Source organism: Achromobacter sp. SD115 (assembly GCF_017355315.1).
GTDB classification, from domain to species: Bacteria; Pseudomonadota; Gammaproteobacteria; order Burkholderiales; family Burkholderiaceae_B; genus Achromobacter; species Achromobacter xylosoxidans_B.
The window spans coordinates 222,209-279,201 of the sequence record NZ_JADIJM010000006.1 but is presented as its reverse complement, the minus strand read 5'-3'; the positions used below and the strand labels follow the sequence as shown (position 1 = coordinate 279,201).

The 56,993-nt window shown below is 66.4% G+C and carries 51 protein-coding genes (1 of these 51 cut by a window edge); 18 read left to right on the top strand and 33 right to left on the bottom strand.

Going from position 1 to position 56,993, the window contains the following annotated elements:
* On the bottom strand, window positions 1–118 hold the 5' portion of the coding sequence (locus IPU70_RS11545) for an MFS transporter (protein ID WP_013396948.1). The gene continues 1,079 nt to the left of window position 1, outside the view; only the first 118 of its 1,197 coding nucleotides appear in the window; its start codon is at window positions 116–118; the stop codon falls past the left edge of the window.
* 186 nt (window positions 119–304) lie between these two features.
* On the opposite strand from IPU70_RS11545, the gene uvrA reads away from it, so the two are divergent.
* Window positions 305–3,160, top strand: a complete 2,856-nt coding sequence (uvrA, locus tag IPU70_RS11540) for an excinuclease ABC subunit UvrA (protein WP_371818911.1) — start codon at window positions 305–307, stop codon at window positions 3,158–3,160.
* Between the two features lie 33 nt (window positions 3,161–3,193).
* Complete coding sequence (locus IPU70_RS11535) at window positions 3,194–3,856, top strand: glutathione S-transferase family protein (protein WP_207467383.1); 663 nt, start codon at window positions 3,194–3,196, stop codon at window positions 3,854–3,856.
* Between the two features lie 7 nt (window positions 3,857–3,863).
* On the opposite strand, the gene IPU70_RS11530 is transcribed toward IPU70_RS11535, so the two are convergent.
* The gene (locus IPU70_RS11530) at window positions 3,864–4,766 is read right to left on the bottom strand and encodes a LysR family transcriptional regulator (RefSeq protein WP_207467382.1); all 903 of its coding nucleotides are present in this window, start codon (window positions 4,764–4,766) and stop codon (window positions 3,864–3,866) included.
* 123 nt (window positions 4,767–4,889) lie between these two features.
* Here IPU70_RS11530 and IPU70_RS11525 point away from each other — a divergent pair, with 123 nt between their 5' ends.
* Window positions 4,890–5,897 (top strand): tripartite tricarboxylate transporter substrate binding protein, encoded by a 1,008-nt coding sequence (locus IPU70_RS11525; RefSeq protein WP_207467380.1) that lies wholly within the window; start codon window positions 4,890–4,892, stop codon window positions 5,895–5,897.
* Between the two features lie 23 nt (window positions 5,898–5,920).
* Window positions 5,921–7,114 (top strand): M20 aminoacylase family protein, encoded by a 1,194-nt coding sequence (locus tag IPU70_RS11520; protein ID WP_207467378.1) that lies wholly within the window; start codon window positions 5,921–5,923, stop codon window positions 7,112–7,114.
* Window positions 7,115–7,164: 50 nt separating this feature from the next.
* On the opposite strand, the gene IPU70_RS11515 is transcribed toward IPU70_RS11520, so the two are convergent.
* From IPU70_RS11515 to IPU70_RS11505, 3 genes are read right to left on the bottom strand one after another with little or no spacing between them, the layout of a single operon-like run.
* Window positions 7,165–8,292, bottom strand: a complete 1,128-nt coding sequence (locus IPU70_RS11515) for a deoxyguanosinetriphosphate triphosphohydrolase (protein WP_242702440.1) — start codon at window positions 8,290–8,292, stop codon at window positions 7,165–7,167.
* A 23-nt stretch (window positions 8,293–8,315) separates the two neighbouring features.
* Window positions 8,316–9,392, bottom strand: coding sequence for a 3-dehydroquinate synthase (gene aroB, locus IPU70_RS11510; RefSeq protein WP_207467376.1), 1,077 nt, complete (start codon window positions 9,390–9,392; stop codon window positions 8,316–8,318).
* On the bottom strand, window positions 9,389–10,030 hold the full coding sequence (locus IPU70_RS11505) for a shikimate kinase (RefSeq protein ID WP_207467374.1): 642 nt from the start codon (window positions 10,028–10,030) through the stop codon (window positions 9,389–9,391). Before IPU70_RS11505 ends, aroB begins: the two co-directional genes overlap by 4 nt.
* 114 nt (window positions 10,031–10,144) lie before the next feature.
* Between IPU70_RS11505 and IPU70_RS11500 the strand changes: the two genes are divergently transcribed.
* Window positions 10,145–12,592 (top strand): penicillin-binding protein 1A, encoded by a 2,448-nt coding sequence (locus tag IPU70_RS11500; protein WP_207467372.1) that lies wholly within the window; start codon window positions 10,145–10,147, stop codon window positions 12,590–12,592.
* Window positions 12,593–12,653: 61 nt separating this feature from the next.
* Here the strand turns inward: IPU70_RS11500 and cyaY are convergent, their stop codons facing one another.
* A complete protein-coding gene (gene cyaY / locus IPU70_RS11495; RefSeq protein ID WP_013396958.1) occupies window positions 12,654–12,983 on the bottom strand; it encodes an iron donor protein CyaY in 330 nt (109 codons plus the stop codon).
* Window positions 12,984–13,037: 54 nt separating this feature from the next.
* On the opposite strand from cyaY, the gene IPU70_RS11490 reads away from it, so the two are divergent.
* Entirely contained in the window at window positions 13,038–13,199 is a 162-nt protein-coding gene (locus IPU70_RS11490; protein WP_256439232.1) for a lipoprotein, read from the top strand.
* The gene (lysA, locus tag IPU70_RS11485; protein WP_207467369.1) at window positions 13,196–14,488 is read left to right on the top strand and encodes a diaminopimelate decarboxylase; all 1,293 of its coding nucleotides are present in this window, start codon (window positions 13,196–13,198) and stop codon (window positions 14,486–14,488) included. The genes IPU70_RS11490 and lysA overlap by 4 nt, the downstream gene beginning before the upstream one ends.
* Before the next feature lie 60 nt (window positions 14,489–14,548).
* Here the strand turns inward: lysA and IPU70_RS11480 are convergent, their stop codons facing one another.
* From IPU70_RS11480 to tssJ, 6 genes are read right to left on the bottom strand one after another with little or no spacing between them, the layout of a single operon-like run.
* A complete protein-coding gene (locus IPU70_RS11480) occupies window positions 14,549–15,805 on the bottom strand; it encodes a hypothetical protein (RefSeq protein ID WP_207467367.1) in 1,257 nt (418 codons plus the stop codon).
* 19 nt (window positions 15,806–15,824) lie between these two features.
* Window positions 15,825–16,541, bottom strand: coding sequence for a type VI secretion system-associated protein TagF (gene tagF / locus IPU70_RS11475; protein WP_207467365.1), 717 nt, complete (start codon window positions 16,539–16,541; stop codon window positions 15,825–15,827).
* Window positions 16,542–16,554: 13 nt separating this feature from the next.
* Window positions 16,555–20,184 (bottom strand): type VI secretion system membrane subunit TssM, encoded by a 3,630-nt coding sequence (gene tssM, locus IPU70_RS11470; RefSeq protein WP_207467363.1) that lies wholly within the window; start codon window positions 20,182–20,184, stop codon window positions 16,555–16,557.
* Window positions 20,181–21,455, bottom strand: a complete 1,275-nt coding sequence (locus IPU70_RS11465; protein WP_207467361.1) for a DotU family type VI secretion system protein — start codon at window positions 21,453–21,455, stop codon at window positions 20,181–20,183. The genes tssM and IPU70_RS11465 overlap by 4 nt, the downstream gene beginning before the upstream one ends.
* Window positions 21,456–21,482: 27 nt before the next feature.
* Complete coding sequence (tssK, locus tag IPU70_RS11460) at window positions 21,483–22,817, bottom strand: type VI secretion system baseplate subunit TssK (protein WP_207467359.1); 1,335 nt, start codon at window positions 22,815–22,817, stop codon at window positions 21,483–21,485.
* An 18-nt stretch (window positions 22,818–22,835) separates the two neighbouring features.
* Complete coding sequence (tssJ, locus tag IPU70_RS11455) at window positions 22,836–23,375, bottom strand: type VI secretion system lipoprotein TssJ (protein ID WP_207467357.1); 540 nt, start codon at window positions 23,373–23,375, stop codon at window positions 22,836–22,838.
* 139 nt (window positions 23,376–23,514) lie between these two features.
* Here tssJ and IPU70_RS11450 point away from each other — a divergent pair, with 139 nt between their 5' ends.
* Together IPU70_RS11450 and IPU70_RS11445 are read left to right on the top strand one after the other, a co-directional pair.
* Window positions 23,515–23,886 (top strand): TssQ family T6SS-associated lipoprotein, encoded by a 372-nt coding sequence (locus IPU70_RS11450; protein WP_207467355.1) that lies wholly within the window; start codon window positions 23,515–23,517, stop codon window positions 23,884–23,886.
* 27 nt (window positions 23,887–23,913) lie between these two features.
* Entirely contained in the window at window positions 23,914–24,675 is a 762-nt protein-coding gene (locus IPU70_RS11445) for an FHA domain-containing protein (RefSeq protein ID WP_207467353.1), read from the top strand.
* A gap of 4 nt (window positions 24,676–24,679) precedes the next feature.
* On the opposite strand, the gene tssH is transcribed toward IPU70_RS11445, so the two are convergent.
* The 10 genes from tssH to tssA all read right to left on the bottom strand — a co-directional run bounded on the left by tssH (window position 24,680) and on the right by tssA (window position 36,073).
* Window positions 24,680–27,292 carry a type VI secretion system ATPase TssH gene (gene tssH, locus IPU70_RS11440; RefSeq protein WP_207467351.1) on the bottom strand — a complete coding sequence of 871 codons (2,613 nt, stop codon included), beginning with the start codon at window positions 27,290–27,292 and terminating at the stop codon, window positions 24,680–24,682.
* 14 nt (window positions 27,293–27,306) lie between these two features.
* A complete protein-coding gene (gene tssG / locus IPU70_RS11435; RefSeq protein WP_371818913.1) occupies window positions 27,307–28,404 on the bottom strand; it encodes a type VI secretion system baseplate subunit TssG in 1,098 nt (365 codons plus the stop codon).
* A 10-nt stretch (window positions 28,405–28,414) separates the two neighbouring features.
* Window positions 28,415–29,047, bottom strand: coding sequence for a DUF3540 domain-containing protein (locus IPU70_RS11430; protein ID WP_207467347.1), 633 nt, complete (start codon window positions 29,045–29,047; stop codon window positions 28,415–28,417).
* Window positions 29,048–29,075: 28 nt separating this feature from the next.
* On the bottom strand, window positions 29,076–30,980 hold the full coding sequence (gene tssF / locus IPU70_RS11425; protein WP_207467345.1) for a type VI secretion system baseplate subunit TssF: 1,905 nt from the start codon (window positions 30,978–30,980) through the stop codon (window positions 29,076–29,078).
* Window positions 30,980–31,531 (bottom strand): type VI secretion system baseplate subunit TssE, encoded by a 552-nt coding sequence (tssE, locus tag IPU70_RS11420; RefSeq protein ID WP_013396973.1) that lies wholly within the window; start codon window positions 31,529–31,531, stop codon window positions 30,980–30,982. Before tssE ends, tssF begins: the two co-directional genes overlap by 1 nt.
* Entirely contained in the window at window positions 31,531–32,346 is an 816-nt protein-coding gene (locus IPU70_RS11415; protein WP_207467343.1) for a type VI secretion system accessory protein TagJ, read from the bottom strand. The genes tssE and IPU70_RS11415 overlap by 1 nt, the downstream gene beginning before the upstream one ends.
* A gap of 13 nt (window positions 32,347–32,359) precedes the next feature.
* The gene (locus IPU70_RS11410) at window positions 32,360–32,827 is read right to left on the bottom strand and encodes a type VI secretion system tube protein Hcp (RefSeq protein WP_085947903.1); all 468 of its coding nucleotides are present in this window, start codon (window positions 32,825–32,827) and stop codon (window positions 32,360–32,362) included.
* Window positions 32,828–32,898: 71 nt separating this feature from the next.
* The gene (gene tssC / locus IPU70_RS11405) at window positions 32,899–34,401 is read right to left on the bottom strand and encodes a type VI secretion system contractile sheath large subunit (protein ID WP_013396976.1); all 1,503 of its coding nucleotides are present in this window, start codon (window positions 34,399–34,401) and stop codon (window positions 32,899–32,901) included.
* A 31-nt stretch (window positions 34,402–34,432) separates the two neighbouring features.
* A complete protein-coding gene (gene tssB / locus IPU70_RS11400; protein WP_207467341.1) occupies window positions 34,433–34,984 on the bottom strand; it encodes a type VI secretion system contractile sheath small subunit in 552 nt (183 codons plus the stop codon).
* A 39-nt stretch (window positions 34,985–35,023) separates the two neighbouring features.
* Entirely contained in the window at window positions 35,024–36,073 is a 1,050-nt protein-coding gene (gene tssA, locus IPU70_RS11395) for a type VI secretion system protein TssA (RefSeq protein ID WP_242702422.1), read from the bottom strand.
* Window positions 36,074–36,587: 514 nt separating this feature from the next.
* On the opposite strand from tssA, the gene IPU70_RS11390 reads away from it, so the two are divergent.
* From IPU70_RS11390 to IPU70_RS11370, 5 genes are read left to right on the top strand one after another with little or no spacing between them, the layout of a single operon-like run.
* The gene (locus IPU70_RS11390; protein WP_207467339.1) at window positions 36,588–38,975 is read left to right on the top strand and encodes a type VI secretion system Vgr family protein; all 2,388 of its coding nucleotides are present in this window, start codon (window positions 36,588–36,590) and stop codon (window positions 38,973–38,975) included.
* A gap of 7 nt (window positions 38,976–38,982) precedes the next feature.
* Complete coding sequence (locus IPU70_RS11385; protein ID WP_207467337.1) at window positions 38,983–39,381, top strand: hypothetical protein; 399 nt, start codon at window positions 38,983–38,985, stop codon at window positions 39,379–39,381.
* 4 nt (window positions 39,382–39,385) lie between these two features.
* Window positions 39,386–42,016: a DUF2169 domain-containing protein gene (locus IPU70_RS11380; RefSeq protein ID WP_207467336.1), complete on the top strand. Its 2,631-nt coding sequence runs from the start codon at window positions 39,386–39,388 to the stop codon at window positions 42,014–42,016.
* The gene (locus IPU70_RS11375; RefSeq protein ID WP_207467333.1) at window positions 42,013–43,071 is read left to right on the top strand and encodes a pentapeptide repeat-containing protein; all 1,059 of its coding nucleotides are present in this window, start codon (window positions 42,013–42,015) and stop codon (window positions 43,069–43,071) included. Before IPU70_RS11380 ends, IPU70_RS11375 begins: the two co-directional genes overlap by 4 nt.
* A 43-nt stretch (window positions 43,072–43,114) precedes the next feature.
* On the top strand, window positions 43,115–43,498 hold the full coding sequence (locus IPU70_RS11370; protein WP_207467331.1) for a DUF4150 domain-containing protein: 384 nt from the start codon (window positions 43,115–43,117) through the stop codon (window positions 43,496–43,498).
* A 15-nt stretch (window positions 43,499–43,513) separates the two neighbouring features.
* Here IPU70_RS11370 and ccsB read toward each other — a convergent pair whose 3' ends face one another.
* From ccsB to IPU70_RS11355, 3 genes are all read right to left on the bottom strand, one after another.
* Window positions 43,514–44,881, bottom strand: a complete 1,368-nt coding sequence (ccsB, locus tag IPU70_RS11365; RefSeq protein ID WP_013396984.1) for a c-type cytochrome biogenesis protein CcsB — start codon at window positions 44,879–44,881, stop codon at window positions 43,514–43,516.
* Between the two features lie 8 nt (window positions 44,882–44,889).
* Entirely contained in the window at window positions 44,890–46,971 is a 2,082-nt protein-coding gene (locus IPU70_RS11360) for a cytochrome c biogenesis protein ResB (RefSeq protein ID WP_207467329.1), read from the bottom strand.
* A gap of 118 nt (window positions 46,972–47,089) precedes the next feature.
* Complete coding sequence (locus tag IPU70_RS11355; RefSeq protein ID WP_041656906.1) at window positions 47,090–47,791, bottom strand: c-type cytochrome; 702 nt, start codon at window positions 47,789–47,791, stop codon at window positions 47,090–47,092.
* On the opposite strand from IPU70_RS11355, the gene IPU70_RS11350 reads away from it, so the two are divergent.
* The 3 genes from IPU70_RS11350 (at window position 47,790) to hemB (ending at window position 49,669) form a co-directional block, all read left to right on the top strand.
* Entirely contained in the window at window positions 47,790–47,942 is a 153-nt protein-coding gene (locus tag IPU70_RS11350) for a hypothetical protein (RefSeq protein WP_207467327.1), read from the top strand. The genes IPU70_RS11355 and IPU70_RS11350 overlap by 2 nt on opposite strands.
* A gap of 90 nt (window positions 47,943–48,032) precedes the next feature.
* Window positions 48,033–48,656, top strand: a complete 624-nt coding sequence (gene yihA, locus IPU70_RS11345; protein WP_013396987.1) for a ribosome biogenesis GTP-binding protein YihA/YsxC — start codon at window positions 48,033–48,035, stop codon at window positions 48,654–48,656.
* Window positions 48,653–49,669: a porphobilinogen synthase gene (hemB, locus tag IPU70_RS11340; protein ID WP_207467325.1), complete on the top strand. Its 1,017-nt coding sequence runs from the start codon at window positions 48,653–48,655 to the stop codon at window positions 49,667–49,669. The genes yihA and hemB overlap by 4 nt, the downstream gene beginning before the upstream one ends.
* A gap of 57 nt (window positions 49,670–49,726) precedes the next feature.
* On the opposite strand, the gene IPU70_RS11335 is transcribed toward hemB, so the two are convergent.
* The 3 genes from IPU70_RS11335 to cutA form a co-directional block, all read right to left on the bottom strand.
* On the bottom strand, window positions 49,727–50,611 hold the full coding sequence (locus tag IPU70_RS11335) for a DMT family transporter (protein ID WP_207467458.1): 885 nt from the start codon (window positions 50,609–50,611) through the stop codon (window positions 49,727–49,729).
* Window positions 50,612–50,900: 289 nt separating this feature from the next.
* Window positions 50,901–52,790, bottom strand: a complete 1,890-nt coding sequence (gene dsbD, locus IPU70_RS11330; protein ID WP_207467323.1) for a protein-disulfide reductase DsbD — start codon at window positions 52,788–52,790, stop codon at window positions 50,901–50,903.
* Window positions 52,790–53,137: a divalent-cation tolerance protein CutA gene (gene cutA, locus IPU70_RS11325; protein ID WP_207467322.1), complete on the bottom strand. Its 348-nt coding sequence runs from the start codon at window positions 53,135–53,137 to the stop codon at window positions 52,790–52,792. Before cutA ends, dsbD begins: the two co-directional genes overlap by 1 nt.
* A 113-nt stretch (window positions 53,138–53,250) precedes the next feature.
* Between cutA and IPU70_RS11320 the strand changes: the two genes are divergently transcribed.
* Window positions 53,251–53,688 carry an HIT family protein gene (locus IPU70_RS11320; RefSeq protein ID WP_013396999.1) on the top strand — a complete coding sequence of 146 codons (438 nt, stop codon included), beginning with the start codon at window positions 53,251–53,253 and terminating at the stop codon, window positions 53,686–53,688.
* A gap of 73 nt (window positions 53,689–53,761) precedes the next feature.
* Here IPU70_RS11320 and rplQ read toward each other — a convergent pair whose 3' ends face one another.
* From rplQ to rpsM, 5 genes are all read right to left on the bottom strand, one after another.
* Window positions 53,762–54,154 carry a 50S ribosomal protein L17 gene (gene rplQ, locus IPU70_RS11315; protein ID WP_006389635.1) on the bottom strand — a complete coding sequence of 131 codons (393 nt, stop codon included), beginning with the start codon at window positions 54,152–54,154 and terminating at the stop codon, window positions 53,762–53,764.
* A 184-nt stretch (window positions 54,155–54,338) separates the two neighbouring features.
* Window positions 54,339–55,325, bottom strand: coding sequence for a DNA-directed RNA polymerase subunit alpha (gene rpoA, locus IPU70_RS11310; RefSeq protein ID WP_006216514.1), 987 nt, complete (start codon window positions 55,323–55,325; stop codon window positions 54,339–54,341).
* Window positions 55,326–55,539: 214 nt separating this feature from the next.
* Window positions 55,540–56,163 (bottom strand): 30S ribosomal protein S4, encoded by a 624-nt coding sequence (gene rpsD / locus IPU70_RS11305; protein WP_013397000.1) that lies wholly within the window; start codon window positions 56,161–56,163, stop codon window positions 55,540–55,542.
* An 11-nt stretch (window positions 56,164–56,174) separates the two neighbouring features.
* Entirely contained in the window at window positions 56,175–56,576 is a 402-nt protein-coding gene (rpsK, locus tag IPU70_RS11300) for a 30S ribosomal protein S11 (RefSeq protein WP_006216516.1), read from the bottom strand.
* Between the two features lie 15 nt (window positions 56,577–56,591).
* Window positions 56,592–56,957: a 30S ribosomal protein S13 gene (gene rpsM, locus IPU70_RS11295; protein ID WP_006216517.1), complete on the bottom strand. Its 366-nt coding sequence runs from the start codon at window positions 56,955–56,957 to the stop codon at window positions 56,592–56,594.
* Window positions 56,958–56,993: the final 36 nt, after the last annotated feature.

Genomic DNA, 56,993 nt, shown 5'->3' with positions numbered 1-56,993 from the left:
CGGCGAAGACGGGCAGCAACAGGAACAGCCCCAGCATCCGCGCGGCGAACAGGCCGGCCAGCGCCACGCTGGCGCGGCGCTCGGACGGGGTCAATTTCAGTTTTTTATCTGCCTGCATGCGAAAGATTCAACGATGACTAGGGCTCGCCCGCGCGCGTGCATGTCACACGCTCACGGTCTGATCTGGCGGTGCAATGCCGCCCCCGGGACTATCCAGGCTGAAGAACTGCCCCGAACGCAGGGGGATTCGGCGCGCTATAGTACCAAGTTGGCCTTTGAAACCGCTTAAAAGAGCCCGATCGACGTGACAATACGCATTCGGGGTGCGCGCACCCACAATCTCAAGAACGTCTCGCTCGACCTGCCACGCCACAAGCTGGTGGTCGTCACCGGCTTGTCCGGTTCGGGCAAATCCTCGCTGGCATTCGACACGCTGTACGCGGAGGGCCAACGCCGCTACGTGGAAAGCCTGTCCGCCTACGCCCGGCAGTTCCTGCAACTGATGGACAAGCCGGACGTGGACCTGATCGAGGGCCTGTCACCGGCCATTTCCATCGAACAGAAGGCGGCGGGACACAACCCCCGCTCCACCGTCGGCACCATCACCGAGATCCACGACTACCTGCGCCTCTTGTACGCGCGGGTCGGCACGCCCTACTGCCCGGACCACGGCCTGCCACTACAGGCGCAGAGCGTCAGCCAGATGGTGGACGCGGTGCTGTCCTGGACGCCCGAGACCCGCCTGGCCGTGCTGGCCCCGATCGCCCGCGGCAAGAAGGGCAGCTTCGAGGACGAGTGCGCCAGCCTGCAGGCGCAGGGCTACGTGCGCCTGCGCGTGGACGGCCAGATGACCGAAATCGACGGCATGGCGCCGCTGAAGAAGACCGAAAAGCACGACATCGACGTCGTCATCGACCGGCTGCGCATCAAACCCGAAAGCAAGCAGCGCCTGGCCGAGAGCTTCGAGACCGCGCTGCAACTGGCCGAGGGCCGCGCCCTGGCGCTGGACATGGACAGCGAGCGCGAACAGGTCTTCTCCAGCCGCTACGCCTGCCCGGTGTGCAGCCACAGCCTGCCCGAGCTGGAGCCGCGCCTGTTCAGCTTCAACAACCCCATGGGCGCCTGCCCCAGCTGCGACGGCATCGGCCAAGTCGGCTTCTTCGACCCCAAGCGCGTGGTCGCCTTCCCCGAGTTGAGCCTGGCCGCCGGCGCCATCCGCGGCTGGGACCGCCGCAACGCCTTCACCCATTCGCTGCTGACCAGCCTGGCGGCGCACTACGAATTCGACATCGAGGCGCCCTTCGAGGAACTGCCCGAAGCGCTGCGCGACAAGGTGCTGTACGGCTCCGGCGACGAAGAGATCTCGTTCCTCTACCTGAACGAGAAAGGCCGCAGCACGGTCAAGCGCCACACCTTCGAGGGCGTGATCCCGAACCTGGAACGCCGCTGGCGCGAGACCGATTCGGCCACCGTGCGCGAAGAACTCGGCAAGTACCGCAACATCAAGACCTGCCCGGACTGCGGCGGCTCGCGGCTGCGGCCCGAAGCCCGCAACGTGCTCATCGGCCAGGATCCGCGCGGCGGCGAACGCCACGGCCAGGCCATCTATGAAGTCGAGGCCATGCCGCTGTCGACCTGCCTCGCCTGGTTCCGCGACCTGAGCCTGACGGGCGCCAAGCAAGAGATCGCGCAACGCATCGTGCGCGAGATCGAGGCGCGCCTGAGCTTCCTGAACAACGTGGGCCTGAACTATTTGTCGCTGGACCGCAGCGCCGACACCATCTCGGGCGGCGAAGCGCAGCGCATCCGCCTGGCCAGCCAGATCGGGTCCGGCCTGACCGGCGTGATGTACGTGCTGGACGAGCCCTCCATCGGCCTGCACCAGCGCGACAACGACCGGCTGATCGGCACCCTGCAGCACCTGCGCGACCTGGGCAACAGCGTGATCGTCGTCGAGCACGATGAAGACATGATCCGCATGGCCGACTGGGTGGTGGACATGGGGCCGGGCGCGGGTGAGCACGGCGGCCAGGTGGTGGCGCAGGGCGACCCGGAAACCGTGCAGCGCGACCCGAATTCGCTGACCGGCCAGTACCTCAGCGGCGCGCGCGCCATCGCCATCCCGCAGCGACGGCCGGTCAACGAAGAACTGTCCTGGTTGACCCTGGCGGGCGCCAGCGGCAATAACCTCAAGACCGTGGACCTGCGTATCCCGGCGGGCCGGCTGGTGTGCGTGACCGGCGTGTCGGGTTCGGGCAAGTCCACGCTGGTCAACGACACCTTGGCGGTCGCCGTCTCGCGCCAGCTGCACCACGCGCAGAGCGAACCCGCGCCCTATGTGTCGATGCAGGGTCTGGAGAACTTCGACAAGATCATCAGCGTGGACCAGAGCCCCATCGGCCGCACGCCGCGCAGCAACCCGGCGACCTACACGGGCCTGTTCACGCCGATCCGCGAACTCTTCGCGGGCGTGCCGGAGGCGCGCACCCGCGGCTACGATCCGGGGCGTTTCAGCTTCAACGTCAAGGGCGGACGCTGCGAGGCCTGCCAGGGCGACGGCGTGGTCAAGGTGGAAATGCACTTCCTGCCCGACATGTACGTGCCCTGCGACGTCTGCCACGGCAAGCGCTACAACCGCGAAACGCTGGAAATCCGCTATCGCGGCCGCAACATCAGCGAAGTACTGGACCTGACCGTGGAGCAAGCGCTGGAGTACTTCGAGTCCGTGCCGGCCATCGCCCGCAAGCTGCACACGCTGATCGACGTGGGCCTGTCCTATATCCGGCTAGGCCAAAGCGCGACCACCCTGTCGGGCGGCGAAGCGCAGCGCGTGAAGCTGTCGCAGGAACTGTCGCGGCGCAGCACCGGCCGCACGCTCTACATCCTGGACGAGCCCACCACCGGCTTGCATTTCCGCGACATCGAACTGTTGCTGCAGGTGCTGAACCAACTGGTCGACAGCGGCAACACCGTGCTGATCATCGAACACAACCTGGACGTCATCAAGACTGCGGACTGGGTGATCGACATGGGCCCCGAAGGCGGCGATGGCGGCGGCCGCGTGGTCGCGCAGGGCACGCCGGAAGACGTGGCCGACACGCCCGCCAGCCACACCGGACAATACCTGGGCAAGCTACTGCGCCGCAGCCCGGGCGCATGAACCCTCACATCAACGGCTAGAAAGGATCGCGGCATGTACACCCTGATCATTGGCAACAAGAATTACTCGTCCTGGTCCCTGCGCCCCTGGATCGCCCTGCGCGCCACGGGCATTGCATTCACGGAACAGAAGCTCGGCTTCTTCACCGAGGAATTCTCACGCCGCGTGAGCGCGGTGTCGCCCGCGGGCCTGGTGCCGGTGCTGCTGGACGGCGACTTCGCGGTCTGGGATTCGCTGGCGATCTGCGAATACCTGGCCGAGCGCCATCCCGAGGCCCGCCTGTGGCCGCAAGATCCCAAGGCCCGCGCCCGCGCCCGCTCGCTCGCCGCGCAGATGCACAGCGGCTTTGGCGCAATGCGCCAGGCGCTGCCCATGAACGTCGAGGCGCGGCTGCCCGGCATCGACCTGCCCGAGGCCGCGCAACAGGACATCTCGCGCCTGCAAGCCATCTGGCACGACACGCGCGCGGAATTCGGCCAGGGCGGCGCTTTCCTGTTTGGTGAATTCTCGATCGCCGACGCCTTCTTCGCGCCGGTGGTCTCGCGCTGCAATACCTATGGCATCGCGGCCGCGGGCCCGGTGCGCGACTACATGAACGCGGTGCTGGCGCTGCCCGCCATGCAGGAATGGACGCGCGACGCGCTGGCGGAAGCCACCTTCGTGCCCGAGGACGAGCCTTACCGCAAGCACCGCTAACGCGGGTTCAATCGCGCAGGCGCTGGGCCACGAATTCACGCACCAGCGCCATCGCGGGCGCCTCGGTGCGGCCCGTCAGGGTCACCATCGCGAACAGCGCGTGGCTGCGCAGCGGCGGGTCGGTGGGCAGTTCCGTCAGCTCGCCTGCGGCGATGCCGACCCGCGCCGCGCCGACGATGCCCAGGAATACCGCGTCCGACACGCGCACCGCTTCCAGCACGCTGCCGATTTCATCGCAACGCAGGCGCATCGACGTCTGCGGGTCCGCCTCGATGCCGAAATGCTCGACCACGATGCGTACGGTGTCGGCGGCCAGGAACGTCGACGCCAACGGATAGGCCGCGACCTCCGCGAAGCGCGCCGGCCGCCCCGCCTGGGCCAGCGGGTGGCCGCGGCGGCAGATGAACCCGGCGCGCATTTCCGATATGGGTTCGATGCGCAGATCGGCCGCCGGCACGATGCCGCGGGTATCGACCACCAGCGCATCCAGGCGCCGCTGGCGCAACAGCGCCAGATGGGCCTCCGGCGAACCGCGCATCACATCCAGCCGCACTTGCGGATAGTGTTGCGCCACGTGCGCCAGCAGCGGCGTCATGAGCATGACGCCCGGCCCCGATCCCAGGCCTATGCTGATGCTGCCCCGGTCGCCCTGGGTCAGCAGTTCGGCGCTGCGGCGCAATTCACCCGATTCGAACAGGATGCGCCGCGCGCGGCCGGCGACGGTCAGGCCCAGCGGCGTCAGCTCGGTCCGCTTGCCCATGCGGTCCAGCAGCCGCGCCCCCAGGTCCTCTTCCAGCAGGCGGATGCTGCGGCTGAGCGCCGACTGGGTCAGGTGCAGATGTTCGGCCGCGCGGCTGAAGGAACCCGCCTCGGCCACCGCCAGCAGATGTTCGAGCTGCTTGAGATTCATGCCCGAGTCCCCGTTCAAGTATGAGTTTTTTTTCTAGCTTCCAGAATAACAATTCGTTAGACAACTAGCGAGGCCAGTCCCTAGCATGCGGAACACGCCTATATCCATTCCAAGGGGAAATTCGTGAGCAAGCTTTCCAATGGCCTGCGCCGGGCCAGCTGTGCGTTGGCGCTGGGCGCGGCACTGCTGGGCCAGGGCGCCCAGGCCGCAGACTATCCCGACCGGCCCGTCATGATGATGGTGCCCTACCCGGCCGGCGGCGCGTCCGACTCCATCGCCCGGGTGGTGGCCTCGCCCGTATCCAAGCAGCTGGGCCAGCCGGTGCTGGTGGAGAACCTGGGCGGGGTCAGCGGCGCGCTGGGCGCGCAAAAGGTGCTGGGCGCCAAGGCCGACGGCTATTACCTGTTCCAGGGCTCGCCCAACGAGCTGATCCTGTCCCCCATTGCCAACCCCGCAGTCAAGCTCAAGAGCGAGGATTTCCGCCTGGTGCAGATGATAGGCATGGCGCCCTTGGTGATCGTGGCGCGCGCCGACCTGCCGGCCAACAACGCCGACGAGCTGGTCACGCTGGCGCGCTCGCGTTCGGCCACCCAGCCGCTGACCTTCGGCAGCGTGGGCGTGGGTTCGCTGTATCACGTGCTGGGCGAGCACATGGCGCGTACCATCGGCGCCAACATGATGCATGTGCCCTACAAGGGCGGCGCGCCGCTGATGCAGGACATCGGCGGCGGCCAGGTAGACCTGGCCATCCTGCCGCTGTCGCAGCAGCAGGTGGCGTTGGCCGAACAGGGCCGCATCAAGCTGCTGGCCAGCCTGGACCCGCAGCGCAGCCAGTTGCCGGCGCTCAAGTCGGTGCCGTCGGTGAATGAAGGCCAACTGCTCAAGGGCTTCAACTTCACCACCTGGACCGGCTACTTCGTCAAACGCGACACGCCGCAAGACGTGGTGTCGCGCCTGAACGCCGCGCTCAATGCCGCCATGCAGGATCCGGCGGTGAAGGACAGCCTGGCCCACCAGAACATCGAAGTCTCCGCCCCCATGAGCGCGGAACAGGCCGATGCCATGTACCGCGCCGAGACCGAACGCTTCCGCGAAATCTCCAGCCACGTGAAACTGGCCGGCAACCCGTGACCCGATTCCAGGATCTACCCGACATGCATCCCATCCTGCAGACCATGACCGCCCAGGCCGACGAGTTCGTCTCGATCCGCCGCGACATCCATCGCCACCCCGAGCTCGGCTTCCAGGAATTCCGCACCAGCGACCTGGTGGCGCAATGCCTGACGCAATGGGGCTATGAGGTGGAACGCGGCCTGGGCGGCACCGGCCTGGTCGGGCAGCTGCGCCGCGGCAGCGGCGGCAAACGCCTGGGCCTGCGCGCCGACATGGACGCCCTGCCGATCCAGGAAACCACGGGCCTGGATCACGCCAGTTGCAACGAAGGCGTGATGCATGCCTGCGGCCACGACGGCCACACCGCCATGCTGCTGGCGGCGGCGCATCACCTGGCCAAGCACGGCGACTTCGACGGCACGCTCAACTTGATCTTCCAGCCCGCCGAGGAAGGCCTGGGCGGTGCCAAGCGCATGATGGAGGATGGGCTGTTCCGCAAATATCCCTGCGACGCCATCTACGCCATGCACAACATGCCCGGCCATCCGCAAGGCCGCCTGCTGCTGCGCGACGGCGCGGCCATGGCTTCGTCCGACAACGTCACCATCGTGCTGGAAGGCGTGGGCGGACATGGCGCGATGCCGCATTGCGCCGCCGATCCGGTGGTGGCCGGCGCGGCCATCGTCATGGGCCTGCAAAGCATCGTCGCCCGCAACATCGATCCCCTGCACATGGCGGTGATCACGGTCGGCGCGTTCAACGCCGGCAAAGCAAACAATGTGATTCCCCAGACCGCAACGCTGAAACTCAGCGTGCGCGCGCTGGACCGCGGCGTGCGCGACACGCTGCAGGCGCGCATCACCGAACTGGTCCACAGCCAGGCGGCCAGCTACCAGGTGCGAGCAACCATCGACTATGGCCGCGGCTATCCCGTGCTGGTGAACACCCAGGCAGAAACCGATTTCGCGCGCCAGGTGGCGGTGGAACTGGTGGGCGCCGATAGGGTGGAGCTTCAGACCCGGGCTCTGACAGGCAGCGAGGACTTCGCCTTCATGCTGGAGGAAGTGCCGGGCTCCTACCTGCTGGTGGGCAACGGCGACGGCTCGGCGGACGGCTTCAACGGCGGGCACGGCGCCTGCATGGTGCACAACCCGGGCTACGACTTCAACGACCACAGCCTGCCCGTGGGCGCGGCCTATTGGGTGCTGCTGACGCAGCGCTATCTGGCGGGCTGAAGCGACGGCAAGGCGTCCGAGACCAGCCCCCGCCCCCCCGCGCGCGGGTCTCAGGCCATATCGAACAGGCGCTTGTGTTCGCGGATGGCGTAGCGGTCCGTCATCCCGGCAATATAGTCGGCGATGGCACGCGCCTGCTCATTGAACGCGGGCCGGCGGTAGTCGGGCGGCAGCAGGCGCGGATCGTCCAAAAAAGCGGCGAACAGCTCGCGCACAATGCGCCGCGCCTTGGTCGTCATGCGCAATACGCGATAGTGGCGGTACAGGTTGTCGAAAAGGAATTTCTTGAGCGCGTCGGCCTCGCTCCGGATTTCGGGCGAAAACGTCGCCAGAGGCGGCGCGCGGCGCACGTCGTCGGCAGTGGCGGGCGCGAACTCGCGGATGCGCGCCAGCGAAGTCCGCGTCAGGTCGACGATCAGCGTATTGATCATGCGGCGTATGGTTTCGGCCACGGCGCGGCGCGGGGCCAGCCCGGGATAGCTTTCCAGCACATGGGCATGGTGGCGCTCGAAGATCGAGACTTCCTTCAACTGTTCCAGCGTGATGAGGCCCGAACGCAGGCCGTCGTCAATGTCGTGGTTGTTGTAGGCGACTTCATCCGCCAGGTTGGCCAGCTGCGCTTCCAGCGAGGGCTGGGTGCGGTCCAGGAAGCGCTGGCCCACGTCGCCCAGCTGGCGGGCATGCGCGGCCGAGCAGTGCTTGAGGATGCCTTCCCGCGTTTCGAAGCACAGGTTCAGGCCGTTGAAGTCCGCATAGCGTTCTTCGAGCTCGTCCACCACCCGCAAGCTTTGCAGATTGTGCTCGAAGCCGCCCGCCTCGGGCGCCAGTTCCCGCATGCAGGCATTGAGCTCGTCCTGCCCGGCATGGCCGAACGGCGTGTGGCCCAGGTCATGCGCCAGCGAGATGGCTTCGGTCAGGTCTTCGGACAGGCCCAGGCTGCGCGCCAGCGTGCGCGCGATCTGCGCCACTTCCAGGCTGTGGGTCAGGCGGGTGCGGAACAGGTCGCCTTCATGGTTGACGAAGACCTGGGTCTTGTATTCCAGCCGCCGGAACGCGCCGGAATGGACGATTCGATCGCGATCGCGCTGAAACTCCGTCCGATTTTCCGGCGGCGGCTCGGCATAGGCCCGCCCGCGCGATTGAGACGGGTGGGATGCATAGGAAGCCAGTTCTTTCATCTGCAACACCGTCTCCAGCATGTCTATTGGGTGGTGCGGGCCAGGACGGCGCGCACCGCGTCGTCGGGAGCCGGGCGCATCATGGCTTCGCCGATGCGGGTCATGAGCACGTAGCGGATCGAGCCGCCTTCCGTTTTCTTGTCCACCTGCATCAGGTCCAGCCAGCGGTCGGCGCCCAGGTCGGGGGCCACGGCGGGACAGCCGATGGCGGTCACCAGCGCGCGTACGCGCTCCACGTCGGCGCGCTCAAAGCCGGCGACGTCGGCCGACAGCTCGGCCGCCTGCACCATGCCGCAACCCACCGCTTCGCCATGCAGCCAGGCGCCGTAGCCCAAGCCGGATTCGATGGCGTGGCCGAAGGTGTGGCCCAGGTTCAGGATGGCGCGCAGGCCGGATTCGCGTTCGTCCTTGCCCACCACCTGCGCCTTCAGCTCGCAGGAGCGGCGGATGGCATAGCTGACGGCCTCCGGGTCCAGCGCGCGCAGCTTCTGCGCGTTTTCCTCGCACCAGGACCAGAAGGCCGGGTCCAGGATCAGGCCGTACTTGATCACTTCCGCCAGGCCCGCGGACACCTCGCGCGCCGGCAGCGTGTTCAGCACGTCGGTGTCGATCTCGACGGCGACCGGCTGGTAGAACGCGCCGATCATGTTCTTGCCCAGCGGATGGTTGACGGCGGTCTTGCCGCCCACCGAAGAATCGACCTGCGACAGCAAAGTCGTGGGCACCTGCAGGAAGCGCACGCCGCGCATGTAGACCGCGGCCGCGAAACCGGTCATGTCGCCGATGACGCCGCCGCCCAGCGCCACCAGCACGCAGCGGCGGTCCAGGCGGTTGCCCAGCAGGGCGTCGAAGATCAGGTTCAGCGACTGCCAGTCCTTGTAGGCCTCGCCGTCCGGCAATTCGATGCGCAGCACCCGCTTGCCAGTCTTGGCCAGCGCCGCCTCGGCGCGTTCGCCGTACAGCGCGGCGACGGTCGGGTTGGTCACCACGGCGATCGCGGTGGCGTCGGCGGGAATGCTCTGGTCCAGGGCGTCCAGTCGGCCGGGGCCGATGTTGATCGGATAGCTTCCGCCCGGGGTGTCCACGTGTACAACGTTCATATGCGCTTCTCGAAGGCTTGCAATTGCGGCAGCAGCGCCTTGACCAGGGTGTGGATGGGCATGGCGCCCGTTTCCACCACCAGGTCGGCCACTTCCTTATAGAGGGGTTCCCGCAGGGTCATGAGGTCGCGCAGCGTGCCGCGCGGATCGGCGGTGGCCAGCAGGGGACGGTTGCGGTCGCGGCAGGTGCGGCGGAACAATTCGTCCACGCTGGCCCTCAAATAGACCACGATGCCGCGCTCGTGCAGGCGCTGGCGGTTTTCCGGGGCCAGGATGGCGCCGCCGCCGGTGGCGAGAATTATGTTGCGCCGTTGGGTACACTCTTCCAAGGCGGCAGATTCCCGGCGACGAAAACCGGCTTCGCCCTCGATTTCGAAGATTACCGGCACCCGCACGCCGCAACGCGCCTCGAGCTCATGATCCAAGTCCATAAACTCGCGCCCCAGCGCACGCGCCAGGCCACGCCCTATGGTCGTCTTGCCCGCGCCCATCATCCCGACCAGGAAGACCGGCAGGTCATGCGGCAACGTAGCGGCCTTGCCTGTGCACTCAGCGGCGCAAGGCAGGTTTTCAGGCGTCTCGCCGGAGGACGCCGGGTCCGGGTCAGCCTCCGGACATGAGATAGCGGAAAAGTTCATGACGGCATTATCACATCAGCCGCCAGTTGCCCGCCTACCACACTGAACGATTTTGTTACAGAAACCGGTACCCCGTGCCAAGACGGACCCGGAGATACCCGTAAAATCGCCGCGATGAGCAAGCCCCAGAATTCCTCCAAGAAAGACAAGCCCGCCAAGAGCGGTTCCCCGATACTGCGATTCTTCGTAAAAACCGGCATTTTCTTTGCCGGCCTGTTCCTGTGCGGCGTGCTGCTGGCCGGAATGGCGTTGGCGCTGGCCTGGCCCAACCTGCCGGACCTGAACGCCATGACGGACTACCGCCCTCGGGTGCCGCTGCGCGTCTATACGGCGGACCGCGTCCTGATCGGCGAATTCGGCGAAGAGCGCCGCAACGTGCTGCGCTTCAACGAAATCCCGGACGTCATGAAGTCCGCGGTACTGGCGGCCGAGGACGACCGCTTCTACCAGCACGGCGGGATCGACTGGATGGGCGTGGCGCGGGCGGGGCTGACCAACCTGATCAGCATGTCGAAGTCGCAGGGCGCCAGCACCATCACGATGCAGGTGGCGCGCAACTTCTACCTGTCGTCGGAAAAGACCTATTCGCGCAAGTTCTATGAACTGCTGCTGACCTTCAAGATCGAATCGGAGCTCACCAAGGACCAGATCCTCGAGCTCTACATGAACCAGATCTACCTGGGCCACCGCGCCTACGGTTTCGCGGCCGCCTCGCGCACCTACTTCGGCAAGCCCCTGGCGGAAGTCACGCCGGCCGAGGCCGCCATGCTCGCAGGCATCCCCAAGGCACCGTCGCGTTTCAACCCGATCGCCAACCGCCCGCGCGCCGAGCTACGCCAGCGCTACGTGCTGGGCCGCATGCATTCGCTGGGCTACCTGACCGAACCGGAATACCAGCAGGCGCTGGCCCAGCCCATCGTCATGAAGTCCGCGGAAGGCACGCCGGCCGGCGGCTATTCCATCCATGGTGAATACGTGGCGGAACTGGCGCGCCAGCTGCTGTTCAACGTGTACCAGGACAACGTCTATTCGCGCGGCATCAATATCTACACCACCGTGCAGTCCAAGGACCAGGAAGCGGCCTACCGCTCCGTGCGCGAAGGCGTGCTCGAATACACGCGCCGCGCGCCCTACCCCGGCCCCGAGGAACAGCTGGACCTGCCCCCCGGCACCGAGAACAATCCGCAGGCGCTCGATGAATTCCTGGACGGCGTGTTCGACAAGTTCAGCGACAGCGGCGATCTGCTGACGGCGCTGGTGCTGTCGGCCAGCCCCACCGAAGTGAAGCTGGCGCGCAGCTCGCGCGAGATCATCACCGTCACCGACAAGAAGGTGCTGGGCGTGGTGGCGCGCGCGCTGAACGACAAGGCCAAGCCCGAGCAGCGCATCAAGCGCGGCTCCGTGGTCTACATCCGCAAGTTCGGCGACAACTGGGAAATCATCAATCTGCCCTCGGTGCAGGCGGCCTTCGTGGCGCTGTCGCCGCAGGACGGCGCGATCCGCGCCATGGTCGGCGGCTTCGACTTCTACCGCGGCAACTTCAACCGCGTGACGCAGGCCTGGCGCCAGCCGGGCTCGAACATCAAGCCCTTCATCTACGCCGCTTCGCTGGAGCGCGGCCTGACCCCGGGCACCCAGATCTCGGACCAGCCCTTCGAGCTGACGGCCGCTCAGACCGGTTCCAAGGCCTGGAACCCGAAGAACTACGGCAACCAGTACGAACCCATGCTGACCCTGCGCCAGGGCTTGTACAAATCCAAGAACATGGTGTCGATCCGTATCCTGCAGGCCATCGGCCCGCAGTACGCGCAGGACTACCTGACCCGCTTCGGCTTCGACAAGGCCCGCCAGCCCGCCGTGCTGCCGCTGGCGCTGGGCGCGGGCTCGGTCACGCCGCTGCAGTTGGCCGGCGCCTTCTCGGTGTTCGCCAACGGCGGCTACCGCGTCACGCCCTACCTGATCGACCGCGTCACCGACAGCAACGGCAAGGTCATCATGCAGTCCAAGCCGGTCGTGGCCGGCGATGCCGCGGCCCGCGCCATCGATCCGCGCACCGCCTGGATCATGGACGACATCCTGCGCGGCGTGGCTACCTACGGCACCGCGGCGCGCGCGCGCGTCCTGCTCAAGCGCAACGACATCGCCGGCAAGACCGGCACCACCAACGAATCCGTGGACGCCTGGTTCTCCGGCTACACCCCGTCGCTGGTCGCCACCGCGTGGCTGGGCTTTGACCAGCCCAAGTCGCTGGGCTCGCGCGAAACCGGCGGCGGCGTCGCCATGCCGATCTGGGTCGATTACATGCAGACGGTCCTCAAAGGCGTGCCCGAAGAGAAGCCGCGCCCCCGTCCCGACGGCCTCATCGTGGAAAACGGCGAGTTCTATTTCTCCGAATTCCCGCCCGGACAGGCCGTCGCGCGCCTGGGCTTGCCCGAGGCCGACACGCTGGGCGAGTTCCTCAATGGCCTGAACGGCAGCACCAGCGAGGAAACCAGGATCAAGGTCGCGCCGGGCGTGGGCACGCAAAGCAATACGCCCTGGTCCCAGAAGATCCCGTTCTGACGCGCAAATAGCAAGGCCGGCCCGATGGGGCCGGCCTTTTTTTCGCCTGAATCTGGCGTCTTTACAGGCGTATCGTCACGGGTACGCCAGCCGCCGCGGAACAGATCTGCGACAGGGCGTCCGGCAACTGCGGGCCGCCTCGGGTATCGTTCCAGTGCTGGCCGTCGTAACGGTAATGGAAGCCGCCGCTGCGCGCCGCGACCCATAGCTCCTGCATGGCAGCCTGGCTGTTCACCACCACGTGGGTGTTGTCTTCGAAGACCATCGTCAGCACATTGCCGCTGCGGCTGGTTTCGACATCGACATCGAGCGAAGCCGCCCAGTCATCGGCCTGGCTTTCGATGCTGTTCAGCACCTGGTCGATCAACGCAAGAAATTCGGTTTCGGTCATAATCGAGCCTGCAAGATTTAGGAGTTCCCAGTGTTCCACTTGGCATTTCGCCGCATGGTCCTTCGCATTGTAGCCACGCTGCTGGCGACCGGCATGGTCGCGGCCTGCGGGTACAAGGGCCCCTTGTACATGCCGACGCCTGACGGCAAGCCGCCCTCGCGTACGCAACAGCAACCGCAGCCGACGGTCATCCCGCCGGCCCCGTCGCTGCCATGACTTCCCGATTCCCCGCGCAGCCTGAACTGGCCGGTCATCCGTACTTCCAGTTCCGCAACAATGTGCTGTACGCCGAGGACGTGCCGCTGGATCACCTGGCCGAAAAGCTGGGCACGCCGCTGTACGTTTACTCGCGCGCCGCGCTCAAGGCCGCCTGGGAATCCTACCGCAACGCCGTCGGCCAGCACCCCGTACTGGTCTGCTACGGCATGAAGGCCAATTCCAACCTGGCCGTCCTGAAGGAATTCGCGCGCCTGGGCGCGGGCTTCGACATCGTTTCCGGCGGCGAGCTCAAGCGCGCCCTGGCGGCGGGCGCGGACCCGTCCAGGATCGTGTTTTCAGGCGTGGGCAAGCAGGCCTGGGAGATGCGCGCCGCGCTCGCGGCCAAGGTCAAGTGCTTCAACGTCGAATCCGAAGCCGAATTGCGCCGCCTGTCGGAAGTCGCGCATGGCATGGGCCTGCGGGCGCCCGTCTCGCTGCGGGTCAACCCGGACGTGGACGCGCAGACGCATCCATACATTTCCACCGGTCTGAAGGAAAACAAGTTCGGCATCGCCATCGAATCGGCGCTGGACGTCTACCGCAGCGCCCAATCGCTACCGGGCCTGGACATCGTGGGCGTGGACTGCCATATCGGTTCACAGCTTACCGATATCAGTCCCTATTTCGACGCGCTGGAAAAACTGCTGGACCTGATCGCAAAGCTGGATCAGGCCGGCATCCGCATCGCCCATCTGGACCTGGGCGGCGGCCTGGGCATCCGTTATACGGATGAGATCCCGCCCTCGCCGAAGGCCTTGCTGGACCGCGTCTTCGAACGCCTGAACGCGCGCGGCTTCGGCCATCTGCAACTGGTGCTGGAGCCCGGCCGCTCGCTGGTGGGCAATGCCGGCGTGCTGCTCACCCGGGTCCAGTACCTGAAGCACTCGGAAGCGCGCAACTTCGCCATCGTCGACGCCGCCATGAACGACCTGCTGCGCCCCGCGCTGTACGAGGCCTTCCACGGCGTGCGCCCCGTGCATCCGCGCGCGGGCGACGCAACCCTCTACGACATCGTCGGTCCGGTCTGCGAAAGCGCCGACTGGCTGGCCCGGCAGCGCAAACTGACCATCGAGCAAGGCGACCTGCTGGCGGTCGAGTCCGCTGGCGCCTACAGCATGGCCATGGCCAGCAACTACAACGCCCGCCCCCGCGCGGCCGAAGCCATGGTCGACGGCGACAAGTACTACGTGGTGCGCCAGCGCGAAACGCTGGACGACCTGCTCAGGGGCGAATCCACCCTGCCCTGAGGGGCTGCCGCCATCAGCGGCACGGCGCCTGCGCCGCGTGCGTGCGCGATGGCGCGTCTTTCACTTGAACTCATGCGTGATGGAGGCCGGCCGGCCGGGCGCCACCGTCAGGGTCATGCGGTGGTCTCCCGCCGACGCGTTGCGCACGGTCACCTGATAGCGGCCGGGCGGCAGGGACAGCTCGCGCAGCGGCGGGCTCACGCCGCGCGAGCGGCCGTTGACCAGCACCTCTCCCCATGGACGCACCGCCACGCGCACCGTGACAGGCGCCGCCTGAGGCGGCGGGGTCGCGGGTGCGGCCGGCTCTGAAACCGGAGGGACTGCCGCGGCTTCAGGCTCAGGGGCGCTTTCTGGTTTTGGGCTGGCGGCCGGCGCCACGGATACGGCGGCGGCAGTCTGCGACGGCGAGACGGATCCGGCCGCGGCGGAAGAATCCGGCGGGGTCTGTGGCGTCGGCGCAGGCGCTGTTGCGACGGTAGCGGGCTGTGGCGGCTGCGCCGACCGCAACCACGCATACCCGCCCGCCGCAAGCAGCAGCAGGCCCGCCACGGCGAGCGGCAACATGCGCCGCGCCCGCGCCGGGTGTTCCGGCCGCATCGCGGTCAGGCGGGCGGCAGCCGGTAGCGGATCGGCAGACTCGTCGGCGGGCGTCTCCGCCATCAATGAGGGCGCAAACATGTCCGGCTCCGGATCCGCCGCGGGCGCCGGCGCGGGATGCGCCACAGCAGCCGCCACGGCCGGCGGGACCGCACCCATCGCCGCGGCAAGCGCCGCAGCCGTCCGCGGCCTGGCCTGCTCCTCCATCGCCAGCCCCTCGTCCACGGCGGCGCAGAACGCCGCTCGATAGGCGCCCGGTTGCCATTCGTCCAAAGGCAGGCAGTCGTCGCGCACGCGCCGCGCCAGCGCGCCCGGAGGCGCTGCGTCCGACGCCAGGAAGTACGCCAGCGCCGCCAGCCCGTACACGTCCGTCCAAGGGCCGCAAGCATGGCTCGGATCGTCCGTGTACTGTTCGAACGCGGCGTAACCCGCGTGCCGGACGGCGTCTTCCTCATCCGGCGCAACATCGGCAGGCGGCGCCAGGACGGCAACACCCTGCGCATCGCGGATCACGGCACCGGGGCAGATGCCGCCGTGCACCCCGCCGGCCTCGTGCAAGGCGGCCAGGGAGGCGGACAAACCGGCGACGAGGCGCAGGATCTCCTGTTCACGCAGCCGCCCGGGCGGCAGGCGCAAGATATCGGCCAGGGGCGCCTCCTCTGGAGCGGCCGGCCAGCCTGCCGGGCCCGGTCCCGGCGGCACAGCTGAAGTTCGAAGCATGCGCAGTCCTCCGGCAGGTTCAGGGATGCCAGGTCGGCAGGGATGAGAACAATCTGGCGAACAGCGTGGCGTTCAGCGCGCCGCCATGGATATAGGTCTGCAAAGCCGCGCCGTCCGTCTGGTTGGTCCACCAATAGCTGGTGTGGGAACTGGGGTTGAAGCAGAACGGCAGATCGGGCCAGGCGCCCAGCGCGCGGCGCGCCAGGGGCGCGGAATCCTGCTCCCGGCCCGCGCTCAGGATGTCCATGATGTCGCTGCCCGCACGCGGCGCGGACACGCGCGCCGCCGCCACGGGCATGCGCAACTGCTGCAGGCTGCGGTCGAACTGTTCCGCCGGGCAACCGTGGCGCACCGCGGCCAGCAAGCTGGCGCCGACCTGCCGGTAATAGTCGCTGGCGCCGTCCAGGATGCTGCTGTGGTACTGCTCGGGCGGCACGGCCATGACGACACACAGCGGATAGCCCCGGCCCACCCGGTCGCGGCTGGGCGTGATGCAGCCCAGCTGCGCGACGCCGGCGCCCGGCCCCGATGGAATCGCGAAATTCCAGATGGGCGCCGACGCGAAACCGCGCGCGGCATTGACGTCCGGCGCCTGCTTCAGCGCAGCCAGCCCGAACTGCAACCAGCGGTCCCACCAAGTGATCAGCTCGCGCGGCAGACGCCGGTGCACGAAATCTCCCGCCGCCGGAATCTTGCCGTACCAGCCCACCCGTCCCCACTCCACTGCTAGCTCCATGTCCATGTCCTGTTCATGACGCGCCGGGGCAGGCAAAGGCCTGCATCTCGGCCAGATGAAAAGGGCTTTTGACGCTGCTGGCGGTGATCTCCAGCACCACCTTGCGCCCGCCCAGGTCGAATGTGGCCAGTGTGATTTCCGCCGTGGCGCCGCGCCGCAGCTGGGCGCGATCCAGCATGCGGTTCAGCGCCCAGGGGCCGGACGTGGTCATGCCCGCCGCCCCTTCCTGCGGCGTAAGCTCTATGCGCACCTGGTTGCTGCCGCGGGGGCCGGGCCACTGCACCGTGGTCGCGACCTGCGGGCCGTGCGCGTAGCGCACCGCCTGGCCGTCCACGTCCATCACGAACTGGGTGATGCCCGCGTCCATTTCCACGGGCCTGATGGCCACCCGGTACGAGGGCATGGGGTTGCCCGCCATGAAGTACACGTCGCGGATGACGCCAGCGCGCTGGAAGGCATCCAGCGTGGCGGAGTTCTCCCCCGACTTGCCATCGATACCGGGCTTGAAGCGCCAGCGCTGTCCGGACACGTCAATCTGGGTCGCCAGGTTCTTCTGGAAGAAGTCGTCCATCAGGCCATTGGGCCCGAACAGCCGCGCCATGTCGTTGGGCGCCACGTCGCGCGCGGAACGGCCGGAAAACGGGTAGCGCCCGGCCACGGACTGACCGCAGAACATGCCTATGGTGGCGGACACGGTCTCGCCCATGCGCGCGCGGGCCACGTCGGACACCTCGCCGGACGCGTTCACGGACAGGGAGTTGAGCACGTCGCGCAGCGGCCCGGGCAGGCGTCCCGCCTCCGCCCGCAGCTTGGTCACGGCATCCGAGCTGGGCGCGGGACTGCCGCTGCGCAAGGCCGCGTCCGCCGCCGTCAGATAGGTATAGAGCTCGTTGATGAGACCCGTGGTGGCAGCGATCGGCGAAGCAGCGCCGGCCGCCGCGCCCTCGCCTTCGGCCAGCCGGCGGTAGGGTTCGAAATGCTGGTCCACGATGCGCTCCAGCTTCTCGTCGCTGGCGTCGGCGCGCATGGCCGCGCCCGGCCCGGTTGGCCCGAACATCTGCTCCAGCGCCTCGCGCGTGCTGCTGACGCGGTCGCGCGCCTGATCCACCAGCGAGCGGTCGTCCTTGCCCGTATCGCGCAACAAGGAAGTTTCGCGCGCGACGCCGCGCACCAGCCGCACCAGCGGCGACTCCGGCGCCGACAAGGTGCGCGCCATCTGGATGTTCTGCAGCAGCGATTTGCTGGGCGCCAGCTGCAGATCGTTCAGATAGCCGTCCCACTGCGCCACGTAGTCGTTCATGTACAAGCGCTTGATGTCCACCACCAGTTGGCGTTGCGCCGTCTGGTCCAGCTGGCTGCGCAAGGGTATGTTCAAGATCCACGCATCGTCCGACCGCAGCACCTCGGCCACGCCGGTGACGCGCTTGTTGAACACGTCCCAGTAGCCGCGATAGCTGTAGAGCGCGGGTATGCCCTGGCTCAACGGCTTGCCGCTCTTGCGCACGAAGACGGCGCTGGCCTGCGCACCGCCCAGCGTCACCACCGTGATCTCGGGCGCCGCATCGGCGTTGGCCAGGGTGCGGCGCAGCCGGCTGTAGGCGCGTTGCGCCAGCGTGTAGCGCGCCAGCTTCTCGCGCGCCTGCGCCACCAATGCGTCATCCTTGGGAAACGGCGAGGCCAGCACATGGCTCTGCGTCAGGTTGCGCAGGTGCAGCGACAGCTGTTCATACTGGCGCCGCGTGTAGCCCTCGGGCAAGGTGGCCTGCATGTCCGACAGCAGCCAGGCATGCATGAACTCCGCGTCATAACGCTCGGCCTCGTACAGCATCAGATAGGCCCGCAGCGCCTCGTAGGAATACTCCAGGTCGCTGGCCGAGGCGTCGCGCAAGGCCGTCTCGACGCGCCGCACCACTTGCGGCAGCAGCACCTGGTCCAGCGTGTTGCCGTACACGCCCTGCGCCGCCGCCTGCAGCTTCTGGCCCTGGTAGAGCCCGTAGCGATAGCCCAGAGGCGGGTTGTCGATCTCGAAGCCTTCGTGCTGCGGCAGGTACCAGAGACTGTCCAGGAATGGCATCAGTCCCAGCAAGTCGCCGGTGCGCGTGATCTTGATGTCGCGCGTCAGCTTCTCCACCGCGGGCACGCGCCGCGCCACTTCCTCCACGTAGTCGGCGTTGTTGCGATAGCTCATCGCCCACCCCCCGATCAAGGCCACGAAGGCCGCTGCCACCAGGCCGTAACCCGCCCAATGCAGCTGCCGGTAGCGGCGTTCCCAGCGCAGATTGCGGCTCGCCAGGCCCGCTTCGCGGAAGATCACGTCCTGCAGCAGGTTCTTCAGGAAGTAGCTGCGGCCCTCTCCTTCACCCGGCACGCTGGCCGCGGACGCGGCGCCGCCGTCGATGCGCAGGTAGCGCTTCAGATGGCCGGTCACCTGGTCGAAGGTTTCGCCGCCCTGCGTGCCGCTGGTGAAGTAGACGCCTCGTGGAATGACGCGCGCCTCGAACTTCGAGGTCGCGAACACATCGCTCAGGAAATGGCCCAGGATGGCCTGCAGGCCGGCGAACTGCTGCGGCAGCATATAGGCGAGCGCGCGCCGCGCCGGATCGTTCTCGGCCGCCACCACTTCGGGCAAAGCGTCATCCAGGCGCCGCTGCAACAGGGCATATTCCTCGTGAAAGGCCTCGTACAGGTCGAAGTCCGGCTCCTGCGCGCGCGCATACGGCAAGGTGAAGCCCCATATCTGCGCCAGTTCCTCGCGGGTGAAGGAAGCGAAATACTCTTCGAAGCCCGACAGCAGGTCGGTCTTGGTCACCAGCACATAGACCGGAAACGCGATACCCAACTGTTCACGCAGTTCCTGCAGCCGGCGCCGCAACACCGCCGCATGCTGCGCCCGTTCGGCGTCGGAAGCCGACAGCAGGTCTTCGACGCTGACCGTCAGCATGGCGCCATTGATGGGCTGCCGGCCGCGATACTTGGACAGCAAGCCGAGAAAGCCGCGCCACTCTTCCTCGTCGCCAGTCGGATCGCTTTCGTGCGTGGTGTAGCGCCCAGCCGTGTCCAATAGCACGGCATCGTCGGTAAACCACCAGTCGCAATTGCGGGTGCCGCCCACACCGCGCAAGGCCACTTTGCCGTAGCGTTCCGCCAGGGGAAAGTTCAGCCCCGAGTTCACCAGCGCGGTGGTCTTGCCCGCGCCCGGCGCACCGATGATCACGTACCAGGGCAACTGGTACAGATACTGCTTGGAGAACCGGTCCAGCGCGCCGCGCTTGCCGCGGCTCTCGAAGCGGGTCTTGCGCAGCAGTTCCACGGCCTCGTGGAACCGCGCCTCCAGCTGGCGTATCTCGTCATTGCCTGCGGCCTCCTCCAAAGGCTTGTCCGTCTTGGGCTTGGGCCGCCGCAGCTGGCTCAGCAACTGTGCGTTCAAACGCCCCTCGCGCCATTTGCGCCACAACAGCCGCAGCAGCCAGATCGCGAACATCGCCACGATGACCGCGATGCGCACGGTTTCGCTTTCCAGCGGGCGCAAGGCGCCGATCGCGATGAGCGGCCCCGCGATCCAGATCAGCACCGCCAGGGCCACCAGCCCCAGGAAGTTCCACACGCGGCGGCTGAAAAACCATCCGAACAGCCTGTAGATCATTCCTGTCCTCCCTGCTCGTGCGCCGGCGGCGGCACCAGCACCGTGATCTCCACCCGCCGGTTCAGCGCACGGCCCGCGGCCGTGTCGTTGGGCGCCACCGGATCGGCATCGCCGCGACCCTCCGCGCGCACCCTGGCTGTCTGGCCCAGGCGTTGCTCCAGCATGTCCTTGACCGCATCCGCGCGCGCCTGCGACAGGTGCCAGTTGGACGGGAAGCGCGCGCTGCGCATCGGCGTATTGTCGGAATAGCCGCGCACCAGAATGCTGCCCTGCGTCTCGCGCAAGGCGTCGGCCACGCGCGACAACACCGGCAGATACTGGTCGCGCACGGAACTGGCGCCGGACTCGAACACGCCGTCACCCCGCAGCACCACCACGCTGCGGTCTACCTCGTCGCGCACGGTGACCAGCTGATCGCGGATCTCGGGCGCCAGGAACACCGCCAGCCTCGGCGTGGGCGCCGGCCGCTTCACCGCCGGCGCGATCTGCACGGTAGGCGGGCGCAGCTTGGCGATGGATGCGAACACGCCGTCGGATTGGCTGCCCAGTCGCCAGCCCAGGCCCCAGTACAGCGCCAGCGCCAGCACGGCGGCCAATGCGCCGAACACCCACAGCGGTACGGGCAAGCGGCGCAGGGGCGTCTGCGCCGGCTCGTCGCGCCAATGGGGCGACAGCGCCAGCGGATACTCGCCGCGCGCGCCGCGCAGGATCCGCAGCAGGCGCTGCCGCAGCGTCTCCAGCTGCGAACGGCCGTTGTCGATCACGCGGTAGCGTCCTTCGAAACCCAGCAGCAGGCAGTAGTACAGCAGCTCCAGCAGATCCAGATGTTGCCCCGGGTTCTGCGACAGCTTGGCCAGCAGCTGGAAGAACTTTTCGCCGCCCCAGGTCTCGTTGTGGAAGGTGACCAGCAGGCTGTGCGCGGACCACACCCCGCCCCCGCCCCATGGCGTGAGCGCGGCGGCCTCGTCCAATGCCGTGCACAGGCAGTAGCGCGCGCCCAGTATGGTTTCGTTGGGTATGCCCGCCTGCTGCGCGCGCAGCTCGAACTGGCGCACCTCGTCCAGCAGGTGCTCGCGCAGCATCGCGGGCGACGGATGAGTCGCCGTGGCGCGGATCTGCGGAATGAGGTCCAGCAGCGGGTTTGCCGCCGCCACCAGCGGATTGGTGCCACTGATGACGTAGTCGTGGGGCCGCAGCCTGCCCGCCGTACTGGCAGCGCCATCGCCCATGCCGCCCGGAGGGCCGGCCAGCGTGTGATCCGAAGCATGCATAGTTGTCTCCGTCTGGTTGGACTGCGCTCAATCGCGCAGCGCCCAGAACTCCATCGTCAGCCCGGGAAAATCGCCCGCCAGATGCAGCGCAAGCGCGCCGGTGCGCTCCAGCTGTTTCCAGAATTCGCCGCTCTTATCCAATTCGAAGTAGACATGTCCGGCGCTGTATGGAATCTGCCGCGGCGCCACCGGCAGCGCACGCACGGCGACGCCCGGCAATTGCAGGTGCACCAGGTCGCGGATGCGTTCCACCGGACCGATCTTGACCTGCGCCGGAAAGCGCGTGCGCACGGCCTCCACACCCAGATCCGCATGCACCGCCAGCACGAAGCCGGCCGATTGCAACAGCTCCGCATCCTGGATCTGCGCCACGCGCACGCCCTGGCCGCGGTCCTGCAGCGGAATCTGCAAGGCCCGTTGCTCCAGCACGGCTGACAACGAACGGCGCAGCTCATTCATCAGGGGCGTGAAGCTGCCCTGCAGATCGTCGTGCGCATACCCCGGCAATACGCCCGGCCGCCGCGTCGCGGATGTGAAAGTGGCAAGGTCGCAGGCCAGCATCAGCCAGTCGTGGAACAGGCGCTCCGGATGCTGCCCGACGTTCTGGCGCGCATGCCAGATCGCGCCCATATAGCGGTTGACGGTCTCCAGCAGCATGAAGTCCGACACCTCGGAGACGCCGCCGCGGCCAGGCTGCGACAAGCGCGCGGCCAGCGCCTCGCTGCGCGCGCCGAGCAGCCCCTGCAATTCATCGATAAAGCCGCGCAGGACCGGATGCTCGCCCGCCGCCACCCAGGGCGCTATGTAGCCCTCGTCCAGCACCACCCGGTTGTCCGAGCGGCGCTCCAGGATGCGCGCGACGCCCAGGCCCAGCCAGTCGTCGGTCAGCTCGTCCTCCAGCATCAGCCGCAAGCGCAAGCGGCCCAGCTGCATCAGGACGGGTTCCAGGGCCACCGAGCCGCTGTCCTCCACCTCGGCCTCGTGCACCAGATAGCGCGCCAGCGTGTCTTCCTCGCCGTCGTAGATGACGTCACTGGCGCCGGCGCGCACGCGCGGCAGGGCCAGCAGGATGCGCGCGCCGCGCGTCTGCGCCGGCACTTCGAACGCCGCCGGCGCCGCGTCCGGGTGCGAAAAATCGAAAGGCGTGCCGTCAGGCATGACGCCTTGCGCCCGCGTCAGCGCCACCTTGCCTATCGCCAGCGCGTCGCGGTCCAGCGACAGCTGGCTGAAGCCCCAGAAGAACCCCTGGAGCGCGGCCGCGCGCTGCTGCGCGGTGTGCAGCATATGGCGTTCAAACTGCTGGAAATGCTGGGGCCGCAGGAACATACCCTCCGACCAGATCACTTTGTCTCTGCTCACCATGTCCGGTTCTCTCTGCATCTAAAAAGGCCACCACGAACGGCTGCGATCCACTTCTTCCAGCCCGTCGCGCTTGACCGCGACTTTCACCGTCTCTTCATTCGGCGAGAACTGCCAGACCTTGTACATATTGGTGTTCTGCGCCTCGGGCAGCGCCACCAGCAGCCGCCACTTGCTCTGCTCCAGTTCGCGATAGGCCGCCACCACGCCCACCACGCGCGCCTCGGCATTGCCGGGGTACTGCACCACCTTGGTCTCGCCCGGCTTCAGGATCACCTGGTCGACATTGAGCAGCTCAGCGCCCAGCGCCGCGTGCGCATCGCCCTGCAAGGTGAAAAAGTCGCGCGATTCGAAGATGCTGGCTGACTTCAGCTCGTAGATCGTCACCTGCACCGGCGACGGCCTGCCGCTCGCGTTCTGGTTGACTTTGGGATCCGCACGCAGCTCGATCGCGTAAGGCACGGGCACGCGCCTGGCCGTCGACGAACATGCCGCGAGCAGCGCCGCCGCCAGCACGCCCGCAAGAATCGCCGCGATGCGTCGCCGTCCCGTCGGAATCATTCGTAGGCATGGACTGCTCATAGGACCTCGGAAATAAAAGTACACACGTCTGTTACGCCGCGACGCATACCTTGCACGACGGGCCGCTATCATCGGCGGAATGACCAGGCCTACCCACCCCGAACGACACGCCCGCGCCATGAAACAGCCCGCACGCATCAGCTTGATATCCGCTCTCGCCCTGCTCGCAGCCTGTGCCGCCACGCCATCGCCGCAGGCCGTGGACGCCTTGCAGCAGGTCCGCGACGAATATGCCGCCAGCCGCTTCGGCGCTGTCGTGCGCACGGTGGCGACTTCCGACGCGCTGGCCACCGCCCCCACTCCCATGCGGGTCGAAGCCCTCAAGCTGCAGGCCTTCAGCTACTGCGTGACCCACTACCGCCAGCTGTGCGAGGACAGCTTCGTGCGCATCCTGCAGCTGCAACCCTCGTTCCAGCTTGCGCCGAATGAGGCCGGACATCCCCTGTGGGGACCGGCTTTCCAGACGGCGCAGGCGTCCCAGACTCGCTAACGCGCCAACGGCGCCCAGGAGACAGGCGTGAAACTCATCGTGTTCCAGCGTGCCGGCGATCCGGCCTTCGACCCCATCCACGCCGTGTTCACGGCGCCCGGCGCCACGATAGGCCGCAGTCTCGAAAATCACCTGGCCCTGCCCGATCCCACGCGCGCCATCTGCCGCGTGCAGGCGGCGATCCGCGTCAACGACGCGGACGCCGGCTTTGTGCTGAACCTGAGCAGCATGAGCGCCGTCAGCGTCAATGGCCAGGCGCTCGCGCGGGACCAGGAAGTGCCGCTGAATCCCGGCGACGAATTGCAGATCGGCGATTACCGGCTGCGGGCAGATACGGGCGCGTCCGAAGCGGCGGTAGCCGCTACGTCCGTGGTCGCCGACGACGACGTCTTCAGCGACCTGATCGGTCCGGGCACCTTGCCCGTGGGCAGCGCGCCGGACGTCTCCACGCATCCCTTCGATCTGGACTCCGCCCAGGCGCGCAACCCGGAAGACCCCTTGCGCCACCTGCCGCCCGGCGATGGCGCGGTGGCGCGCGCGCTCACCGATCCCCTGGCGCTGTTCGACGCGCCCGGCGATGGCACGCCCAGCATCTTCTCGGACGGCACCCCGTCCGCCCTGCCCGCCCACGACGCGCTGGCCGAGCACCGCGCCCATCCCGTCGCTGATGCCTTGGGCCATCCGCGCGAGTCCGCGGACCATCGCAGCGCATCCGACCATCTGCGGGAGATCGGCGGCTACTTGCGGCCCGCGCCCGTCAAACCAGAGCCTGGCGACCAAGACCGCTGAAGTCTCAGGCGTAGTCATAACGGAACTCCCCGTCCGCGGCTGACAGGCCTACCCTGCTCAGTCTGCGGTCCTGCATCGAGGCGCCCAGCAGCTCCCGGCTGATCCTGGGCAACACCGTGTTGGTGAGCACGGCATCCACCATGCGTGCGCCCGACTCCACTTCGGCGCATCGCGCCACGACCAGCGCGGTGGCCTCGGGCGTTACCTCCAGCACGATGCCGTGGTGCTCCAGGAGGCGGCGGCGCACGCGTTCAAACTGCAGGTCCACGATGCGTGCCAGCATGGTGTCCGGCAACGGCAGGTACGGCACCGCGACCAGCCGCCCCAGCAGAGCGGCCGGAAAGGCCTGCAGCAGCGGCTCGCGCAATGCCGCGGCCAGCGCGGCGCTGTCCGGCAACAGCTCCGGGTCGCGGCACAGCGCCGCGATGCGGTCCGCGCCCACATTGGAGGTCAGGATGATCACCGCGTTGCGGAAATCGATGTAGCGCCCCTCGCCGTCCTCCATCCAGCCCTTGTCGAAGACCTGGAAGAAGATCTCATGCACGTCGGCGTGCGCCTTCTCCACCTCGTCCAACAGCACCACGCTGTAGGGCCGCCTGCGCACCGCCTCGGTCAGCACGCCGCCCTCGCCATAGCCCACGTATCCAGGCGGCGCGCCCTTGAGGGTGGACACCGTATGCGACTCCTGGAACTCACTCATGTTGATCGTGATCAGGTTCTGCTCGCCACCATAAAGCGCCTCGGCCAAGGCCAGCGCGGTCTCCGTCTTGCCGACGCCGCTGGGGCCGCAGAGCAGGAACACGCCCACCGGCTTGTCCGGGTCGGTCAAGCCGGCACGAGAGGTCTGGACCCGGCGCGCCACCGCCTCCAGCGCTTCGCGCTGACCGATCACCCGCGTCGACAGCGTATCCGCCAGATCCAGCACGGCGCGCGCCTCGTCCCGCAGCATGCGGCCCACGGGGATGCCGGTCCAATCAGCCACCACCGCCGCGACCGCCGCCGCATCGACCGCGCAATGCACCATCGCCGTCTCACCCTGGCTGGCCGCCAGCGCTACGCGCGCCTGCGTCAACGCATGGCGCTGGTCATCCTGCGCGTCGGACGCTGCAAGGTCCAGCGTCTTGCGCAATGTCAGCACATGCCCGGCCAACGCACGTTCCGACTCCCAGCGCGCCGCCAGCGTCCGCTCGTCGTCCACGGCTCCGGCCTGCTCGGCCGCCAGGCGCTGGATCCGCTGCGCGTCGCCCTCGCCCAGGCGCAGTTCACGTTCGGCGATGCGCTGCGCCAACTCCAATGCCTGGACCCGCCTGCGCGCCTCCTCCAGGCTGGGCGGCACCGCATGCTGGCTGACCGCGACGCGCGCGCAGGCCGTGTCCAGCAGCGCCACCGCCTTGTCCGGCAGCTGGCGCGCGGGAATATAGCGGTGCGACAAGGTCACTGCCGCCTCGATCGCCTCGTCCAGCAGCAGCACGCCATGATGGGCCTGCAGCGTTTCAGCCAGGCCCCGCAGCATGCCGGATGCGCGCGCCTCATCCGGTTCGTGCACCTGTATGACCTGGAAGCGGCGGCTCAGCGCGGGGTCCTTCTCGATGTACTTCTTGTATTCCGACCAGGTGGTGGCGCCTATGGTGCGCAGCTGGCCGCGAGCCAGCGCAGGCTTCAACAGATTGGCCGCGTCTCCCGTGCCCGCGGCGCCGCCCGCGCCCACCAGCGTGTGGATCTCGTCGATGAACAGCACCACCGGCCGCTCGCTGGCCTGCACCTCGTCTATGACGCCGCGCAGCCGTTGCTCGAACTCGCCCTTCACGCCCGCGCCCGCCTGCAACAGGCCGATGTCCAGCAGATACAGCGCAACGTCGCGCAGCTGCGGTGGCACCTCTCCCGCCGCCAGGCGCAGCGCCAGGCCTTCCACCACGGCCGTCTTGCCGACGCCGGCCTCGCCGGCCAGTAGCGGGTTGTTCTGGCGGCGCCGCATCAGCACATCGATGAGCTGGCGGATTTCCTCGTCGCGTCCGGACACCGGATCGATCTCGCCCGCGTGCGCGCGGGCGGTCAAGTCGACGGCAAAACGCGCAAGCGCGGAACCGCCCTCGCCCGGCGCCCCGGCTGCGACGGCAACGGACGCAGCCTCGGCCGCATCTTCCGGCGAGCCTTGCACGATCTCCTGCAACTGTTCCAGCAACGTGTCTGGCGCGATGCGCGAGAACTGCGCCGACATGCCCAGCAGCACGTGGCGCAGCGCGTAGGTCCGCGCCAGTCCCGCCAGCAGATGGGCGCTGCGGATGCGTACCGCGCCATAGCGCAGCGACCCCAACACCCAGGCCCTTTCGACTGCGTGATCAATGTGTTCGGACAGATCGGACACCGAACCCGCCCCGGCCGGCAGGCGGTCCAGCTCCGCCGTCAGGTCGGCTTGCAATGCCGCCATGTCCAGTCCGAAGCGGCGCGCAATCCGGTGCAGGTCGCTGTCTTGCGCATGCAGGATCTGATGCACCCAATGCACCAGTTCCACATAGGGATTGCCCCGCAGCTTGCAGAACGCGGTGGCGCCCTCCAGCGTCTGGTAGAGCAGCGGATTGAGCTTTCCGAAGAGGTCGATGCGGCCGATATCCGACATGGCAGGGTGGCGCGTCAGGCGCGCGTGGTCGTTGAGGTTGAAGCCGGCAGGCGGCCACGCGGCGGGATACGGCCGCGACTTTCATAATCCAGCAGGAGATCGCCAGCTTCGCCTTGCCCGGGCCGGCGCTTGCCCAGCCACGAAGAGAGGCCCAGCGGCCGCTGCGCGCCCAGGACAAGCCCGCGCGCATCCTGCGCGCGCAGCACCGGCCGCAGATCCCAGGCCAACTCCATGCCGATGTAATGCCTGACCCAATGCGTCAGCTGGCGGGCGCGTTCGCCTCCTGGCAGAAAGCTCTGGTAGTCCGCCAGCGCCAAGGGACCGATCTCGATGCGGAACTTGTGCTGGGCGTCGCGCACCGCTACCCCCAGCACCGTGTCGCGCCCCAGCCCCGCCAAGCCGCCCAGCCCCAGTCGCTGTGCCGGTTCCAGGCGGATCCACTGCGGTACGAACTCGCGAATGCGCACCGGCAGGCCGAAGAACGATTGCAGGATGTGCTTGAGTCCTTCCGGATTGCGGGTCTGGCGCGTCAGATGCCCAGCCATGTGGTACTTGGCATGGTCCAGCACGGCGTCGCGGCGCCGCATCGACGGTTCGCCCATGTGCAGCAGGCTGGCCACATAGCGCGTGAAGCGCTCATCCTTGCGATCCAGGCTGACCGTGCTCTGCGCATCGGCCCAGGCGCGGTAGAACAGCAGGATGAGCCGATGGTGGAACACGTCCGCGAATGCGGACAGCGTGCGGTCGCCGTGATGCGCCATGCGCTCGCGGGCGTGTTCCGTCAGATGCAGAGGCAAGGGCCCATTCGGACCGAACAGGCCAAAGCTGAATATCGACAGTTCCGCGGGCTGGCCGCCCATGGCTGCGCGCGCGCCCGCCACGGTGGATGGCGCGAATGCCATCGACGGCTCCTGCCGCAGCCGCACGGGTTCGTGGCGCGCGACCGTGTCGCGGCCCAGCGGCTTGCGCGCCCCGGAGAGCGCATCTATCCAGCGCAAGGCATGGAACAGGTCGTGGGCTTGCGGTTCGCGCTCCAGCGCGCGCCACCATTGCGCCAGCGCGCCGTCTGGCGCGGCGGGCGGATTTTCGGCAGCGGCAAGGGGTTGGGCGATGTCCACCGTCCTACCCCATGTGGATCTGCTTGGCGTCCACCTTGACCAGGTCGCCGCCCGTCACCACCGTGTAGGCCGCGTGCAGCCGCGCGCTCTGCTCCGCCTGGAAATCGATGGCGCCGGCGCGCACCTGGTCCATCTCGCTGACGCTGCGCAGCGACAGCCGCGCCATCAGCGTCATGCGGTCCAGCACCGCCTCATAGTTCCGGCCCACCAGCCGCGTCTCACCCACGGTGGCATGCAGCTGCTTCGCCACCATGCGCATGCTGCCGCAGGTATGGCGTTCTTCCTCGGCTTCCACCGCGTACTCGGACGCGCGCACGCGCACGGCGCGCTCGCTCTCCAGCAGCACCTCGCCGCTGCGCGAACGCAGTACCAGTTCGCCCTCGGCTTGCAGCGTGGTGCGCCCCGGATCGGCCTGCACGGTGATGGCGATCAGGTAGATCCGGGCGGGGTCCGGGCCGCTGATCAGCACCTCGTCGCCCGGTTGCGGCTCCAGCAGGCAGCTGGCGGCGCGCTGCGCGGTCCAGACACGGCCGTCGCAAGCCACGGCGTAGCGGCCGTCGGGTTCGCGGCGCAGCAACTCGCCCAGCAGATGGACGGGGTCGTAAGCCATGCGGCTCAGATGTGTCGCGGACTTCATCATGCGCTCCTTTTTGTGTGCACAGGCCCTAGACCACGGGCCGGCGCCCCATGCGGGGCTGGTAGCGGGCGATCTCGCCGCGCTGCAAGCTCGAGAGGACCAGCTCCGACATCAGGTTGATCGATACGTGGCGCGCGAAGAACTGCTCCAGCACGGCGCCAAACAAATAGGGGCTGATGCCCGAAAACGCCGTCTCGTCCACCTGCAGCGCAATGCGCACGCCGCGCCCATGGACGATGGGGCCCGGCACCGGCAGGCGATGATGCACCGGCGTGGCGCTGACATGCCGCAGGCCGGCGATGTGCCGGCGCATGGCCGGCTCGGCCAGGCTGCCATAGACGTGCAGCATCTCGCGCAGGGTTTGCGCGCCCTGCTCGGCGTCCAGGTCAGTCAGGCTCAGGTAGTTCAGGCCCAGGTGGCTGATCAGATGCCAGGTCGCGGCATTCTCCGCCAGCGCAGCGCGCGGCCGCGTGGGTCCGTGCAGCACCTTCACCGCGCGCACCGGCGCCGACACGCGCAGAGTCATGTCGGTCTCGGTCCCCAGCGGCAGCAGCAACGCCAGATCGCGGTTGGTGCACAGGGTTTCCAGGGTCAAGTGGCGCAGGTCACCGGAAAACGGCGCCTCCCGCCGATCCACCAGCGACAGGAACACCTCGCTGCCGATGTAGCCGCTGCGGGTGCCGTTGCGCTGCGCGATGTCCGAGACCAGCCGCGGCTCGCGACGCACGGAAAAGTAAGCGCCATGCTCGTCGGGATCGCTGCCCAGCGAACCATAGAATGGCCGGAACTCCTGTTCCTGGCGCTGTGCGGAAGCGTGGCCCGCCACGCGCGTCACGCCGTAGACCTCGTAGTCCAGCGGGCGGCTGCGGTCGATGACCACGTGGTACTCGGAAGTCCTGGGGGTTACCGCCACGCGGTCCGCCCGCTTGGCGAACAGGTTGATCACCGGCACGCAATGCAACGCCAGATTGGCGGCCGATATCGCGCCCTCCAGTTCCGGCGCCGCCATCGAGAACAGCAGGGTCAGGTCGAATGCGCGGGTCTCGCGCAGCGCGCCTTGGGGCATCGCGGGCGTGCGCAGCCCCTGCTTCAGTCCGTTGATGCTGAAGAACAGATAGCGCTGCGCGAACGCGAAGTACTCTTGCAGCAGCCGGTAGCCTTGGAACACGCGCGCGTCGCCCGGCAACAGCGCCTGCTCGTCGGCAAAGCCTTCGTGGCGCACCGCGCCCGGCGGTAGCCTGTTGATCCAGGCTAGCGGCCGCGCGGCGTCATGGCCCAGCACCGCCACGGTATGCCCCATCACAACTTCCAGCAGGCGCTGCATTTGCAGGTCCTGGCCGTTCAAGTGGAACACCAGTTGATCGAGGTCCAGGTCTTCCAGCCGTTGCCCGCCGCAAACCTCTATCCGGATACGCAGCGCGCTCAGCACACGCGCGGCGCGTCCCGTCAGGCCCAGGCGCGCCAGCGGCAGATCCTGCGGCGCGGCCGTGAATTCCGCCTGCGTGACCTGCAGGGGCCACAGGCGCAGAGCGTGGCCGGTGGTGAAGTCGCAGGGCGTCTGCTCGCCGCGCGCCACGCGGCCGCGCAGCAACGTGCCGCGGGGCAGCTCGAAGCCTCCCGCCAAGGTGCCCTCGTTCATGCTGGGCGCAACCTGCACGACGGCCATCGCCGGCGTGGGCGCCAGGTAGTTGGGGTACACCACCTCCAGCAGCCGTTGCGAAAAGCGTGGAAATTCCGCATCCATCTTCATGTGGATGCGAGCGGTCAGAAAACTGAAGCCCTCCAGCAGGCGCTCGACATAGGGATCGGGCACCTCGGTGGCGTTCATGCCCAGGCGCCCTGCCACCTTGGGATGGGCTTGCGCGAATTCCGCGCCCAGCTCCCGCAGATAGACCAGTTCCCGGTTGTAGTAATCCAGCAGGCGATCGTCCATCAGGCACCACCCAGATCGCGCAGATCCATGTGGCCGCTCTCCAGGTCGATGTCCGTGCGGAACAGGAATTCGAGCGGCTGCGGCACGCACCACAGCATGCCGCGTATCTCCAGGCTCAGCACGTTGTGGTGTTCCAGCGTGCCAGCGTCCGACACGCAACGCACTTCCACCGAAGAGCGCAGGATGCGCGGCTCGAACGCGGCGATCGCTTCGCGGATCGACTCTTCCACGTCGATCCAGTCGATCTCCGACATGCGCTTTCCCGCCATGGCCCGCACGCCGAAGTTCAGCGCGGAAGCGGCCACCGGCCGATGCGCCGACAAGTCCTGGGACGCCTGCAGGTTCACGGTATTGAGCAGCCAGCGCAGGTCCCGCAGCACCGCCGCGCGCAGCGCCTCATGCGTGAGCATGGCGTTTTCGCGCGGTTCCTCGCGCTTGGCGGGATCGTTGTCCATCAGGCGATCCAGCAGCGACGGCTGCAGGCGGTCCCGCGCCGCGCGCTGGCCGCGCGACAGCGGTTCCCAATCGCCTGGACGGTCTGCGTGGCCCATCACGCCAGCTCCAGGCTGCGCACCTCGAGCAGGGCAGTTTCCGCGGCATCTGTCAGCCACATCTTCTGCCCCACGCCCGCATAGGTATCGCCGTGCAGCGTACGCCAATCGGTCGTCCTGCCCAGCTTGGCCGAATCCGGCAGTTCGACCATGCGCGCACCCGGCGCCGCCGGATAGCGCGCCGGCACCAGGCCCTGCCGCACCTGGCCATCATTCAGCTCGATCTCGGCCTGCGCCCAGATCAGATCGCACAGGCCTTCCGGCGCCAGCAGGCGCACGCGCTTGAGCCCGGTAAAGGGCAGCCAGACGTAACGCCCGCCCGCAAGGAACTCGAACACCGGACCGAGGCGGCTGTCGCCATCGCAGATCCACTGGAACGGCTGCGCAGTCTCTTGCGCCACCCGTTCCAGCAGGCCGGCATGCGTGCTGGCATCCTCGAATGCCTGGCCGCGCAACTCGGCGGCCTGGGCCGGCGCGGTGCCGTCCAGGCGCAGCGCCGATATCATGTCCCGCAGCCAATCGGCGGGCTCGTCCAGCAGCGCGGGCTCGCCCTGCCCGGCGAGTACGGCCTCGCGTTCGCGCTCCGCCGCGATGGCGCTGGCATAGAGCACCTGCGTCGGGCGCGCCTGCGCATTGAGATGCGCGCAGACGTCGAGTTGCTCGGCCGCGCGTGCCCAATCGCCCTGCACCGCCAGCAGCTGGAACAGCTGAGCGCGCAAGTCCGCGTCGGCGGGCTGCCGGCGCACCTGCGCCTGCAGCTCGTCCAACTGACCAGCCAGGCTGAGCGCGCCGAAAGGAACGGCAGCTATGGACATCGGTGCCTCCGTCCTAGCCCACTTCCTTGTTCTGCTTGATATCCCAGGCCACCAGGCTTTCCGCGCCCTTGCCGCCCTTGTCGGTCTGCTCCCAGTACTGCTGCTTGACCTTGGCGGCCTGGAAGGCGAAGTTCACCACCACGCCCTCCGCGCTTCTATCTCCAGAGATCTGCACCGACGACACCAGCACGTCCTCCAGCGTGATCTTGGAATACTCGATCTGCTCGCCGCCCGCCTTGCACATGGACAGCTCGATCTTGCTGAGATGCTTGCCGCTGGCGCAGTGTTTCATCACGGCGGGCGCGGCCTTGTCGATGCGGGCCACCACGTGCAGGTCGTTGAAGCTGGCCTTGCCCGCGCCCAGGCCGCCGCCGCTGGCCAGGTTGCCTGGCTGGGTGGCGCCCCACGAGAAGGACACGATATCGGTCCAGTCCTTGTGATTGGAGTCCTTGGATTCGCCATTGGCCCCATCGATCTTCATGAACATGTCCACTGCCACATCTGTCTCCCGGAGTTATGGGGCACGGTTGCGCCCCGATTTGTCAGCGCCACTCAGCCTTCGTTCTGTTTGAGCGAAGGCAGCTTGGAAACCAGCCGCAGCGACACCGTCAGCCCTTCCAGCTGATAGTGCGGCCGCAAGAAAAACTTGGCGGAGTAATAGCCAGGGTTGTCCTCGATTTCCTGCACCTGCACCTCGGCGGCGGCCAGCGGTTTGCGCGCCTTGGTTTCCTGCGAGGAGTTCACGGGATCGCCATCCACGTAATTCATGATCCAGTCGTTCAACCAGCGCTCCATGTCGTCGCGCTCGCGGAACGAGCCGATCTTGTCGCGCACGATGCACTTCAGGTAATGGGCAAAACGGCAGCACGCGAAGAGATAGGGCAGGCGCGCGGCCAGCTTGGCGTTGGCCGAGGCGTCGGCCTCGTAGTAGTCGTGCGGCTTTTGCAGCGATTGCGCGCCGATGAAGGCTGCGAAATCGGAGTTCTTCCGGTGCACCAGCGGCATGAAGCCGTTCTTGGCCAGCTCGGCCTCGCGCCGGTCGCTGATGGCGATCTCGGTCGGGCACTTCAGGTCCACGCCGCCGTCGTCGGTGGGAAAGCTATGGCACGGCAGGTTCTCCACGGCGCCGCCCGATTCCACGCCGCGAATGGACGTGCACCAACCGTACAGCTTGAACGAGCGGTTCACGTTGGCCGCCATGGCGTAAGCGGAGTTGGTCCAGGTGTAGCGATCGTGGTTCGAGCCGTCGGTGTCTTCCTCGAAGTCGAACTCGTCGACCGGATTGGTCCGGGCGCCGTAGGGCAGCCGCGCCAGGAAGCGCGGCATCGCCAGCCCGATGTAGCGCGAGTCCTCGGACTCGCGCAGGCTGCGCCATGCGGCGTATTCCGTGTTGGTGAAAATCTTGGTCAGGTCGCGCGGGTTGGCCAGCTCCTGCCAGGAATCCATCTGCATCACGTTGGGCGAGGCGCCCGCGATGAAGGGGCAATGCGCGGCGGACGAGATCTTGGCGATTTCTCCCAGCAACTCCACGTCTGGCGGACTATGGTCGAAGTAATAATCGCCGACCAGGCAGCCGATGGGCTCGCCGCCGAACTGGCCGTACTCTTCCTCGTACACCCGCTTGAAGATGGGGCTCTGGTCCCAGCCCACGCCCTTGTGCCGCTTGAGCGTGCGGCCCAGCTCCGACTTCGACATGCACATCACGCGGATCTTGAGGAGCTCGTCGGTCTCGGTGTTGGTGACCAGGTAATGCAGGCCGCGCCACGCGCCCTCCAGCTGCTGGAAATCGGGGTGGTGCATCACGCCGTTGATCTGCTCCGACATCTTCCGGTCGATCTCGGCGATGATGGCCTGGATGGTGCGGTAGGCGTCCGACGACAGCCCGACGCCACTGTTCTCCAGCGCCTGGTGCGCCAGCGTGCGCACGGCGTGCTCCACCGCCTCCTGCGCCTGCTCGGTCTTGGGCTTGAATTCCTTCTTCAGCAGGGCGGACAGGTCGTCCGCCTGCAGGGTCTCGACAGCGCGCGCGTCGGCGCGTTTGGCCACTGCGGTCATGGCATTCTCCGAAAAGCGATTCGTGCGGAAATCAGGCGGCGGGATCCGTGCCAGGGGCGTCGGATGCGCGCGGCTCCTCTTGCGGCTTCGGCGCCGCCGCCAGCGCGTTCATCAGCGCCGGATTCTTGAGCACGCTGCCGATCAGTTCCTCGGCGCCGGTCTTGCCGTCCATGTACGTCAACAGGTTTGCCAACTGCGTGCGTGCGCTCAGCAATTCGTTCAGCGCGCCGACTTTTCGGGCGACGGTAGCGGGCGAGAAATCATCGATGCTCTCGAACGTGACGTCCACGTTCAGATTGCCTTCGCCCGTCAGCGTGTTGGGTACCTGGAACGCCACGCGCGGCTGGATGGAACGCATGCGCTCATCGAAGTTGTCGATATCGATGTCCAGGAACTTGCGCTCGCCCACCTCCGGCTGCGGCGTTTCGGACTTGCCGGCCAGATCCGCCAGCACGCCCATCACGAACGGCAGCTGAATCTTGCGCTCCGCGCCGTAAATCTCCACGTCGTACTCGATCTGCACCCGCGGCGCGCGGTTTCTTGCGATGAACTTCTGGCCGCTTCCCTTCAGGCTGGTCGCCATGGTGTCGTCTCCTCTTGTTGGTGCGGCGGCTGGCCCGCCTTACGGTTCCTGCCGGTTTGCCTCGGACCGCGGCAGCCATGCCTCGAATTGCTCCAGCCCCTGGGGGGCCAGATTCTTGATGATGTCGTGAAAGCTCATCGGGATAAGCTGCTGGGCGCGGCGGATGAGATAAGGCGCGGGATGGCCGGGCTCGTTGGCCTCGAAGTACGCACACACCTTGGAGAGCATCGCCAGCGCTTCGTCGCGCGACTGGATGGGCAGGTCCTGCCTGCGCGCCGCGCCGTCGCCGGCGAGATGCGTGGCGGCGGAAGGGGCCGCAGCAGCCGGCGCATCGTCCACGAGAATTTCGGCCGGCGGCGCGGATTGAAGGTCCCGCGTCGCCTCCAGCACGAGGTCCAGCGTGCGAAGCATGGCGGCGTAATCGGGCGCCCAGGCAGGGCCCAGCTTGTCCGCCACGAGTTTCTGCATGCGCCGCAGCGCCTCGGCCGCGGACTGCAGCGCCTGCGCGTCGGCATTGCCTTGCGCCCAGGCCTGGCGCAGGCGCTCGACGAGGCGCGGACGCCCGCCCGGATAGGCGTCTGCGTCCTGTCGGCTGCCATCGAGCAGCGCCTCGGTATCGCGCAAAGTCAGTTGTCCGTGCACGCCGCTGACCAGGCTGGCCGAACGCACGCTGCGCGCGCAGCCCTGCATGTCGCCAAAGGCCGCCAGTGCATTCATACGGGGCATGGGATCGTTTTCACCGACGCTGTCGAGCCGGGGATGCACCGGCTCCCAATAGCGTTCCAGGGTGTCGACGGCCAGCGCCAGGCCATCGCTATAGCCCGGTAGTCCGCGGATCTCGGTCCAGGCCGAGGTCAACAGGCCAATGATGCGCAGGTCGCGAGTGCGTTCCAGCAGCGCGCGGGCCAGGCGTTCGACTTCGCGCCAGTCAGGCGGCTGCGCGGCAATGATGGTCGAGCCGAACTGCTGTTCGTCCCGGCCCGCCGCGGCTTGCTGCAGTTGCAGGAAGTCAGCGTCATATTCAAGGTCTTCCCCGCAGGGCAGACGTGAATCGAGTGTATTGAGGATGTCGGCGAATTCCATAGTCATCACTTAAATGCCTGCTGGGATGCTGCCTGGATACAACCACTACGCTCCGCGCTGCTCCACGGAAGGCTGAATTCTATGCACGTCTTTCCGTATGCAACGGGAACCTAACAACTCCAGATTCATCTTACAAACTGCTTACAGCCAGGTAATTAATTGAATACTTATCCCTCTATTGCATTGATTTTTTGACACACACCTTACGAAACTGGCGCGCTGATGGCTGGTTGTTACTGAGCCGTAAAAAACACAAGCGCATGTGATACCGCTTCTCGGCCGCTTTGGGCCCTGCCTACAATCGGCGCTCACGCTGGCGGCAGACCAGCGGCGCTTCAGATCCAGAGACAGACTTTCCTGGTGCCAGCCCGCTCCACGCGGCGGCGCCTGCCTCATGCAAGAGGCCCGATTCCGGGGCCGAATCCCATTGCAGTCATCACGACGCGCCTTACGCGCGACGGTGAAAAAATCCAGAGCAGCACACGCAGCAACAAGCGAATTCTCATAAGGAGACGGTGAGATGGACCGCAACGTGCCCAGCGATCGTGTCGTCAAGGCGCATACGCCTTTGCCGCCGGAACAGCTGAAGTTCCGCGCCATGCATGGCGCAGAAAGTCTTTCGCAACTGTTCGAGCTGGAGGTCGAGCTGGTCTCCGAGTCGTACTCGTTGGACATGAAATCGCTGCTGGGAAAACCGCTGACGCTGGAGATCGAAACCGGATTGTCCGCGCCGCGCTATCTCGGCGGACACGTCACGCGTTGCGCGCTCGTCGGTCGCGAGAACAACACCTCGCGCTACACCGTCTATCGCGCCACGGTGCGCCCGTGGCTCTGGTACCTGACCCAGACCTCGGACAACAAGATCTTCCAGAACAAGAGCGTGCCCGACGTCATCCGCGAAGTGCTGAAGGACTATGACTATCCCGTCGAGTTCAAGCTCGTGGACAGCTACCGCAACTGGGAATACTGCGTCCAGTACCAGGAAACCGACTACGCCTTCATCAGCCGCCTGATGGAGCACGAAGGCATCTACTTCTGGTTCAAGCATGACAAGGGCAAGCACACGCTGGTGCTTACCGACGACATCACGCAGCACGAACCTGTTGCGGACTACGAGCAGATTCCCTATTACGGGCCGGACCGCATCACCGTCCCGCGCGAAGACCATGTCCACAAATGGGAAGTGGCCGAGCAGATCACCCCCGGCGCCTTCGCTACCACCGACTACCACCCGCTCACGCCCGCCGCCAGCCTGGAGGCGCGCCGCAATAATCCCGGCGCCCACGACCACGGCGATCTGGAGATGTACGAATGGCAAGGCGGCTACACCAACCCCGATGACGCGGAACACTACACGCGCGTGCGGCTGGAAGACCTGCAGTGCAGGAAAGAGCAAAGCGCCGGCGCATCCAACGCGCGCGGACTGGCCACGGGCCATCTCTTCACACTGCGCAATCATCCGCGCCAGGCCGAGAACCGCGAATATCTCGTGGTCAGCACCTACTACCGTATCCGCGAAACGGGCTATGCCAGCGGCCAGCCCGACCCCGGCAGTTTCGACCTGGAGTTCGTCGTGCTGCCGTCCAGCACGCAATTCCGAGCCCCTCGTGTCACGCCAGTTCCACGCACCCATGGCCCGCAGACCGCCACGGTGGTTGGCAAGGAAGGAGAGGAAATCTGGACGGACAAGATGGGCCGCATCAAGGTGCAGTTCCATTGGGACCGCTACGGCAAGAAGGACGAGAACAGCTCCTGCTGGGTGCGCGTATCCAGCCCCTGGGCCGGCGGGGGCTTTGGCGGCATCCAGCTGCCACGGGTGCGCGATGAGGTGATCGTCGACTTCATCGGCGGCCAGCCAGACCGCCCGATCGTGATCGGCCGCGTCTTCAACGCCAACAATCTGCCGCCCTGGGACCTGCCGGACAATGCCACGCAAAGCGGCTTCCTGAGCCGCTCCAAGAGCGGCACGCCGGCGACCGCGAACGCGCTCATGTTCGAGGACAAGAGCGGCAGCGAACGTATCTGGCTGCATGCGGAGCGCGAACTCTGCACCGAGGTGGAAGCCAACGAATTCCATTCGACGGACAAGAACCGCTCGACGATCATAGGCGTCGACGACAGCACCAAGATTGGCGGCAACCGCGATATCAAGGTCACGGGCACCGACAAGCTGCACGTCGAAAAGACCCGCGATGTATTCGTAAAGGGACACGAGGAATACACCGTCAAGGCGTCGCGCACGGTCAACGTTAAAGACGGCCTGATGGACGAGAAGTTCGACAACGGCCTGAAGACGACTGTCGCGGCCAAGGGAGAGGAACGCGAGATCACTGGCCTCTTCAAAGAGACGTTGAAGAACGGCGAGCAGGTCTACGTGAACGAAGGCGACTCGTTGCATCACGTGAAGACCGGCGCGCTCACGGAGAAAGCCAAGGGCAAGGTCGAACTGCTTTCGACCGATGCGAACATGGACGTCAAAGCCAAGACCGCGATGCTGGTGGAGTCCGAGACCTCCACGATGGATCTCAAGGCGAAAGGCAAGGTGCACCTGGAATCGGTGGACTCCACCGTGCTGATCAAGGCCAAGGGCAACATCACTCTGGAGACCCCCGAAGACGTCGTGATGGACGCTTCCAACGTAAAGGACCTGTCAAAGGTGAGCTGGCGCCAGTACACGCCGTATGCCCTGGTCCTGGCGAAAGCCAAGGCGGAGTTGGGATTCGAACGGGTCGCCCTGTTCCGCGCCACTACCATGCTCAATGCCGTCTTCACCAATTACGCGGCGATCAGCAATATCGGCCAGGGGTTTTCGTACAGAACCACCTACTACGGCGTCTCCTTCGACGCCTTGAAGGCGGAAACGACCTCGATGCGCTCGTCGATGATGGGCCTTTGGGTCATCCTCTAGGCCATCCATGTCCGGCTCTCCTGAAACCTGGGCGGACTGGGGAATAGGCCTGCTGCTGGCGCTCACCGCGGTCCAGGCGGCGTTCATGGTCTGGCGCGCGCGCCGACGCCATCGCGCGCAGCATGAGGACGCTCTGCGGCAAAGCGTCATACGCGCCCATGGCCAGCCGGCGTCTGCCCGCGTGGCCGCGGCGCGCGACACTCGCAGCCGCATCGGCGAAACGCGCTTCTTCATTGTCGAACTGGATCTGGACGTCCAGGCGACACAGTCAACGCCCGCGCTGGCGAGAACGGTGCAGGTTCCCGTGTCGCCGCCTCGACTCGCCGACTTCGCTGCAGGCGAGGTGATCGACGTGCTCGTCGATCCCGCCACCCACGATGTCGTCGTGGCTCAACCCACTGAATAACGCCATGAAGACGCTCAAACCCTTGCACCTGGGACTGCTCACTCGTCCCTACCGCTGGGCGCGCCGGGACCAACTCGGCGTGTCCGTGATCGCCTTGGTCGATATCTCACAATCGCCGCGTCTGGCTTTGGAACAGGAATTGTGGAAACTCGTAGGCGGCGAAATCGGCGGCATGCTGGATCTGGCCACGCCCAAGCTATATCCGGAAGTCCTCGTAACCGGCCACGCCTATCCGCAAGACCCCGCCAGTCCAGGGGCTTGCGCGGTACGCTTGCAGATGGGCGCCATTGACAAGTCTCTGCTGGTGTTCGGCGACCGCTATTGGCGGGATGGCAAAGCCACCGAACCGCGGCCTTTCGAGCGCATGCGGCTGGACTGGCGCCATGCCTATGGCGGCCCCTCCGAGCCCGGCAACCCCTTGGGCCTGGGCGCACAGGACGAAGTCATCGGCGGTGTCCGTACACGCCGGCTGCCCAACATCGAGCATCCACAGGAACGCATCAGCGCACCAACGCAACGCCCTGCCCCAGCCGGCTTCGGCCCGCTCGCCATGGAGTGGCCGCAACGCGCGATCCATATGGGGCGGCAATATGGAGAGGAATGGCTGGAGCATGATTTCCCCGGTTTCGCCGCCGACATGGACTGGCGCTTCTTCAATGCGGCGCAACCGGACCAATGGGGTCCCGCCAACGCCAGCTTCGCCAGCGGCACCGAGTATGCGCTGTGGCACATGCATCCCGACTGCAAGGCGCTGACTGGCCGCCTGCCTGGCTGGCGCGCCCGGTGTTTCATCAGCCGGCAAGACGATGCGGGCGCGCTGGAGGAAGTCGCGCTGCGCCTGACCACCGTCTGGTTCTTTCCAGACCACACGCAGATGGTGCTGATCTGGCATGGCGCGACGCCAGTGCGCGAGGACGATGCGGCCGACATCCTGCATATCATGCCCGCCCTGGAGCATGACGCGGCCCCTCGCGGGATCACGCACTACGAAGAGGTCCTGCGGCAGCGGCTGGACCCGGAAATGGGTGCCGTGTACGCGTTGCAGGATGCCCAACTGGTGCCCGAGGACATCTGCGGCGACACATTGAACGCCGGCGAGCGGGATTGGAGTTCGCGGCCGTCGCTGCGAAATGCCCATGCCGGCGCAACGCGCCGTCACGTCCGTGAACGGGAAGCGCTGAGTGCGCAAGGCCTGGATCCTGATCAGTACCTGGCCGCACCTGAACCCTATCCGGCCGCACCGCGGCTGGCCGACTTGCCGCAGTCCATCCTGCGTGCGAAGCAGGAACTGGAAGAGGCCAAGCGCCTGCACAGCGGTCTCGGCGCGCGCGCGTTGGCAGACCCCGACCTGCCATCGTCGAGCAAGGTCGCAGGCGTGGACCTCGACGCACTGCGCATGCTCGAACCCTCACCCAATCTTGATCCCGGCTTCGACCCTCGCAGCCTGCGCCGGCAGCTCGCGGAGTTTGATACGGCTCCGCACGTGCACGCGCGGGGTGCTGCGCAACAGGCGAATGAACCGCATCCTCCACCGCTCTCGCAAACGCTCGGCAGCCAGGTGCAGCAGGGCTATCTGCAATCCGCGCATCTGTTCGCCGCGCCATCGCCCATGTCCCCGCTGCGCGCGCGGCGCACGCGCAGCAAGCTGCAAGCGCATCTGAAAGGCGACCGCAATTGCGCCGACATGAATCTGAGCGGCGCGGACCTGTCGGGGCTGGACTTGTCCAACGTCAATTTCCAGCGCGCCGTGCTGGCCGGAGCCGATCTGAGCGATGCGCGGTTGGACGGCAGCGATCTGAGCCACGCCGTGCTTGCTGGCGCCACGCTGCTGCGGACCGGCATGCGCAATGTCGCGCTGGCACATGCCAACCTGGGCCGCGCCCGCTGCGCGCAGACCGATTTCAAAGGCAGCCAGTTCAGCGCAAGCACCTGGGATCACGCGCAGGCCGAGTCATGCGACTTTGGGGAGAGCGTCTGGCGTCTGGGTTTCCTGCGTCAGGTCCGCTTCCAGAATTGCGATTTCGGCGGCGCCATCTTTGAACAGGTTTCCGCCACACAGGTCACGCTGCAAGGCTGCCACTTCCACCGGGCGCGGTTGGACCAGTGCGCATTCATGCAGGGCGCGTTTGCCGACACCGACTTCACACAAGCGGATCTGAAGCGCGTGAGCTTCCTGAACATGGAGTTCTCCGGCCGCTTCAGCCTGGAACACGCGATGCTCGACGGCTGCGCCTTCGCGGGCGGCGCCGAACTTCCGGGCGCTTGCCTGCGCGGCATGCGCTTCAAGCAGGGTAGCGCGCGCGGGGCAAGCTTCAGCGGGGCCGACATGCGCGGCGCCCAACTGATCTCTAGCGACTTCTCGGAATGCTGCCTGAAGGATGCCGACCTGAGCGGCGTGACCGCACCCGACACGCACTTCGTGCGGACGGATTTCACCGGCGCCCGCCTGCGCGACGCCAATCTGATCAACAGCCTGCTCGGCAAGGCCATCCTGCTGGACGCCGACCTGGCCGGGGCCAACCTGTTCCGCGCAGATGTCGCGCAAGCGCGCATGGACGGCAGCACCGGACTGGACGATACCTACACCCAGGGCGTCAAACGCTGGCCGGCCCGGCAACCGGAGAATGCGGCATGACCCTGGACCAGTTGATCGACCGCGTGCGCCACGGCGAATCGGTGGGCTACGTCAGCCTGGCCGGCGCGGATCTGCGCGGCCAGGATCTTGCCGGCGCGTTCTTCGACCACGTGGATTTCAGCGGCGCCGACATGAGCGGTTGCCAGTTGCAGGACAGCCAGTTTCTCGACTGCGTGATGACTGGCTGGGATGCGTCCGACGCCGATCTGGACATGGCGCGGCTGTTCCGCTGCCACGCCCGCGCCTCGAACCTGGCGCGCAGTCAGATTCGCGGCGCCAGTTTCACGCAATGCGATCTGGGCGAGGCCGACCTGGAACAAGCGCAACTGGAGGAGTCGAACTTCAACGCCACCTCGCTCGAAGGCGCCTGCTTGCGCTCCGCCAGCCTGAACCGCGCAGTGTTCGCGCAAGGCTCCTTGGCCCGAGCCGACCTGTCGCAGACCCGCATGAGCTTCACCCTGTTTCATCAGCTGGACCTGCGCAGCGTCACTCTGTCGGGAGCCAATGCGGAAAGCACCATGTTCGTCGAATGCAATTTGCAGGAACAGGTCTTCGCCTCGCAAGCCTATCCGCTCTGCCACTTCACGGACTGCCAGCTGGACGCAGCGGACTTCCGTCATGCAGACCTGCGGCAGGCCGGGTTCAAGGGCGCATCACTGCGCGGTGCGCGCTTTGGCGGCGTCTCCGCTCCCCAAGCCCTGTTTCCCCTGGCGGATCTGAGCGGCGCGGATCTGCAGGGCGGCCATTTCGACGGCGCCATCTGGGCCGAAGCGACGCTGGACGGCGCATCCTTGCGCGGGGCCCGCCTGTCGCTGTGCATCTTCCAGCGCGCACGCTGCGCCGACACCGATTTCCGCGAAACCCATCTTGCAGATGCCGATTTCTCGCTGGCCGACCTCAGCCGTGCCGACCTGCGCGATGCCACGTTCATGCGCACGCGCATGCACCGCGCCTTGACCCAGGGCGCACGCTGGACCCAACGCCACGGCATCATCGAGAACGACGCGCCCTTGCTGGAGGCCGAACTCTGGTCGGCCGGGCGCGCCGCGACCTGAACTACGCGCGGCGTTGCCGCACCCTCATCGCAAGGAGAAAGCCATGCTCGCAGTCTGCCAGTTGCCCGGTTTGGCCCTGGGGTTTCCCGATGTCTGCAAGACGCCGGTTCCGCCGCTGCCGCACATCGACGCGGCCACCTCGTCGATGGGCATCCCGGTGGTGTGGAATGTGTGGCTGATGTGCGCGCCGGTGCACAACATGGCCACGCCGGTGCCCATCACGCTGGGCGACACGGCGGGCGTGGGCGGCGGCTTGATCTCCCAGACTTTCATGGGCCAGTCGCGCTACATGACGGGCGCGTTCCGCGTGCTGGTACGCGCCATGCCCATCGTGCGCATGACCAGCCTGACCTTGCAGAACAACATCAACTCGCCCGGCATGCAGGTGTTCTCGCCGCAGCCGAAGATGTTCGTGCTGGCGGCGTGAACCCGCGGCGCCCGCCTATAGTTCGCCGTAGGAGTGCAGCCCCGACAGGAACATGTTCACGCCCAGGAAGGCGAAGCCGGTGATCAGCAGCCCCATCAGCGCCCAATAGGCCGCCATGGTGCCGCGCAGGCCCTTGATCAAGCGCATGTGCAGCCAGGCCGCATAGTTGAGCCAGACGATCAGCGCCCAGGTTTCCTTGGGATCCCACTGCCAGTACGCGCCCCAGGCGTCGGCCGCCCACAGCGCGCCCAGGATGGTGGCGACCGTGAAAAACGCGAAGCCGATCGCGATGGCGCGATACATGATGTCGTCCAGCACCTCCAGCGACGGCAGCGCAGCGGCGATGCGGCGGCGGCCCAGCAGGATGGCGCCCACGATCACCGCCCCCACGCCGAAATACAGCATCCAGGTGGCCGACAGGCCGTCGGTGCGGAACACCATGGGCTCGGCGCACAGCAGCACGCCCAGCACGAACAGCGGCGCCAGCTTGGCCCAGGACGTGGTCTGCCCATGCTGCTTGACCAGGTAGGCAAAGCCCACCATCGCCGCCAGCGAGAACGTGCCGTAGCCGATGAAGTTGGCGGGAACGTGCAGCTTCATCCACCAGCTTTTAAGCGCCGGCACCAGCGGCTGGATCTGCCCGGCATCGCGCGTGAACGAGTACCACAGCAGGAACACCACGGCCGACGTCACCACCAGCATCACGAAGCCGCCCAGCGCGCGCGTGGCGTACTTGCGTTCGTAGTAGAGGTAGAACAACGCCGTGATCAGCGCGAAGAGCACGAACACTTCGTACAGGTTGCTGACCGGGATATGGCCCAGGTCCGGCCCCATCAGGTGCCCCTCGCGCCAGCGCACCAAGAGGCCGGTGACGCCGGCGAACACCGCGCCCCAGCTCAGTGCCGTGCCGAGCCAGGCGGCCGTGGGACTGAAGAAGCCGATCCAGTAGCAGACCATGGCCAGCGCGAACAGCGCGCACATCCACAGGATCGCCGATTGCGAGGAGAACAGGTACTTCAGGAAGAACACCTGCTCGGCCCGGGCCAGGTCGTTGCCGTACAGCATCAGCGCCAGTCCGGCCGCAATCGCACAGGCGATCATCAGGTGGCGCAGCGGGCGCCACAACCAGCCCATCCAGGCCAGCACCGGCACGGTGCCGCACAGGATGATCTTCTCGTAGTAATCCATCGCGTTGCTGTAGCGGGTCAGCGCGAAGCCCGCGCCCACCGACAGCAGCAGGAAGAAGACGGCGTCGGTCCAGTCGGGCCTGCCGCGCTGCGCGCGGCTGTCACCGGTTTCGGACAAGGCGTCCTGCCAGAGCTGATCGGGCGAGGCGGCCCGCGCTTGCGGCGAGGAGGGATGCGTAGTGGTCGTTGTGGACATAGGAAACCTTAAGACCTCTTCTGGCGCAGCAGCGCCTGCTTGAAGCGTTCGAACTCCTGGTTGAAGTCGAGTGTACGCTTCTGGGACGTCATGGCCGCCAGGACGCTGCTGCCGTTGCCTTGCGGCTTGACCCAGATCCAGATGCGGCGGTCTCGAATATAGAACATCGAGAACACACCCAGGACCAGCAGCAGGCTGCCCAGGTACACGGTGTTCTTGCCCGGCGTGCGGCTGACCTGGAACACGCTGGCCTGCACATGCTGGAAATCCGCCAGCGACAGGAACACCGGTGCCGGGTAGACGGTCAGGTCCGACAGCGCCGCCACCGCCAGCCGCGACCAGACCGCGGCGCGTTCCGCGTCCGGGCCCTCGACGGCCACCGCCGGCAAGCCGGCGCGCTCGCGCTCGATGGCTCGCAATTCGTTCATGCTGGCGCCGATCAGGCGGATCACCACGTCGGCCGCCCGCTCCAGGTCCTGCGGCGGCGTGTTGGCCTGCAGGAACGCCGCCACGGCTTGCAGGCCGCCGGAGGCAAAGGTTTCCAGGGCGCGCTCGGCGGCCGTCTGCAGCGGCTGGCGATCCGTCCCCGCCGGGCTGTTGCGTTCCGCGAAGCGGCGCGCGGCTTCCTGGCGCGCCGCGGGGTCGGCCAAGGTCGCGCGCAAGCGCATGAATTCGGCGATCGAGCTGTCGTCGTCCGCCGGAATGCGCAGATAGCGGAAGGGTTCGGAGGCGTTGTTGCGCACCCCGGCCAGGAACACGGCGGCGCCGTCCAGTTCCACGGGCAGCATGTAGTTCTGGAATTCGTGGGCCTGGCCGGCGTCGTCGATCAGCTTGTATTCGACGCTGGGGCCAACGTTGCGCAGGTTTTCGTTCTTCTTGCCCGCGGCGCTGCCGGACACCGAGGCGACGTGTTCGGCGAAGCTCTGGTTGCCGCCCTTGGGGTCGCCGCGGGTCAGGTCTTCGACGTTGATGGGCCGCAAGGCGGTGATTTCGACGCCCATGCTGCGCGCACCGCGAGCAGTGTGAGCGGTTACTTCGCTGGTCTTGCCCACCGTGCCGTCAACTGCAAAAAAGGTAGCAGGGTCAGATCCTACTAGCGGGTAGCCTTTCAGCACCACCGTGCTGCCGCCGTCGTCGAAGCTGGACTGGTAGACCGTCATGCCCTTGAAGCGCAGCGGCTCATTGACCTCAATGGTCGAATCGAAGCTCTTGCCGGTGTCCGGGTCGGTGACCTCGACCTCGCTGGCGAAGCGGCTGGGCATGCCGGTGGAGTAATAGTCGACCACGAACTTCTTGAGCTTCAGCGTGAAGGGCATGGGTTGCACCAGGGCGCCGTCGCCCACCATCACGACCGCGGTGCTGGCCTGGCCGCCCTCGGGCACCAGCACGCTGGCGCGGAAGCTCGGGTTGTCGACCGACAGGCGGCCACTTTCCGGCACTTCCGAGATCAGCATGTTTTCGACGATGGGTTTCTTGTCGCCGAACATGACTTGCAGGCGCACCGGCAACTCGCTGTCCAGCAGACCGCCGATGCAGATGATGACCATGGCGGCGTGGGCGAACACATAGCCCAGCCGGTTGGCGCTGCCCTTCTTGGCCGCCAGCAGCACCCCATCCGCATCCTGGCGTTCGCGCACGGCATAGCCCAGCCGGCCCAGCAGGGATTTCAGGCCCGCGGCGGTCTGCGGCACGTCGGTGGGCTCTTCGGTTTCCACCCGGTGCGGGAAGGCGCGCAGGCTGCTGGCGCGCACATGCTCGCGGAACGAGCGCGCATCGCGCAGCATCTTGGGCGCATTGCGGATCAGGCAGACCGAGGTCGACACGACCAGGAAGCCCATGATCAGCAGGAACCACCAGCTGTTGTAGACGTGCCAGATGGAAAACTTGTCGAACACTTCAAACCAGAACGGCCCGAACTGGTCGATGTAGTTGTTCGACGAGCGGTTCTGCTGCAGCACGGTCCCCACCAGGCTCGCCACGCAGATGAACATCAGCAGGCTGACGGCAAAACGCATCGAACCCAGCAATTCGAAGAAATCGCTGGGCAGGCTGCGCAGGGAGGGACGGGAGTGTGTACGTGTCGAATTCATGAAAAAAGGGGGGCCGCGCTATCGGCTACCCCCCTCATAGACAGCGCGCGGCGGAACGAGGTTCCGCTGCGCCAGGTTTGCAGAACGCGGACCAGCCGCGCGCGTGGCGGGCTGACGCCTACCGCAGGCCGGCGGCGTAATCCGACACGGCCTTGATGTCGGCATCCGACATGCGGTCCGCGATGGCGAACATGACGTCGTTCTTGCGGTCGCCGCTGCGGAACAGCTTCAGCTGCTCTTCGATGTACATGGGGAACTGGCCCGACAGCCGGGGGTACTGGCTGGGGATGCCCGCGCCATTGGCAGAATGGCACGAGGCGCAGGCCGGAACCTTGCGATCCGGCAAACCACCGCGCCAGATCTTTTGACCCAGATCAACCAGCTTCTCCTGGCCGGCCGTGGCGGGCTCCTTGAGCGGCTGCTGCGCCAGGTACAGCGCGATGTTCTGCATGTCGGCGGGCGTCAGGTTCTGCGCCATGGCCGTCATCGGGGTGGGATTGCCGCCCGCGCCGTTGCGCACCGGCAGCTTGGCGCCAGGCTTGATCTGGAAGTCCGCCAATTGCTTGGCCAGGTACTCGTGGGACTGCGCGGCCAGATTGGGGTTCACCGGGATGGTGCTATTGCCCGCCGCGCCATGACAGGACGCACAGGCGATGATGCCCCTGGCCGCATCGCCCTGGTCAAACAGCTGTCCGCCCTTGGCGGCATCTGGTTTTACCGGGCCCGCAGCGCCTTCGGCGGCGAAACTCGTAGTAGATAAGGCGGAGGCGCCGAGCAACAGCCCGCTCGCAACCAACATCCGGGACAGCACACGCTTCATGAAGACCTCGACGATCGCATCGATCAAGGCGCAAAAAGGCGCCCACGCCTGCCCGCACACCCTGGAATACCGTATCGAACCTGTTTTGCCTTCCTGCCTGCGATGTTGCTGCGGACTTGCTGGAAAAAGCATTCAGCAAGCGAAACAGTAAGCAAAAAAGACGGCTCCGCGCACGGGGACCACTGTTGCAAACGCCGGATTATACAATAGGGCTCGAAACCAACCGTATCCAAAGCCACCCGTGTCCCTCCTACATCGCGCCTCTTTCCTCACTTCCGCGGCTCGCCTCGACCAGTTGCCGGCCGCCGGCGCTCCCGAGGTCTGCTTTGTCGGCCGCTCAAACGCCGGCAAATCCACGGCCATCAACGTGCTGTGCAACCAGCGCCGTCTTGCCTTCTCCAGCAAGACGCCGGGCCGCACGCGCTTGATCAATATGTTCGGCCTGCCCGACCCCTTGGATCCGGAAGGCCACATCGGTTTTCTTGTCGACCTGCCCGGCTACGGCTACGCGTCCGTGGCCCGCAACGAAAAAGAAAAATGGGCCGACATCCTGGGCGGCTATCTGCGCGACCGCGAATCGCTGGTCGGCATCGTGCTGCTTATCGACATCCGCCGCGGCGTCACCGAGCTGGACCGCCGCCTCGCCAATTTCATCGCACCCACCGGACGCCCGGTGCTGGCATTGCTGACCAAGGCTGACAAGCTGCCTTACGGCCAGCGCATGCGCACCGTGTTCTCCGTGCGCAAGGACCTGGCCGACATCGGCGCCTTGCACACCATCCCCTTCTCGGCGCCGGAACGCATCGGCCTCGAAGAGGCGGGCGCGCACATAGAAAACTGGATTTCTCCCAAGGTCGTACCATGAACCCGCAGATCATCTCCCCTGAATTCCCGGTATCCCGCCCGCGCCGCCTGCGCCGCGACGACTTCACCCGCCGCCTGGTGCGCGAGAACGCGCTGACGGTCAACGATCTGATCTATCCCGTGTTCGTGGCCGAAGGCACCGGTCTGCAGCAGGCCGTGCCGTCCCTGCCAGGCGTGGTCCGCTATTCGCTGGACACGCTCTTGCCGGTGGCCAAGGAATGCGTGGAACTGGGCATCCCCGTGCTGGCGCTGTTCCCCGCCATCGATCCCTCGCTCAAGACGCCCGACGGCATCGAAGCCACCAACCCCAATGGCTTGATCCCGCGCGTGGTGCGCGAACTGAAAAAGCAGGTCCCCGAACTGGGCATCCTGTGCGACGTGGCGCTGGATCCGTACACCAGCCACGGCCAGGACGGCGTCATCGACGAGGACGGCTACGTGATCAACGAAGCCACCGTCGAAATACTGGTCAAGCAGGCGCTGACGCAGGCCGAGGCCGGCGTCGACATGGTCGCCCCCAGCGACATGATGGACGGCCGCATCGGCGCCGTGCGCCGCGCGCTGGAAGCCAACGGCCACATCCACACGCAGATCATGGCCTACTCCGCCAAGTACGCCAGCGCCTTCTACGGCCCGTTCCGCGATGCCGTGGGCTCGGCCACGAATCTGGGCAAGTCCAACAAGATGGCTTACCAGATGGACCCGGGCAACCTCGACGAAGCGCTGCGCGAAGTCGCGGCCGACCTGCAGGAAGGCGCCGACATGGTCATGGTCAAGCCCGGCATGCCGTATCTGGACGTGCTGCGCCGGGTCAAGGACACATTCCGCGTGCCGACCTTCGCCTACCAAGTCAGCGGCGAATACGCCATGATCAAGGCCGCCGCCGCCAACGGCTGGCTGGACCACGATAAAGTCATGATGGAAGCGCTGCTGGCGTTCAAGCGCGCCGGCGCCGACGGCATCCTGACCTACTTCGCGATCGAAGCCGCGCAGCTGTTGAAAGGCCAGCGCTAGGCGCTGACGGCATCGCGGGCGTGGCCGATGCGGGCCGCCCGCGACGCCCCGCCGCAATCAGGTCTTTGCGGCCGCATTGCGGCCCGCCACCGGCGCCCCGCGCCGCAATCCCAGCCAGGTTCCCGCCAACACGCAAGCCAGTCCCGCGACGTGCGTGGGCGTGACGTGTTCGTCCAGGAACAGGGCCGCGAACAGCAGGCCGAAGATCGGCAGCCAGTTCACGAACAAGGCGGCGCGGCTGATGCCCAGCCGCGCAATCCCGGCGTTCCAGACGATGTTGCTGACGCCCGAGGCAATCACCGCCGAGAACAGCAGCACCAGCCACGGCCACCACGTCATCTGCCAGGTCTCGCCCTGATACGACGCCGGCGTCAGCGCGGCGTGCACCACCAGCATCAGGCCGCCAGCCAGGTACATGTACCAGAGCATGCCCAGCGGATCCATGCTGCGCGACATGCGCTGGATCACCAGCCCGCCACACACGAACACCAGCACCGCGACAAAGACGATGGCGTCACCCCAGCCCGTCAGGCCGATCTGCGCGCCGCTGCCGATCACCACCATACCCACGCCCAGAAGGCCCAGCAGGGCGCCGGAAATGCGCACCAGCGTCAGTTTCTCGCGATAGAAGATGGCAGCCAGCAACGCCGACAGCAAGGGACTGGTGGCCATGATGAGCGTCCCGTTCGCGGCCGACGACACCCGCAAGCCCGTCACCAGCGCCATCTGGTGGGCGTACACGACCAGGAATCCCGCCAGCGCGACCCAGCCCAGCTCCGCACGGCCCAGCCTGGGGATGCGGCCGCGGCGCGCCTTGATGATGAGGGTGACGGTGATGAACGCGATGACGATGCGCACGGCGGCCAAGGCCTGCACATCCATGTGCAGCGTCAGGTACTTGACCGAGACGATGTTCAGGCCCCAAGTGGCCATGACGAACATCAATTGAAGATAGATAAGACCTGTGCGGTCCTGGCTTGCATCAACTGTCGGGGACGTCACGGGCGCCGGCCTGGAAGGGAAATGGAGTGCGCCGCCCACGCGGCGCTGCGGACATGGTATCGCGGCTGGACCCTCGACTCAATTGCGCCTCGATCACCCGATCATGTCGTTGACCAACACCACTACACGCCTGGCCCTCGACAGGCACGGCAAAAGGCCGCTGCACGGACGCATCCGTGCAGCGGCCTTCATGTATTGCAGATCGGCACTGCGGCAATCTCGCGCCGCTTCAGCGCACCAGCACCTTGTCCAGCGATTCGGTGAAGCGCTTGGCATCCTGAAAGCCCACCACGCGCGCCTCGGGCAGCTCCTTGCCGCCCGGTTCGAAGAACATGATGCCCGGCGGGCCGAACAGGCGGAAACGCTTGAGCAGCGCGCGATCATCGGCGTTGTTCGCGGTCACGTCAGCCTGCACCAACAGCATGCCCGACATGCGCTGCGCGACGCCCGGATCGGTGAAGGTGAAGCGCTCCATCTCGCGGCACGACACGCACCAGTCGGCGTAGAAATCCAGCATTACCGGCTGACGGCTTTGCGCCAGCAAGGCATCCAGTTCGGCGTTATTGCGCACGCGGGTGAAGTGCATTTCGCCATTGCTGGCTGCCACGCCCGCGGGCGCATCGCCGCGCGCCGCCAGGTGCGACAGAGGCTGCAGCACGTCGCGCCCGCCGCTGGCCGCGCCAATCAGCCAGGCCGCGGCCGCCAGCGCCAGCAACAGGCCCACGCCCTTGCCGAACATGCGCGCGGAGCCCGCGCCTTCAGGCAGGGCGTCGAAGGCCCGCAGCATCACGGCGGCCACCACCGCGAGGAAGGCCCAGCCCGTCATCTGCACCCAGGTCGGCACCACCGGGATCAGCATCCACCACGCGGTCGCCAGCAGCAGCATGCCGAACAGGCGCTTCACGCCGTCCATCCAGGGACCGGCCTTGGGCAGCAAGGCGCCCGAGGACGCGCCCACGATCAATAGCGGCACGCCCATGCCCCACGCCATCGCGAACAGGGCCGATCCGCCCAGCACCACGTCGCCGGTCTGCGAGATATACAGCAGCGCGCCCGCCAGCGGCGCGGCCACGCAGGGGCCTACGATCAGCGCCGACAAGGCGCCCATCACCAGCGCGCCGGTGTAGCGCCCGCCCGGGATGCGCGCCGAGCGTTGCGACAGCCAGCCCTGGACGCCGGCCGGCATCTGGAACGTGAACGCGTCGAACATGGCCAGCGCCAGCACGGCCAGCAGGATGGCGAACAGGGTAAGAATCCACGGCGTCTGCAGCCAGGCGGCGAGTCCCGCTCCGCTCAGCCCCGCCGCAACGCCCAGCGCGGTGTAGACCACCGACATGCCCAGCACGTAGGTCGCGGCCAGTGCCAGGCCGCGGCCACGCGACGGCTTGGCCTGCGCCGCGCCGCCCAGCACGATGGACGACAGGATGGGAATCATGGGCAGCACGCAGGGCGTGAAGGCCAGCAGCAGGCCCAGCACCAGGAACACGCCAGCGGTCTTGACCCAGCCCAGCCCGCCCAGGGCGTCGGCCAGGCCGGTATCGCCGGCATTGACCAGCGCGCCCAGGCCGCCCGACGCACCCGCTGCTGTCGCAGGGCTTCCTCCAGGTCCAGCCAGGGCGTAGCCGCCAGCCACCGGTGTCAGTTTCACGCTGCTGTCCATGGGCGGATAGCACAGGCCCGCGTCGGCGCAGCCCTGCGCGGTCAGGGTCAGGGTGAAGGGCTGCCCGCCCGCGGTCACAGGCACGCGAATCACCACGTCCTGGTGAAAGACCTCCATGTCCTTTTCGAAGGTCGGGTCGTACTTGACCTCGCCCTTGGGATAGACGGCTTCGCCCAGCGTCGCGGCGCCGATGGGACTGATAGTGATGCCGAAGCGCTCCCGGTACATGTAATAGCCGGGCGCGACGCGATAGCGCATTTCCAGCGTTTCAGGCGCCACCATCTGGGCGCTGAACGCGAAGGCCTTCTCGGGATCCAGGAACTCGGCCTCGGCGCGCGCGGCTGCCTGCCAACCCAGCAACAGCAGCATCATGGCCAGCAAGGCCGCAAAATGCCTGAATAAGGCGCGTGACGCGCAGGACTCGCGCCTGAGCGCGCCGATACCGGCTAGTTGCAACATCAGTCTCTCTTGTTCTGCGTGACGGCCGTCTGCTCACGCACCCAGTCCAGATAGGGCGCCGCGCCGCCGATGACGGGCAGCACGATGATCTCGGGCACATCGTAGGGATGCATCTGCGCCAGGGCCTGCACTACAGCCTGATGGCGCGCGTATGTGGTCTTGATCTGGATGGGAATTTCCTCCGCCCCTTCGACCTCTCCTTTCCACATGTAGATGGACAGGCCCGGCGCGCCAAGGTTCACGCACGCGGCCAAGCCGTCTTCAACCAGGATATGCGCAATCCGCTTGGCCAGCAGCAGGTCGGGCGCATTGCTGATGACCAGCACAACGTCGTCATCTCGCAACATGGAGGCTCCTCGGGATACCCGTATGGGATGTAACTCGGGGTATTTTATCGGTATTGCGGCCATCGACCGGATCCGCCGGGCCTGAACGCGCCGCCGCTCCCACCGAGGCACGCATGTCCGATAACTGCCTGTTCTGCCGCATCGCCCGTCACGAAATCCCCGCACACGTGATCCACGAGGACGAACGCCTGCTGGCCTTTCTCGATATCCATCCGGTGCGCCCCGGGCACACGCTCATCATCCCGAAGCAGCACTATCCCTATTACGAAGACATGCCAGCCGACCTGGCGGGCAGCATCCTCAACCTGGGACAGAGGCTCGGGCGTCACATGAAGCGGCTGTATGACGTGGAGCGCGTGGGCTTCGCCTTCACTGGCATCCATGTGGCGCACGCGCATGCGCACGTCATCCCCATGCATCATCCGCAGGACGTCACGTCCACCCAGTACATCGAGCAGCAGGACCTGACTTTCAAGATGCCGCCCCAACCCGACGCGGCAGCGCTGGTCGCGACGGCGGCGCAATTGCGGGGCGAACTGCACGCCTCGTAGCCCGCTGGCGGCCGCGCAAAAAAACAAGGGCGGGTCCGAAGACCCGCCCTTGTCGCTTATCGAGCTACCGAAGTTATTCGGCGCTGTCCTCAGCGGCTTCATCAACTTCCGGACGGTCAACCAGTTCCATGAAAGCCATGGGAGCGTTGTCGCCTTGACGGAAGCCCATCTTCAGCACGCGGGTGTAGCCGCCGTTACGGGCCGCGTAGCGCGGGCCGATTTCGGCGAACAGCTTCACCACGGCATCGCGATCGCGCAGACGGGCAAAAGCCAGACGCTTGTTCGCGAGGGTGGGCTCCTTGCCCAGCGTGATCAGGGGTTCGATGACGCGGCGCAATTCTTTCGCCTTCGGCAGCGTGGTCTTGATGGCTTCGTGGGTGATCAACGAAACGGCCATGTTGCGGAACATGGCAAGACGGTGACTGCTGGTGCGGTTGAGCTTACGCAAGCCATTACCGTGACGCATGATAAGTTTCCTTTGAATCTAAAGATGGCTGTCGCCATCGGGTTGCCGGCTCTTCTATCAACCTGCAATCAGGCCGCGGTCCGGTAGAAAACGGTGCATTTTACGACGATTTCGCAAACCAGCCGGCGCAAGGCCGGCTGCCCGCGGGAACCGCCCCTTTTCAGGCGCGGCACCCTTGCAAGACTTAGGGACGCTCCAGGCCCAGCGGGGGCCAGTTTTCGAGCTTCATGCCCAGCGTCAGGCCGCGTGCGGCCAGGACTTCCTTGATCTCGTTGAGCGACTTGCGACCCAGGTTCGGGGTCTTGAGCAGCTCGTTTTCGGTACGCTGGATCAGGTCGCCGATGTAGTAGATGTTTTCGGCCTTCAGGCAGTTGGCCGAACGCACGGTCAGTTCCAGGTCGTCGACCGGGCGCAGCAGCACCGGATCGATCTGCGGCGTGCCGCGGACCGGGGCTTCGTACGAATCGCCTGCGCCTTCCAGGGCGGCGAAGACCGAGATCTGGTCCATCAGGATGCGGGCCGACTGGCGCACCGCTTCCTCGGGCGAGATCACGCCGTTGGTTTCGATGTCCAGGACCAGCTTGTCCAGATCGGTACGCTGTTCCACGCGGGCGCTTTCAACGGCGTAGCTGACGCGGCGGACCGGGCTGAACGAGGCGTCCAGAACAATGCGGCCGATGGTGTGGGTGCGGTCTTCCGACAGCGCGCGCACGTTGCCCGGCACGTAGCCGCGGCCCTTCTCAACCTTGATCTGCATTTCCAGCTTGCCTGCGTCCGTCAGGTTGCAGATGGCATGGCCGGGGTTGATGATCTCGACGTCGTGCGGCAGTTCGATGTCGCTGGCCAGCACGGTGCCCGCGCCGGTCTTGCGCAGGACCAGGGTCACTTCATCGCGATTGTGCAGCTTGAAGACCACGCCCTTCAGGTTCAGCAGGATGTCGACGACATCTTCGCGAACGCCCGGGATGGTCGAATATTCGTGCACCACGCCCGTCATCTGGACTTCGGTCGGCGCGTAGCCGGTCATCGAAGACAGCAGGATGCGGCGCAGGGCGTTGCCCAGCGTGTGACCGTAGCCACGCTCGAACGGCTCCATCACGATCTTGGCATGGTGCGTGCCGACCGGTTCGACTTCAATGGAGCGCGGCTTCAGGAAACCTTGAGTGGACATTTACTGTGTTCCTTTTCAATACCCTCGGCTCGTTACACCGATAAGGCTGATGGACAGGGTGAAACTTGAAACGCGGACGGCGCAAAAGCACCGGCCGATACTTACCGCAAAGCCCGCTCCGCCAAACGGCGGAAAGCGGGCTGCTGCGGGGCGTGCAAACGGGTCGCGAGACCAGCTCGCCGGCGCCTTGCGAAGGTAGCGCCGGCAGGCCTGATTAACGCGAGTACAGTTCGACGACCATCGATTCGTTGATGTCGCGAGCGACGTCAGCGCGATCGGGGGCCGACTTGAACGTACCGGTCAACTTGGTCGTATCGACTTCCACCCACTGGGGGATGCCGATGCTGGTGGCCAGATCGAGCGATTCCTTGATGCGGCCTTGCTTCTTGGCCTTTTCGCGGATCGACACGACGTCGCCAGCCTTGACCAGCATCGAAGCGATGTCAGCCGTGTGGCCGTTCAGTTCGATGGCGCGGTGGCTCACCAGCTGGCGAGCTTCGGCGCGCGTCGAGCCGAAGCCCATGCGGTAGACGACGTTGTCCAGGCGCGATTCCAGCAGCTGGATCAGCGTTTCGCCAGTGTTGCCACGGCGGCGCTCGGCTTCAGCGAAGTACTTGCGGAATTGCTTTTCCAGCACGCCGTACATGCGCTTGAGCTTTTGCTTTTCGCGCAGCTGCAGGCCGTAGTCGGAAGTGCGGGCACCCGAAGTGCGGCCGTGTTGGCCAGGCTTGGAATCCAGCTTGCACTTGGAATCCAGCGAGCGACGGGCGCTCTTCAGGAACAGGTCAGTACCCTCGCGGCGCGAGAGCTTGCATTTGGGTCCAATATAACGTGCCATGTGGATTCCCTTTAGATACGACGACGCTTCGGCGGACGGCAGCCGTTGTGCGGAACGGGCGTGATGTCGGCGATGGACGAAATCTTGATGCCCAGCGCGTTCAGAGCGCGGACCGACGATTCGCGACCGGGGCCGGGGCCCTTGATGCGCACTTCCAGCGTCTTGATGCCGTACTCCAGCGCGACGCGGCCAGCCGTTTCAGCAGCGACCTGCGCGGCGAACGGGGTCGACTTGCGCGAGCCCTTGAAGCCAGCACCGCCCGACGTGGCCCACGACAGTGCGTTGCCCTGACGGTCGGTGATGGTGATGATGGTGTTGTTGAACGAAGCGTGAACGTGCGCGATGCCGTCCGAGACGTTCTTCTTGACCTTTTTGCGCACGCGCGAAGCGCCGCTGGTGGAAGCTTTCGCCATAATCCAGTTCCTCGATTATTTCTTCAGGGACGCAGCAGCACGACGCGGGCCCTTGCGGGTCCGGGCGTTGGTGCGAGTGCGCTGGCCGCGCACGGGCAAACCGCGCTTGTGACGCATACCGCGGTAGGTTCCCAGGTCGATCAAACGCTTGATCGAGAGCTGTACTTCACGACGCAGGTCGCCTTCAACCGTGAACAGACCAACATGTTCGCGGACGCGTTCCAATTCAGCGTCGTTCAGATCCTTGACCTTTTTGTCAAAGGGTACGTTTGCCGCTTCGCAAATCTTGCGAGCGCGCGTACGACCAATGCCAAAAATGGCGGTCAGTCCGATCTCGGCGTGCTGTTGCGGCGGGATGTTAATGCCAGCAATACGGGCCATGACTATTCCTTGAATAAATCTGTTGCGTAGTCGCTA

Bases quoted from the DNA above. Each gene is read 5' to 3' on its own strand.
- tssF (WP_207467345.1), bottom strand. From the start codon at position 30,980: ATGGACGATCGCCTGCTGGATTACTACAACCGGGAACTGGTCTATCTG.
- IPU70_RS11450 (WP_207467355.1), top strand. From the start codon at position 23,515: ATGAAACAGCCCGCACGCATCAGCTTGATATCCGCTCTCGCCCTGCTC.
- ccsB (WP_013396984.1), bottom strand. From the start codon at position 44,881: ATGTCCACAACGACCACTACGCATCCCTCCTCGCCGCAAGCGCGGGCC.
- aroB (WP_207467376.1), bottom strand. From the start codon at position 9,392: ATGAACGTTGTACACGTGGACACCCCGGGCGGAAGCTATCCGATCAAC.
- IPU70_RS11375 (WP_207467333.1), top strand. From the start codon at position 42,013: ATGACCCTGGACCAGTTGATCGACCGCGTGCGCCACGGCGAATCGGTG.
- IPU70_RS11480 (WP_207467367.1), bottom strand. From the start codon at position 15,805: ATGCTTCGAACTTCAGCTGTGCCGCCGGGACCGGGCCCGGCAGGCTGG.
- IPU70_RS11415 (WP_207467343.1), bottom strand. From the start codon at position 32,346: ATGTCCATAGCTGCCGTTCCTTTCGGCGCGCTCAGCCTGGCTGGTCAG.
- IPU70_RS11385 (WP_207467337.1), top strand. From the start codon at position 38,983: ATGTCCGGCTCTCCTGAAACCTGGGCGGACTGGGGAATAGGCCTGCTG.
- rpoA (WP_006216514.1), bottom strand. From the start codon at position 55,325: ATGTCCACTCAAGGTTTCCTGAAGCCGCGCTCCATTGAAGTCGAACCG.
- IPU70_RS11515 (WP_242702440.1), bottom strand. From the start codon at position 8,292: ATGAAAGAACTGGCTTCCTATGCATCCCACCCGTCTCAATCGCGCGGG.
- tagF (WP_207467365.1), bottom strand. From the start codon at position 16,541: ATGGAGCTAGCAGTGGAGTGGGGACGGGTGGGCTGGTACGGCAAGATT.
- lysA (WP_207467369.1), top strand. From the start codon at position 13,196: ATGACTTCCCGATTCCCCGCGCAGCCTGAACTGGCCGGTCATCCGTAC.
- tssM (WP_207467363.1), bottom strand. From the start codon at position 20,184: ATGATCTACAGGCTGTTCGGATGGTTTTTCAGCCGCCGCGTGTGGAAC.
- IPU70_RS11520 (WP_207467378.1), top strand. From the start codon at position 5,921: ATGCATCCCATCCTGCAGACCATGACCGCCCAGGCCGACGAGTTCGTC.
- rplQ (WP_006389635.1), bottom strand. From the start codon at position 54,154: ATGCGTCACGGTAATGGCTTGCGTAAGCTCAACCGCACCAGCAGTCAC.
- tssA (WP_242702422.1), bottom strand. From the start codon at position 36,073: ATGACTATGGAATTCGCCGACATCCTCAATACACTCGATTCACGTCTG.
- IPU70_RS11335 (WP_207467458.1), bottom strand. From the start codon at position 50,611: ATGTTCGTCATGGCCACTTGGGGCCTGAACATCGTCTCGGTCAAGTAC.
- tssB (WP_207467341.1), bottom strand. From the start codon at position 34,984: ATGGCGACCAGCCTGAAGGGAAGCGGCCAGAAGTTCATCGCAAGAAAC.
- IPU70_RS11465 (WP_207467361.1), bottom strand. From the start codon at position 21,455: ATGCATGCTTCGGATCACACGCTGGCCGGCCCTCCGGGCGGCATGGGC.
- tssH (WP_207467351.1), bottom strand. From the start codon at position 27,292: ATGTCGGATATCGGCCGCATCGACCTCTTCGGAAAGCTCAATCCGCTG.
- IPU70_RS11390 (WP_207467339.1), top strand. From the start codon at position 36,588: ATGGACCGCAACGTGCCCAGCGATCGTGTCGTCAAGGCGCATACGCCT.
- tssC (WP_013396976.1), bottom strand. From the start codon at position 34,401: ATGACCGCAGTGGCCAAACGCGCCGACGCGCGCGCTGTCGAGACCCTG.
- IPU70_RS11505 (WP_207467374.1), bottom strand. From the start codon at position 10,030: ATGAACTTTTCCGCTATCTCATGTCCGGAGGCTGACCCGGACCCGGCG.
- IPU70_RS11410 (WP_085947903.1), bottom strand. From the start codon at position 32,827: ATGAAGATCGATGGGGCCAATGGCGAATCCAAGGACTCCAATCACAAG.
- dsbD (WP_207467323.1), bottom strand. From the start codon at position 52,790: ATGTTGCAACTAGCCGGTATCGGCGCGCTCAGGCGCGAGTCCTGCGCG.
- rpsM (WP_006216517.1), bottom strand. From the start codon at position 56,957: ATGGCCCGTATTGCTGGCATTAACATCCCGCCGCAACAGCACGCCGAG.
- IPU70_RS11430 (WP_207467347.1), bottom strand. From the start codon at position 29,047: ATGAAGTCCGCGACACATCTGAGCCGCATGGCTTACGACCCCGTCCAT.
- rpsK (WP_006216516.1), bottom strand. From the start codon at position 56,576: ATGGCGAAAGCTTCCACCAGCGGCGCTTCGCGCGTGCGCAAAAAGGTC.
- IPU70_RS11350 (WP_207467327.1), top strand. From the start codon at position 47,790: ATGAAGACCTCGACGATCGCATCGATCAAGGCGCAAAAAGGCGCCCAC.
- IPU70_RS11535 (WP_207467383.1), top strand. From the start codon at position 3,194: ATGTACACCCTGATCATTGGCAACAAGAATTACTCGTCCTGGTCCCTG.
- tssJ (WP_207467357.1), bottom strand. From the start codon at position 23,375: ATGATTCCGACGGGACGGCGACGCATCGCGGCGATTCTTGCGGGCGTG.
- cutA (WP_207467322.1), bottom strand. From the start codon at position 53,137: ATGTTGCGAGATGACGACGTTGTGCTGGTCATCAGCAATGCGCCCGAC.
- IPU70_RS11360 (WP_207467329.1), bottom strand. From the start codon at position 46,971: ATGAATTCGACACGTACACACTCCCGTCCCTCCCTGCGCAGCCTGCCC.
- IPU70_RS11320 (WP_013396999.1), top strand. From the start codon at position 53,251: ATGTCCGATAACTGCCTGTTCTGCCGCATCGCCCGTCACGAAATCCCC.
- IPU70_RS11490 (WP_256439232.1), top strand. From the start codon at position 13,038: ATGGTCCTTCGCATTGTAGCCACGCTGCTGGCGACCGGCATGGTCGCG.
- rpsD (WP_013397000.1), bottom strand. From the start codon at position 56,163: ATGGCACGTTATATTGGACCCAAATGCAAGCTCTCGCGCCGCGAGGGT.
- tssE (WP_013396973.1), bottom strand. From the start codon at position 31,531: ATGGGCCACGCAGACCGTCCAGGCGATTGGGAACCGCTGTCGCGCGGC.
- cyaY (WP_013396958.1), bottom strand. From the start codon at position 12,983: ATGACCGAAACCGAATTTCTTGCGTTGATCGACCAGGTGCTGAACAGC.
- IPU70_RS11530 (WP_207467382.1), bottom strand. From the start codon at position 4,766: ATGAATCTCAAGCAGCTCGAACATCTGCTGGCGGTGGCCGAGGCGGGT.
- IPU70_RS11370 (WP_207467331.1), top strand. From the start codon at position 43,115: ATGCTCGCAGTCTGCCAGTTGCCCGGTTTGGCCCTGGGGTTTCCCGAT.
- IPU70_RS11355 (WP_041656906.1), bottom strand. From the start codon at position 47,791: ATGAAGCGTGTGCTGTCCCGGATGTTGGTTGCGAGCGGGCTGTTGCTC.
- tssK (WP_207467359.1), bottom strand. From the start codon at position 22,817: ATGGTGAGCAGAGACAAAGTGATCTGGTCGGAGGGTATGTTCCTGCGG.
- IPU70_RS11500 (WP_207467372.1), top strand. From the start codon at position 10,145: ATGAGCAAGCCCCAGAATTCCTCCAAGAAAGACAAGCCCGCCAAGAGC.
- IPU70_RS11380 (WP_207467336.1), top strand. From the start codon at position 39,386: ATGAAGACGCTCAAACCCTTGCACCTGGGACTGCTCACTCGTCCCTAC.
- hemB (WP_207467325.1), top strand. From the start codon at position 48,653: ATGAACCCGCAGATCATCTCCCCTGAATTCCCGGTATCCCGCCCGCGC.